The organism is Lutibacter flavus (assembly GCF_900188355.1).
Lineage (GTDB): Bacteria > Bacteroidota > Bacteroidia > Flavobacteriales > Flavobacteriaceae > Lutibacter > Lutibacter flavus.
Map to the genome: position 1 here is coordinate 403,699 of NZ_FZNX01000002.1, position 57,671 is coordinate 461,369.

Genomic DNA, 57,671 nt, shown 5'->3' on the forward strand with positions numbered 1-57,671 from the left:
TGATCCGCCACCAAAAGTAGATTCTGGTGTTATTAGATTTATCAGAAAAGAAAATTACACATTACCTGTTGATGAAAAATTATTTTATAAAGTTGTAAAAACAGGGTTTCAACAACGTAGAAAAACACTTCGTAACAGTTTAAAAATACTGAATTTGTCAGATAGTTTAAGAGAAGATAGTATCTTTGACAAACGACCAGAGCAATTATCGGTTCAAGAATTCATTAGTCTTACTTCTAAAATTGAAAAAGATGTCGTTTGAAATTACAAAACAATACATAGAGGATATTCAACATTTAATTGCGGACAATAATAATAAAGGACTTCATACTTTATTAGAAGAAGTGCATTATGCAGATGTTGCTGAAATAATTGAAGAATTAGATACAGAAGAGGCTCTGTACTTAATAAAATTATTAGATAGTGATATTACCTCTGATGTAATTGCTGAATTAGATGAAGATATTCGTGAAAAAGTATTAAAAGGACTTTCATCAAAAGAAATTGCTGAAGAATTAAATGAATTAGATACCGATGATGCCGCAGATATTATTTCTGAACTTTCAGAAGAGCAAAAAAAGGAAGTAATTTCTCATATTGAGGATGAAGAACATGCTAAAGAAATTGTTGAACTTTTACGTTATGATGAAGACACTGCGGGTGGTTTAATGGCAAAAGAGTTAGTAAAAGTAAACGAAAATTGGAATGTGCTTACCTGCGTTAAAGAAATGCGTGCACAAGCGGAAGAAGTTACCAGAGTGCATTCAATATATGTGGTTGATGATCGTGATATTTTAAAAGGGCGCTTATCTTTAAAAGATTTATTAACAACCTCTACAAGATCACCAATTAAAGAAGTTTTTATTAAAAAAGTAGATTCTGTTAATGTAAACGAAAAAGCCGAAGATGTTGCAAGAATAATGCAAAAGTATGATTTAGAAGCAATTCCAGTTATTGATGAATTAGGTAGACTTGTTGGGAGAATTACTATTGATGATATAGTTGATGTAATTAAAGAAGAAGCTGAGAAAGATTATCAAATGGCAGCAGGTATTTCGCAAGATGTAGAAGCTGATGATAGTATATGGGAACTTACGAAAGCACGTTTACCTTGGTTAGTTTTAGGGTTGTTTGGAGGACTTGGAAGTGTATTTATTATGGAAGGTTATGAAGAATTTATGGCCAATCCAGAATTTAAACGCTTATTCTTTTTTACTCCTTTAATTGCAGCAATGGCTGGTAATGTTGGTGTACAATCATCGGCAATTGTTGTTCAAGGATTGGCAAATGACATTATTAAAGGAAGTTTATTTAGCCGTCTTGTAAAAGAAGTTAGTTTAAGTTTAATTAGCGGAATTGTTTTAGGTATTCTAATAATGATTTTTGGCTTAATTACTAATATGGATCCATTATTTAGCTTTACTGTAGCCATTTCAATGTTAAGCGTTATCATTGTCGCATCATTAATAGGAACTTTTGTCCCTATTATTTTAGATAAACGTGGTATTGATCCTGCAATTGCAACTGGACCTTTTATAACAACTAGTAATGATATTTTTGGAATTTTCTTATTCTTTTATATCGCAAAAATTATGTTGAATTATTAATACTTGAACTTTTTAAACAAATCCCAAAGTACTACACCACAACTTACCGAAATATTTAAAGAATGTTTGGTTCCAAATTGAGGAATTTCAATACAATAATCTGAAGCTGAGACAACTTCTTGTTGAACTCCTTTTACTTCATTACCCATTACAATTGCATATTTTTGCTTTGGGTTAATGTTAAAATCTTGTAACATTGTACTGTTTTCAGCTTGTTCAATGGAAGCCACAAGTACATTTTCTGTTTTTAATTTTTGAACTAAAGTTAATGTGTCTTCAACATATTCCCAATCTACAGATTCAGTTGCTCCCAATGCCGTTTTATGAATTTCTTTATGAGGTGGTTGAGCTGTAATTCCACAGAGGTAAACTTTTTCAATTAAAAAAGCATCACTTGTTCTAAACACAGATCCAATATTGTTTAAACTTCTTATATTATCTAATACAACAATTAATGGAATTTTACCCGTTTTTTTGAAATCTTCAACATTTAATCTTCCAAGCTCGCTATTTTTTAATTTTCTCATAAATTCGTTTATCTTTAAAACGGAATAATTAACTTCGCAAAACTAACTTAATTTCCTAAAAAATTGGCAGCAAAAACCAAGAAAGTCACTCCGTTAATGAAACAATACAATGCAATTAAGGTGAAGTATCCCGATGCAATGTTACTTTTTAGAGTGGGTGATTTTTATGAAACTTTTGGAGAAGACGCAAAAAAGGCTTCAAAAGTTTTAGGAATTATATTAACCAAAAGAGGTGCTGGAAGTGAAACCGAAACCGCATTGGCAGGTTTTCCACATCATTCTTTAAATACGTACTTGCCAAAGCTGGTAAAAGCAGGAATGCGTGTTGCTATTTGTGATCAGTTAGAAGATCCAAAAATGACAAAAACCATTGTAAAACGAGGTGTTACAGAATTGGTAACCCCAGGAGTTGCATTGAATGATGAGGTTTTACAATCAAAAATCAATAATTTTTTAGCCGCTGTTCACTTTGGAAAAAAGCATTTTGGAATTTCGTTTTTAGACGTTTCAACAGGTGAATTTTTAACTGCCCAAGGCGATGCTGAATATATAGATAAACTACTTCAAAATTTTAAACCAAGCGAGGTATTGGTTCAAAAACAGCATAAAACAAAGTTTTTTGAGTTGTTTGGAGATCGGTTTTATACTTTTTATTTGGAAGATTGGATTTTCCAATCGGAATATGCGTTTGAAACATTAACCAATCATTTTAAGGTAAAAACATTGAAAGGTTTTGGTGTTGAAGAACTGCAGGAAGGAATTATTTCATCAGGCGCCGTATTGTATTATTTATCTGAAACACAACATAATAAATTAGATCATATTTCAGTAATAAACCGGATTTCAGAAGATAATTATGTTTGGATGGATCGGTTTACTATTAGAAATTTAGAGTTGTATAATTCAACCTCGGTAAATGCTGTTACGCTGTTAGATGTTATTGATAAAACCATTTCTCCAATGGGAGGAAGATTATTAAAGCGTTGGTTGGCATTGCCTTTAAAAGATATCAATCGTATAAAAAAGCGTCACGATATTGTTAAATATTTAATTGATAATGATGACTTTTTTGAACTTACAACCTATCAAATAAAGCAAATTAGTGATATTGAACGCTTAGTTTCTAAAGTTGCTACTGGAAAGGTAAATCCACGAGAAGTTGTACTACTTAAAAACTCTTTAAATGCAATAATTCCAATAAAAGAAACGGCTGAAAAAAGCGACAATGAATCGTTAAAAATTATTGGTGAACAATTGCAAAATTGCAATGCACTTCGTGAAAAAATAACAAAAACTTTAAATGAGGATGCACCGGTTAATATCAACAAAGGAAATGCCATTGCAAATGATGTTTCAATAGAATTAGACGAATTAAGAGCAATTTCAACTTCAGGAAAAGATTATTTAGATGCAATGTTAGCTCGTGAAATTGAACGAACAGGAATTACTTCCTTAAAAATAGCCTTTAATAATGTTTTTGGATATTATATTGAAGTTAGAAATTCACATAAAGATAAAGTTCCTGAAGATTGGATTCGTAAACAAACCTTGGTAAATGCAGAGCGTTATATTACGGAAGAATTAAAAGAATATGAAACCAAAATATTAGGAGCAGAAGAAAAGATAAGTAAGCTTGAAAACGAGCTTTTTGCGGAACTAATTAGTTATTTATTAGATTACATCCAGCCAATACAATTAAACGCGCAATTAATTGCTCAAATTGATTGTTTGTGTGCTTTTGCTGAGGTTGCTAAACAATATAATTATGTGCGACCACAATTAGATGAAAGCACAGATTTAGAAATTAAAAACGGACGTCACCCAGTTATAGAAAAACAATTACCAATTGGTGAAGAATACATTGCTAATGATGTTGTTTTAAATAGAAACCTGCAACAAATTATTATGATAACGGGGCCTAATATGAGTGGTAAATCAGCTATTTTAAGGCAAACTGCATTAATAGTCTTGTTGGCTCAAATGGGAAGTTATGTGCCTGCTCAAAATGCCAGAATTGGAATTGTAGATAAAATATTTACGCGTGTTGGCGCAAGTGATAATATTTCTATGGGCGAATCAACTTTTATGGTAGAGATGAATGAAACTGCCAGTATTTTGAACAATATTTCAGAGCGTAGTTTGGTATTGTTAGATGAAATTGGACGAGGAACAAGTACATACGATGGAATTTCTATAGCTTGGGCTATAGCTGAATATTTACACGAACATCCATCAAAAGCAAAAACATTATTTGCAACTCATTATCACGAATTAAATGATATGACCAATACATTTGAGCGTGTAAAAAACTTTAATGTTTCTGTTAAAGAATTAAAAGACAAAGTTATTTTCTTACGCAAACTTGTGCCAGGAGGAAGCGAACATAGCTTTGGTATTTATGTTGCAAAATTAGCAGGAATGCCATCTTCGGTAATTCATAGGGCAACTAAAATGTTGAAACAATTAGAAAAAAATCATACCAATGTTGAAGTAAAAGAAACCATAAAAAATGCAGCTGAAAACGATCTGCAATTAAGCTTTTTTAAATTAGATGATCCATTGTTAGAAGATATTAAAGAAGAAATTCTTTCAACAAATATTGATACACTTACACCAATAGAAGCTTTAATGAAACTGAATGAAATAAAAAGAATGTTGGTTAAGAAAAAATGATAAACAATTTAGAGCAAGGTTTTTTTGGCATAGGAATACAAAATGGTAAAACACCTGAAAATTTGGGTGTTTTATGGAGGTCTGCCCAAAATATGGGAGCAAGTTTTATTTTTACAATTGGAAACAGGTATGCAAAACAAGCTTGTGATACTCATAAAGCTACGGGTGCAATGCCATATTTTCACTACGAAAATTTTGATGAATTTTACAAGAATTTGCCTAAAGGAGCACAATTGGTTGGTGTGGAACTAGATGAAAAATCTAAATCTTTAGAAACTTTTGTTCACCCAAGACGTTGTGTTTATTTATTAGGTGCCGAAGATCATGGCTTATCAAAAGCTGCAATTGAAAAATCACATTTTTTAGTAAAATTTAAATCTACACTTAGCTTAAATGTTTCCGTTGCAGGTAGTATTGTAATGTATGATAGGCAGTTAAAATTAACATTTTAATTAATGTAATTATATTATCTTTGATAAAAATTATTCTAATGTATCTATTTATTAGTGGAGCTGAAATATTTGTTATTTTGGTAATTGTTGTAATGCTTTTTGGCGCTGATAAACTACCTGAAATTGCTCGTGGATTAGGAAAAGGTATGCGCCAGATTAAAGATGCAACAAATGATATAAAACGAGAAATAAAAAACAGTGCAGAAAAGCATGACATCGATATTGATATAGCTAACAATGTTAAGAAGGAAATTAATAAGGTTAAGGATAATATTGGTGATTTTACAGACCCTGTAAGTAAAGTGAAAGACAATATTTTGGATGACATCACTGGGCCAATCAAAAGAAATAAATAGTTTTGGAGATTCTAAATCCACTTATTGATTACGATAAACAATTATTACTTTTTCTACATTCGCAAGGTTATATTTTTTGGGATGATTTTTGGATTTTTATAACAAACCCATTACATTGGATTCCATTATTTTTTGTGATATATTTTTTAGGATATCGAGCTTTTGGAACTAGAAAATCAATCTACATAGCAATAATTACCGCTTTAAGTGCAGCATCATCTTTAATGCTTGTGAATTTAATTAAAAATTATTTTCAAAGATTAAGACCTTTAAATGATAGTTCAATAAATAAATCTATTAGAGTTTTAGTTGAATATAATGATTTTAGTTTTGTTTCCGGGCATTCAACTGTTTCATTTACAATTGCATTTCTTTCATTTTGGATTTTGAAAAAACAGTATAAATATTCATTCTTTATTTTTCTGTTTCCTTTACTGTTTGCCTATAGTAGAATTTATTTAGCGGCTCATTTTCCCACAGATATTTTATTTGGAATGTTATTAGGGTATTTAATTGCGTTATTTTTTTATAAAATATTAAAACGCTTTATATTTAAACCTAGTTTTATTTAACTCTACTTATAGTTAACCCGTCGCGAATAGGGAGTAATACTGTTTCAATTCTAGAATCAGTATTTAATAATTTGTTGTATTCAAGTAGTGTTTTTGTATCAATATCTTTTGGGTTAAGTTTTTCAATAACTTTTCCACTCCATAAAACATTGTCTGATAAAATTACGCCTCCAGAATTCATTTTGTCAATTATTAAATTAAAATAATTAACATAATTGGATTTATCGGCATCTATAAAAACTAAATCAAACTTCTCATTTATTGTTGGAATAATATCAATAGCATTTCCAATAAATTGTTTTATTTGACTTTTATAGTCTGATTTATTAAAATATTTTTTTGCAAAATTTTCTAATTCTTCATTTTTATCAATGGTAAAAATGCTTCCTTCTTTTTGCATTCCTTCAGCTAAACATAAAGCCGAATAACCAGTGTAAGTTCCTATCTCTAAAATATTTTTTGGATTTATTAATTTCGATAGCATAGAAAGAATACGGCCTTGAAATGAACCACTAAGCATACGGGGATTTAAAACTTTTTGCCAAGTTTCTTTACTTAATTGCTGCAATAATTCTGGTTCATTTTGAGAATGTTTTACAACATATTCATCTATTGCTTCAGGTAAAAAACTCATTTTTTTATTATGAAAAGTAGTTATATTTTAGTTTTTAACTCTTTATTCATTGTCTGTTTTTCTTCATCACACAAACAATCTAAATTATTGATTTCATTTTTTTTATGTTTTTCATAACATTTTGTCATAATGCTATTTTGTTTACTATATAAACCACATTTTTTACATAAAAATAAATGAATATTTAATTTAATAATTTCCCAAAAAGAGGCCTCTTTATATTGGCTTTTATCACAAATAGAGGTTGCTTCATCGCAAGTTAATTTCATTTGTATTTTCTTTAATTATTAAACCAATTATCTTCCATACATTTTCTTAATTGTGTTCTGGCTCTGTGGATAATAACCCAAAGATTGGACGCTGTTATGTCGAGCTCCTTACATATTTCTTCAGTTTCAAATTGTTGGATAGTTTTCATTTTAAAAACTATTGCGTATTTTTCAGGTAGGCTGTCTATACACTTTTCTAATGCAGTACTTAATTCGCTATTTTCAATGTTTTTTTCAATTTCATTTCCCCATGAGTTTGGAACACGTTCTTCAATCCATTCACCTTCTCTTTCACCATCTGAATAAAAATTCATTTTAACTTCTGCTTTTCCTTTTACAGAATTAATTTTTCGATAATAATCTATAATTTTTCGTTTTAAAATAGCGATGAGCCAAGTTCTTTCACTTGCCTTACCTTGGAAGTTATCCATAGCTTTTAAACCTGCAAAAAAAGTATCTTGTACTAAATCTTTTGCTAAATCATGATTGTTAACCCTACTTATGGTATAATTAAAAAGATAATCAGCGTGTAGGTTAACCCAATTATTTGGATTTAAAATATGTTTTTTGGTAGACATTAGTTTAAAAACTTATATGCTAAAATAATTAATTATATATGAAACTTATTATTATATTAATATTATAAAAGTAGTCTAATTACAATTCTTTCTTCTAGTATCTACAATATAAATTATTTCCCAAATGTTTCCATTTTTAAAAAGTTGAAAAGAATTGACACCACAATGACTGAATTCGTTATTGAAATAAAATTTATAAGGAGTCCAAACGGATGCTAAATTTCCATCAATTTTTATATCGTATGAAAGTAACTTTTCCATCCAAATATCATTAGGGTTTTTAGATGAAATCGCAGTTAAAAATGCTTTTCTAGTCTCGTTTCTTAAAATGCCTCTACCTTCATTATTAAGAAATGCTGTTTGTAATTTAAGATTCTTATTTATTACGGAGTTTAAAAGAATTGTATCTCCTTTTTGCAGTCCTTCAAAAAAAGTATGAATACTAGTTTTAATAGCATTTTCTTCGTTTTTAATTTGTGATTTTAAAGTAGAAATGAGAAATAAGCAGATAAGAAAAATAAAAAGATCTTTCATTTACTAAATTTTAACTACAGAACTTATTAATTAAACCAAATAGTATTTTCCTGTCAATTGGTTTTGTTAAATAAGAATCAAATCCTTTTGCTAAAGCTTTTTCTTTATCAGATTCCATTGCAAATGCTGAAAGAGCTATTATTGGTAACTTTGGCTTAGACTTTTTAATTTCTATCATAGCATCATTTCCATTCATAATTGGCATTTTAATATCCATTAATATAATATCAATTTCTGAATGTTTTTGCGCTAACTCAACAGCCTCTTTACCATTTTCAGCTTCAATAACTTTATAATTTGAGTTTGAAAACAGCTCATTCATATATAGCATGTTATATTCTTCATCTTCGGCAATTAAAATTGTGATTTTGTTGCCGTTTACAGTTAATTTCGGGTCTTCTTTTTCTTCAATAACTGTTGTAATAACAGGGTTTTTAACTTTTTTATATGGTATTGTAAAATAGATTGTAGTACCATCTTCATTGGAGTTTAACCAAATTTCTCCGTTAAATAATTCAACAAATTTTTTGGATATTGCCAATCCTAATCCAGTACCTTTCTTTTGATAATTCAGCTCTAGATTCGCTTGTGTAAACCTTTCAAATATTTTATTTTGGAGATTAATATCAATACCCATTCCTGTATCTTTTACATAAAATTGTAAGTTTTCTCCAACAAGGTGATACCCATATTCAATGGTGCCTTTTTCGGTAAATTTGAAAGCATTTGAAAGTAAATTGGTAAGAATTTGATTTAATTTTGTTTTGTCAATACGTATATTACTATCTTTATCACTTAAGCCTTTAAAACACTTTAATATGATGTTGTTATCTGAGGCAATAGGGTTATAAAAAGCAATATGATTATTTAATTGCTCATTTATATTAACATTTTCATAATTAAGTTGCACAACGCCAGCTTCTATTTTAGAAATATCTAAAATATCATTTACTATTGAAAGTAATTGTTTACTGCTGTTTATAACAATATTTGCATATTTTTTTCTTTCATTATTTGATAAATCTGAATTTAAAAATAATTCAGAAAAACCTATAATACCGTTCATTGGAGTTCTAATTTCGTGACTCATATTTGCTAAAAATGCGGATTTTAATTTATCGGACTCTTGGGCTTTTATTAATGCTTTTTTTAAGTCATTTTCTGTATTTTTTCTTTGGATTGTATGGCTTATTTGATTTGCAACAAATTCTAATAATTGAACATCATTTTTACTGTATGCATTCTCATCGGTATAACTTTGTACAACAATAGCACCAAATACTTCATCTTTAATTTTTAAGGGCACACCAACCCAAATTTTGCAGGCAACTCCCAACATTGCAGGAGCCAATCCATTTGTTGACCTTGAACTAGGATTTGAGTTGCAACCAGTCATTAATGGTTTTTTTGAATGAATAACATGTCCAGTTAATGAGTTTTTTGCAGGAAAATCGGTAATATCATCTTTTTCATCAACCATAATAGGAGTGTGAATCATATCTGTCTCCTTATTATACAAAGCAATATAAAAATTAGTTGTATCTATTATTTTATGAAGTTCATTTTTTATAAATAAACCAAAATCTTCAAATTTACTATCGGTTAAAGCAGCTTTTGAAATATTGTAAAGAACAAGTTCTAATTCTTCTTTTTTTACTTTTTCAGAAATATCACAAACAACTATATGAATAGTTGATTGTTCGTCTTTATCATTTATTTTTGTAAAAGTAACTTCAGTAGGGAAAATTGTTCCATTTTTATTACGGTGATACCATCTAAACCTGTTACTTCCTTCTTCCAAAGTTACTTTAATTAACTCTAATGCTTTTGTTCTGGAATTCCTCCCGTCAGGCTGGTTCAGAGGAGAAAGTTCAAATGGATCAATTTTTAAAATAGATTCTTTATCATTAAAACCAAACATTTTAATGGCAGAATCATTACAATCAGTTATTCTTCCATTTTTTGAAATTAAGACAGCATCTATAGATTTCTCAAAAATATCTCGATATTTTTTTTCTGAGTTTTCTAAAAGTTTTTTTGAGTGAATGTTTTCAGTAATATCATTTCCTGTTGAAGCAACACCTATAACATTTCCATCACTATCTTTCAATGTAACATTATACCAATCGCATACAATTTCTCTACCACTTTTTGTTATGTTATTGTTTGTATGTCTATAACCACCTTTTTGATTTAATAAAATACTCCAAATTTCATCAATATCCGAAAGTACATTTTTTGGAATTATTAAATCTTTTCCATTTTCACCAATTGCTTCTTCAGCAGTATATTCAAATATTCTTTCAGCTGAATTATTCCAATCAATTACATTAAAATCTAAATCCCAAATAATTGATGCTAGTGGGGTGTGGTTGAATTGATCTTTTAACCGTTGGCTACTTTCAAAAAATAAATCTTCAGTATTTTTTTTAGCAGTAATATCTTCAACTATTCCTTGTATGTGAGTTACTTTGCCTTCTTCATTTATGGTACTGTCAAAATTGGTATCAATCCATTTAATTTCGCCTTTTTTTGTAACTATTCTAAATGGATCTGGTTTAAATCCTTTACTATTTTTTCTGTTACATATGTTGAAAATCTCAGCCCTAATCCTAGGTAAATCTTCAAGAAGTACTAACTCGTGAACTTTTATTTTACCACTTAAAATTTCATCGTGAGAATAACCAAATAATTTTTTTGAATTTTCAGAAGCAAATACACATGGGAAGTCCCGTTTATTTTCACATAATATTGCTACTGATGAGCTTTTATTAATAATATTATAGGCTTCTTTAATTTTATTTTCAGAAATCTTTTGATTTGTTATTTCATGAAAAAAGATTAACATTCCATCTTTTGAGGGAATTATTCTATTTTCAAACCATCTACCCCATGGTTCAAAATAGTTTTCAAAACTTATTGGCTTTCTGGTTTTTAGGGCGGTTTGATACTCATCATAAAATAAATCGCCTTCCTTTTCTGGAAACTCAATCCACAGATTATTTCCAATAAGGTCTTTGGCCTTTTTACCTAAAAAATCTGCAGCTTTTGTATTAACATACAGGTAGTTAGAGTTATAATCTAAAATAACAAATCCATCTTTTATACTTGAAAGTGTATTTGACAAAAGGTTTTTTGTTCTGTTAAGTTTTTGTTCAGCAAGCGTACTTTCTGTAATATCTTGTGCAATTCCAATAATTTTTGAAATTTTTCTATTTTCAATAATTACACTTCTCTTTTCATATACATATTTTAAATTTCCTTTTTTTGTAACAATTCGGTATTTAAATATCTGAATAGGATTTTCTAATAAAGTTGGTATACTAAAATCATTTACCATTCCTCTATCATCTTTATGTACAAAAGAGAGGTAGAAATCCTTATTTAATTTTTCTTTATTGGGCTCCATTTCAATTAGCCTATAAGCTTCATCTGTCCATTGCAATTCCTTAGTTTTAAAATTGTAAAACCAACTACCTATTTTTGCTATTTCTTGAGATTTTTTATAACTATTTTCACTATCAGCCAGCGCTTTTTGAGTATTAACTCTATCTGTTATATTTTCAACAGAAACAATTACATTTTCAAGTGTTTTTAGACTGTCATCAGCAACTTTAAATTTAACTAATACATGAATTTCTTTACCATCTAATGTTCTATTTATTGATTCAACTTCAGTTTCTTTTTGCCCTAATAAAATATCTACAAGTAATTTTGTAAATCCTTTAGTTGAATTTTCTGTAAATATATTATTTAAGTTATTTAGTAAGTATTCCTTACTTTTTGCGTTGTATAATTCTAAGGATGTTTTATTTACTTCTTTTACAGTAACTAATGAAGCTAATTGAGGTAATATTTCCGGATACTTGTTTAAGTAAGTTTTAATATCGGTGTTATTATCTTTAACAATAGAATCTATATAAACTTTAACTTTTGAAAAATCTTCAATCCAGAGGGAAATAGGTGAATGTTCAAAAAACAAAAAGTATTTTTCATTGAAAGCAATAGACTGTGCACCGATATTAGGGGTATCAGATTTATCGGGAGGCAAGTTTTTCATAGAATCTTCTGACATTTTAATTTTTTTCGAGGGGTTTAGAAAATGCTTAAATATACATAATTTTATAAAATGGAAGGATATTATTTTAAAAGTATTAATACCAGTACTTTATCTAATTGTTTTTTTAATTTTAAATTAGAGGCAATGAAATTTTTACAGTTGAGCCTTTATTAATTATACTATTAATCGAAATTTTCCCGCCATAATACTCAATTATTTTTTTTGCAATTGGCAAACCTAAACCTGTGCATTTTTGCTTGTCACTTGAATACGTATTTACAACAAAAAACTCATTAAAAACGGAAAAAATATCGGCTTCAGATATTCCAATTCCTTCATCAGAAATTGTGGTATTAACAGATTTAGAATTCTCTACAACTTCAATTGTTACTTTAGAATTCTCATTTGAATATCTTAAAGAATTACTAATAATATTTCCTAAAGCAATAGAAATTTTATCTGCATTTACATTTAAATGTATTGCGGAATTAGAAATGTTTTTAACTAAGGTGATATTCTTTTTTAATGCTAACTCGTTAAAATTATCAACAACATTGTTTATAATTTCAATATAATTAGTTTTTTCATTTTCAAAACTTGGAGATTTTAATTCATTAAATAAACCAAAATCGTTTAGTAATTTAATGGAATATGAGGCAGAATTATTTATTACACTTATATGTTTTTCTAATTTTTCTGCTGGATAATTATCAATTGAACCCAAAATAATATCGGAAAATGAATATGCAATCCCAATAGGGTTTTTTAAATTATGAATTAATTTACCTATTTGTTTATTATTAGATTGCTCAATAGATTTTAATTCATTTGATATATTCTTTAATTTTAAACTTAGCTCAACAATTTTCTCTTCTAATTCTGATATGTATTTTTGGGGGTTTTCATTCATCATTTTCTCTACAATTTCATATTTTAGGTAAAAATAAACTTAACTAAGCAATTTTCAAACTTTTATGTTGAATTTTGACTATTAAATTAGATTTGTAAAATTGATAATAAAATCAAAAAAAATGAATTATTTATAAATTCTATTTTATAATCCTACTTAATAAATCCTATTTTTCATTACTTTTACCTTTTAAAAATAAAATAAATAAGAATGTCAACTGCAAAAAAGGACTATAAAAAAATTACTACAAAATCATTAACTGAAATGAAAAATAATGGCGAGAAGATCGCCATGTTAACCGCCTATGATTATACGATGGCAAAAATTGTTGATAATGCTGGGATTGATATTATTTTAGTAGGTGATTCGGCTTCAAATGTAATGGCTGGTCATGAAACTACGCTGCCAATTACGTTGGATCAAATGATTTATCACGCTAGTTCGGTTGTTAGGGCAACAAACCGTTCACTTGTAGTAGTAGATTTACCTTTTGGAAGCTATCAGGGTAATTCTAAAAGCGCTTTAGATTCGGCAATTAGAATTATGAAAGAATCTGGAGGTCATTCTGTAAAACTTGAAGGAGGAAGTGAAATTTCCGAATCAATTTCAAGAATTTTAACTGCTGGAATTCCTGTAATGGGACATTTAGGGCTTACTCCTCAGTCTATTTATAAATTTGGAACTTTTACAGTAAGGGCCAAAGAAGAAGAAGAAGCTAAAAAGCTAATAGAAGATGCCAAATTACTAGAAGAATTAGGCTGTTTTGCGTTGGTTTTGGAAAAAATTCCTGCGAAATTGGCAAAAGAAGTTGCTGAAAGTTTGTCAATTCCTGTTATTGGAATTGGAGCTGGTAACGATGTTGATGGTCAGGTTTTAGTAACTCATGATATGCTTGGAATGACTCATGAATTTCATCCAAGATTTTTACGTAGATATTTAGATTTATATTCTGAAATGACTGGAGCATTTGAAACCTATATTACAGATGTGAAAAGTAGAGATTTCCCAAATAAAAATGAACAATATTAAAAAATGAAAGTTCTTCTAATTGATACCAATCACCCATTACTTAAAACCGGTTTAGAAAAATTAGGTTGTATTTGTGATGAAGATTATACTTCAACAAAACAACAAATAGAAGAAAAAATAAGTAATTATGATGGTATTGTAATTAGAAGTAGATTTAAAATAGATCAACATTTTTTAGAGAAAGCTTCTAATTTAAAATTTATTGCTCGGGTTGGAGCAGGACTTGAAAGTATTGATATTGACTTTGCAACTAAAAAAGGTATTCAACTAATTTCGGCCCCAGAAGGAAATAGAAATGCGGTAGGAGAACATGTCTTGGGAATGATTCTTTCTTTATTTAATAATTTAAAAAAAGCGGATCTAGAAATTAGAAAAGGAAAATGGTTGCGTGAGGCGAATAGAGGAATTGAATTAGAAGGAAAAACAGTTGGAATTATTGGCTATGGAAATATGGGAAAAGCTTTTGCGAAAAAACTTAAAGGTTTTGATGTAGAGGTAATTTGTTATGACATTAAAGAAGATGTGGGCGATGAAAACTGTAAGCAGGTTTCGTTAAAAAAATTACAAGAGAAAACAGATGTGCTAAGTTTACATACACCGTTTAATGAGTTGTCTCATAAAATGGTAAACATGGATTTTATAAATAAATTTAAAAAATCTTTTTACTTAATAAATACGGCAAGAGGTTCTGCAGTTGTAACAAATCATTTAGTTGAAGGACTAATAAGTAGAAAAGTTTTAGGAGCTTGTTTAGATGTACTTGAATACGAAAAATTATCATTTGAAAATTTATTTGAAAATGATGATCTACCTGAGGCTTTTGATTATTTAATTCACGCTGAAAATGTTTTGTTATCGCCGCATGTTGCGGGTTGGACCGTTGAATCTAAAATAAAATTAGCACAAACAATAGTAGATAAAGTTGAGGTAATTTTTTATTCAGAAGATAAAAATATTGAAGAGAAGGATATTAAACGAGTAACAGGAATTGGAGGATTGTTTTTTAAAACAGGGAATCCAGGAAAATTAAAAAAATGGTATAAAACCCATTTAGGATTTAATATAGATGATTGGGGTTGTACGTTTTGGTGGAAAAATAATGATGGAAAACCGGCAAGTACACAATGGAGTCCTTTTAAAAGTGATACAACCTATTTTTCACCATCAACAAAAGACTATATGTTTAACTATAGAGTTGATAATTTAGTCGCCCTTTTTAAAAAGTTGAAAGAGGAAAAAGTTGTTATTGTAGGAGAAATTGAGGAATTTGATTATGGAAAATTTGGTTGGATTATAGATCCTGACGGAAATAAAATAGAGTTATGGGAGCCAATAGACTCGGCTTTTTTATAAATAAGTTAAAAATAAAATAATGGATGTAATTGACGAAAATGGAAATGTAATTCCAAAAAGCACGGAAGAGAGTAAAAGAGTTTTAGCAGGAATATTAGGAATTTTATTAGGCCCTTTTGGTGTGCATAAATTTGTATTGGGCTATACAACACAAGGTGTTATATTATTGGCAAGTACAATTGTTACTTGTGGAATAGGAGCGGCAATAACCAGCATTATTGGTTTAATTGAAGGAATAATATATCTTACAAAATCTGATGAAGAGTTTGTTTATATGTACCAAACCAATAAAAAAGAATGGTTTTAAAAAGATAAAAAACTCATTTTCTGGTGAATGAGTTTTTTTATTCAATTTATTATCGTAATATTGCAATGATAAAATTTTAATTATGGGAGTTACTAAAAGCAAAATATTTACCGAGCATCAAAACAAATTAGCAAAAATTGCTAAAGTTTTAGGGCACCCTGCACGTATTGCAATCTTAGAGTATATTTTTAAAGCAAATACTTGTATTTGTAATGATTTGGTTGATGAAATCGGTTTAGCACAAGCGACAATTTCTCAACATTTAAAAGAATTAAAGTCAATTAGTCTAATTTCTGGAACTATCGAAGGTAAAAAAGTTTGTTATTGTATAAACAAACAACGTTGGGATGAAGTTCAACAAGAATTAGTTAATTTTTTCAAGTCTGATCAAGACGCTTCCTGCTGTTAAAAAAAATTTGATCTTGATAATCGTAATATTACAATAATAAAAATAGAAAATTATGAAAACAAAAAACTTTTTAGAAACATTAAAAAATAACTTAACAAAGGATCTTTTATTTGAATATAGTCCAGATAAATTTGTTGGGGCAAATTATCATATTACTGAAATTAAAACACATTCTATTGAATCTATTGATTGTGGAGGGCTTGAAAATTCATGGAGAGAAATAGTTGTACAGCTATGGGAAAGCCCTTTAGAAGTGGGTAAAAGAACTTTTATGAAGGTTTCAAAAGCAATTGAAATTGTAAATAAAGTGAATGCTATTAAGCCTCTTTTTCTTGATTCAGAAATTAAAATTGAATACGGGAACAAATCATTTCATACCGCAAATTTAGTTGTGCATAGTATTTCAGAAAATGATAAAAGTGTGATTGTTAAATTGCACCCAGATAGCACACAATGTAAGGCTTCAGATCACTGTTGCACACCGGAAAAAAGTGAAAAAAATAAAATTAGTTTAGCACCAATTAATGCTTCAAAAGAAGTGAAATGCTGCTAAATAGCCTTATCCAAAGAAGCTGAAGGTGAAGTTGTTGAAATTTCATCTTTAGTTTTGTCATTTTCAAGACTGTTTTCAAGTTCAGCTTGAAACTCTTCTAAAACTGGTTTAACAGTGCTTTCTGGAATGTCTGCAACCCTTATATACATTAAACCATCAATTGCATTATTAAACTTGGGATCAACATTAAATGCTACTAATCTAGCATTTTGTTTCACATACTTTTTAATTAGTACGGGAATTCGAAGTGCTCCTGGTTCTATTTCATCAATAATTTTATCAAATTTATTCATATCTGCTTTGGTGGCATCAAAAACAAAATCTTTATCCGCATCTTTCAGTTTAACTTTATACTCTTTTTTAGGGTGAATATATTGAGCAATATAAGGATCGTAATAATGAGATTTCATAAATTCAATCATTAAAGATTTAGAAAAATTTGAAAACTGATTGCTAATACTTACTCCGCCAATTAAATATTTATATTCTGGATGTCGAAGAGTAACATGAACTATACCTTTCCAAAGTAAAAATAATGGCATGGGTTTTTGTTGATACTCACTAATAATAAAAGCACGTCCCATTTCAATGGAATTTTCCATCATAGAATATAATTCGGGCTCAAATTTAAATAGGGTATGAACATAAAAACCTTCAACTCCATATTTTTTATAAATATCCTTTCCCAGTCCCATCCTGTAGGCTCCAACTACTTTATTTGCTTCATTATCCCATAAAAATAAATGGTGGTAATAACCATCAAATCTATCTAGGTCAATAGATTCATTTGTTCCTTCACCAACTTCTCTAAAGGTAATTTCACGAAGTCGACCAATTTCAAATTTTAAGTTTGGAATTTTATTGCTTGGAGCAAAAAACACTTCATAATTTTTACTTTGAAGTAATCTGTTATTATTTAATCGTAATGAATCAACCTCTTGAATTATTTTATCCTTATTTTTTTGACTTACAATTTTCTTAGGAATTTTAGGGATTTTTAAAGAAGGTGCGCTTAATGTTTTGTTTTCCTTTTCAAAAGGATTTGCTAACATGTATGTTTTCCTTCTAATAAAATCGCATAAATCTTCAATATTGGTATACTCTTCTTGATCTGAAACAGGAATAGGTTTTCCTATTCTAACTTTAATAATTCTTCCTTTTTGTGATAAGCATTCAGAAGGTAATTTTGCGGTTCTTAAAGTAGGATTCAGTTTAGATAAAAAATAAAATAACCTACTGTTTTTTGCATGAAAATATATTGGAATTACAGGAACTTTTGCTTTTTTAATTAGTTTAATTGCACTTTCTTCCCATGGTCTATCAACAATTAGTTTTCCATCTTTAAAAGTTGAAACTTCACCGGCTGGAAAAACACCTAAAGAACCGCCACCTTTAATATGTGAGAGCGCATTTTTTATACCTGCCAAACTCGATTGGACATCCTTTCTATCTTCAAAAGGATTTACAGGTAAAATAAAAGGCTTCATTGGTTCAATTCTATGCAGTAAAAAATTGGCAATTATCTTATAATCCGGTCGTTTTTCTATGAGTAGTTTTAATAATAGAATACCATCAATTCCACCAAGTGGATGGTTGGAAACAGTTATAAATGAACCATCTTTTGGGATCCTTTTCAAATCTTCTTCTGGAATCTCAAACTTAATTTGAAGATCGTCTAATAATGCGGAAAAAAACTCTAAATCTTTTAAATGTTTATGCTTATTGTAAATGTTGTTTATTTCAGATATTCTAAGAATTTTCATTAATAACCAACCAAAGAAGGTGCCAATAAACCCGTACTTATCCAGCTTTATTACTTTCGAAACTTCCTTTGGTGTTACTAAACTCATTTAAATTAAATTAAGGCTAATAGCAAAAATACACAAAATTATTGCATAACTAGTTGAACAGTTCCTTTTGTAGCTTGTTTTAATAAAACGGTTCCTTTTTTTTCTATTAAATTGATAGCAGTTTGTGTTGAATGTCTTATTGTAAATAATGAAACATTTTTAGTATAATTCACCTTAAAGTTCAATTTTAATTTACTTAAAAACTGTTCGAAATTGTTGAATTTATCTTCAATACAAACCGAAAAACTTAAAGCAGAATTTTGAATAACATTCACTTTTAAGTTGTATTCATGTAATATTTTAAAAATATCACTTAAATTACTTTCAACCATAAAGGAAAAATCCAATGCTGAAATTGAGACCAATATTTGATGCTGTTTTAATATAAAACAAGGAGTTTCTGGAAATAAATCGCTGCCTTTTCCAACAGTTGTTCTTTTTAAATTTAAATTATAAAATGAACGTACAAATAATGGAATATTTTTATTTTCGAGTGGTTTTAATGTCTTTGGATGTATTACAGAAGCACCATAAAATGCCATTTCAATGGCTTCATCATAAGATATTTGCTCAAGTAAAATGGTGTTTTCAAAATATCTGGGATCTGCATTTAAAACTCCATCAACATCTTTCCAAATAGTTACACTTTCCGCATCTAAACAATGAGCAAAAATTGCAGCAGAATAATCAGATCCTTCTCTGCCTAAAGTTGTTGTTTGTTGTTTGTTATTTGATGACAAAAATCCTTGAGTGATTATTAAATTATTGGTATTGAATGTTTTTATATTCTTGCTGGTTTGTTCCCAATTTACAGTAGCATTTCGAAAAGAAGCATCTGTTTTAATATATTCACGAACATCGACCCAATTATTAGAAATACCAACTTCGTTTAAATAATAACTCACAATTTTTGTAGAAAGCAATTCTCCAAATCCAACAATTTGATCATATACAAAGTTATAATCGGATGATTTATTTGATGCTAAAAAACCACTTAATTGTCCAAATAAGTGTTCAACTTCTAGTAAAATTGAAGGGTTTTTGTTATCAAACAAATTATCAATTAAATCCAAATGAAAATTTCTAACAAATTCTATGGTAGCTAAAACCTCATCAGATTTATGATAATATGCATTAATAATATTTTCAAAAGCATTGGTCATTTTTCCCATTGCCGAAATTACTATTAGGGTGTTACCATATCCTTCATGTTCTAAAATACGAACAATATTTTTTACACTTTCGGCATCTTTTACAGATGCTCCACCAAATTTAAAAACCTTCATGAAGTGTTACTTTTTTAAATATTTTTTCATAGATAATCTATCTATTTGAGCAGTATCCCAATCTCTCAAAACCTTTGCGCCAGTACTTTCATAAAACTTAATGGCTGGTTCATTCCAATCTAACACATTCCATTCAATTCTTTCAACCCCTTTATTATAGCCATATTCAATTACTTTTTTGTATAAAGCGCTTCCTATTTTAAATCCTCTTTTATTTTCCGTAACAATTAAATCTTCTAAGTGAATTGTTGGTCCTTTCCACGTAGAATATCTAGGGTAAAATATAGCGATACCAACTATTTCTTCAGCCATTTCGGCAACAAAAATTTTAAATAAAGGAAATTTACCAAAACCATCTTTTTCTAAATCATCAACTGTAATAATTACCGCATTTGATTCTTTTTCAAAATGCGCTAGCTCTTTAATTAATTTTAGCACAGATGGCATATCTTCTTTTTTACCTTCTCTAATTATAAAACTCATTTCTAATCTTATTAATTTTGTGTTAGCTAAAATAAATAATCTTTATTCAAACTATATAACTATCTAAGGTCTTTTTAGATTTTTTTTTCGACCTTTGTTAAAACAACTAACTAAGTAAAAATATGAAAGCTAAAAACCTGACATTGGGTGAGTTTATTATTGAAAATCAAAAACATTATAAATCTACAACAGGGGAATTTTCACGGTTATTAAGTTCTATTAAATTAGCTGCTAAAATTGTAAACTACAAAGTAAATAAAGCTGGTTTGGTTGATATTTTAGGCGAAGCTGGAGATACAAATATCCAAGGTGAAGATCAACAGAAATTGGATGTTTATGCTAATGATGTTTTTATGGAAACGTTAATAAACAGGGAGATTGTTTGTGGGATTGCAAGTGAAGAGGAAGATGATTTTGTTACAATTAAAGGTAAACAGGGAACAAACGAAAACAAGTATATAATTTTAATTGATCCTTTAGATGGTTCTTCAAATATTGATGTAAACGTTTCAGTAGGTACAATTTTTTCAATTTATAAAAGAGTAACTCCAATAGGTACGCCAGTTCAAAAAATTGATTTTTTACAGCCAGGAAGTCAACAAGTTGCTGCTGGTTATGTTGTTTATGGTACTTCAACTATGTTAGTTTACACTTCTGGGCATGGTGTAAGTGGATTTACATTAAATCCAGCAATTGGGTCGTTTTATTTATCGCATCCAAATTTTAAATTTCCAGAGGAAGGACAAATTTATTCTATAAATGAAGGAAATTATGTGCATTTTCCACAAGGGGTGAAAGATTATTTAAAATACTGTCAAGAAGAAAAAGACAATAGACCGTATACTTCTAGATATATTGGATCGTTAGTTTCAGATTTTCATAGAAACATGATTAAAGGTGGTATTTATATGTACCCAACAAGTGCAATAGGACCAAAGGGGAAATTGCGTTTATTATATGAATGTAATCCAATGGCTTTTTTAGCCGAACAGGCAAATGGAAAGGCTTCTGATGGATATAGAAGAGTTTTAGATATTAAACCAACTGAATTGCACCAACGTGTTCCTTTTTTCTGCGGAAGTAAAAATATGGTTACAAAAGCTGAAGAATTTATGGCAAAGTACCCTAAAGATGGTAATTATTAGATTATTTTAAATAAGAGCAAACAAAAAACAAATAAAGTTTAGCAATACCACTATAAGAACATTCGATTTTTTAGAATGAAAACCGTTCGCTACCTTTGATTATATTTAATATTAATCTAAAAAAAAATAATTATGGCTTTTGAATTACCGAAACTTCCCTACGCTTATGATGCGTTAGAACCACATATTGATGCAAGAACAATGGAAATACACCACACAAAGCATCATGCAGGATATACCAACAATGTAAATAATGCAATTGCTGGAACAGATTTAGAAGGAAAATCTATTGAGAATATTTTAACTGGATTGGATATGAATAATACGGCTGTTAGAAATAATGGTGGTGGTTTTTACAATCACTGTTTGTTTTGGGATGTAATGAATCCTGAAGGAAAAGGATATTTATCTGGAGAATTAAAAGATGCAATTGTTGCTGAATTTGGTTCAGTTGATGCTTTTAAAGACGCTTTTGCTAAAGCTGCAGCAACTCGTTTTGGTTCTGGTTGGGCTTGGTTATGTGTTCATAAAGGTGGAAAAGTAGAAATTTGTTCTACTGCAAATCAAGACAATCCATTAATGCCTGGAGTTAGTTGTGGAGGTTTTCCAATTTTAGCTTTAGATGTATGGGAACATGCTTATTACTTGCACTATCAAAACAGAAGACCAGATTATATTAATGCATTTTTTAATGTAATTAACTGGAATCATGTTGAGAAATTATATGCTGAGAATAAATAGTATTTTTAATAAATAGGTTATAAAAAAACTCGCCAATTTGGCGAGTTTTTTGTTTTTAGTATTTTTCTTATTCTAAACTTACACTTATAATTGAAATACCATGTTTTTCTTCTAAATCACTTTTTAGAATTTCTGGTCCAATTGAAAATTGAATACTTTCAATTTTGCTAATATCAAATTCAGAATTTATATTGTGATCTAAATAATATGGTAAAAAGCTAGGATAAGGTCTTGGCAATGTTACAGTTTTAACAGGCTTTAAATCTTTAATTAATAACTTGTATTCTTTTGTTTCGGTTCCAATTTCAACTACATTACCAAAAGCAGCACCATCATTCATTACAAATGCAATTTGAAGTTTACAAGGTTTGTCATTTAATGCATTTCCTTTTAAAACAATTATTTCTTTTGAAGAAAGGTTTTCTTGTCTACCTTTAATTTTATCTAAAATAAACGCCTTAAAACTATAGTCATAATTTGGTTTTGCATTTAAATTTTCATTATCAGGCACAAATAATTTTTCAATATTTATTTGATATGCATCTTCATTTTCATTTTCAGTTGGAACCAATTTTAAGGTGTTTCTCCATTCTTTAACTAATAAATCGGCATCATTTTTTGCATTAAAAAGAGTAATGTTATTTTTTGCAGGTACTACTCGAATATCATAAGTGCTTCTATCATAAAAACCCCAATCACTAGGCAATCCAATTTCATTTGCTGGATAGGTTCTAGTTTCTTTGTTATTTTTTACAATTATTTGGTATTTAAGATATCCTGTTGTTATTAACTTTTCAGGAACAATTGCAGTGTAATTGTAACCAATTCTATTCATTTTTATAACTTCTCTTTTATAACCTGAATATGTCCATAATTCAACTTCATCTGGCATATTTGGAGCTACAATTTGTGTTTTAATTTCTATAGGAGTCCCTTCAGAGATTGTTTTTAGAGGAGTATGTTTAAAGTAAGTTTTAGTAACTGTAGTTTCAGGAGCAAAATAATCGTTAAGTTTTATATTTTGAAAATCATCATTAGGTAACCATTTTTTAGAAACTCCCTTTTTACTAAGAATATAAGTTCCTGGCTTAATTGAAAATGAATTCCCCGCAATTTTAGCCGAAAAGTTATTTCCTTCATTTATTGCTTCAATGTTAAAATCTAAACCTAAATCTTTCAAGGTTATATTCATTATCCATTCTTCCCATTTAATAACTCCAACTGTTTTTTTAGGGCTATTTCTACCAAATGGATTGTCTACCCAAACAGCATCAGGCATTACTTCTAATCTCCAAACACCTTTTTTAACTTTGTCTAAAAAGTATGCTCCATAACCGTTGTATTGAACAAGATTAGAATTACCAAAACCGGCAATTTTATGTAACTTTTTCTCTTTAACAGGCTTTGAAATAGTGTTATTTGTGTAAATAAATTTTTCTTCAGAATTATATTCGGCTAAATCTTTTTTGTAGTCAACATTAAACGCATCGAAAGTTGTGTTTTCTGGATACTTTCCATAATTTTTATACATTGGTACTTCATGAAAAACTTCCGAAGAAATCATTAAACTCAATGCTTTTTGTGGAGTGTACGCCAAGTTCATATAATGGGTATTATACTCGGTATTTGCATATGCTAAATAGGTTGGGTCATAAGCAAAATGAGTTCCTATTTGAATTCCTGCTTCTCTAAAACTTCTAGCCATAGCCGGATAAATATATGATCTACCAACATCTGCTGCATCAAATTCATAAACCAATTTAGCACCTTTATGCTTTTTAATAGTTTCATCAAAAGTGATATCGTAATCATTTACATTTGGTAATAAATTTCCAGAAAGCTCACGTTGATAACCTAATCCTGAAGGATACCATTGAAATGTTCCTCCTTGGATACCAGCATTAAAATAAGCATCGGCAAAATGTACACCATGACTTATATTATAAAAGATAGGTTTTTTTGTGCCGGTTTTACGCATGGCATCAACCATTGCTTTTACAAATTCTGTTACTTTTTCTGCTTCACCTCTATGGTGCGGTTCGTTACTAACTTCAAAAGCAATAAGACTTGGATCGTTTTTATAAGCAACACCTGTATATGGATTTACATGGTTTAAAAATTGATATAAGTAATTTTGTTGCGCTTTAATGGCGTCTGGATTTGACAAGCAATCTCCTTTTCCATATTTATTTGAAAAACCTGGAGTTTCAGTATTTGGTTCTGGCCATCCATCTCCCCAAAATGCAATAGGCGTTATTACATAATTTATTTTTTTCTCTTTCAATTTTTTAAGTAAATAATCGAAAGTATCTAAATGTTCGTTTACTATAAGATTACCAAGGGTGTCGCTTATTTCAGTATCCCAAACGTGAATTCTGTATAAATCAAAGCCAAGACGTGAAAAATGATACACATCATTGTCGATGGCTTCTTTAGGATCAATTCCCATTCTTTTTGCAGAACGAAATGCATGTGCAAAAGGCACCGTATAATTTACACCAAACCCTTTTACTTCTTCGTTGGTTTTTTTCCAACGCATTACACCATTGTCATCTACTCGAACATCATTATTTTGAGCAGAGAAGTTGATTGTACATAAAAACAGTACAAAAACTAAAAATTTATATTTTGTTTTCATACCATCAAATTTAAGGATTAAAGTTTATTTTTAATAGGCTCTTTTGCTACTTCCCTCATAAAAATTAATAAAAGACTCATTTACAACACGATTACCACCTGGTGTTGGATAATCTCCAGTGAAGTACCAATCTCCTAAGTGATCTGGACAAGCTTTATGTAAATTTTCTACAGATTGATAAATAATTTCAACTTCAGCATTTATCTCTTCTGTTTTTAACATTTGCGCTATTTTATCTGAAATTTGTTCATCAGAAAAAGATGCATAAATTTCTTTAACAGAATTTACAATTTCAGGATCTTCTAATTGTTGTTGATTTTTACATTTATGATAAACTTCTTCAACTAGATGGTATTGATTTGTTTCTTTCAACAATTCTAAAGCAGCTCTAAATGCTATGAAATCACCCATTCTCGCCATGTCAATTCCGTAACAATCCGGATAGCGAATTTGGGGTGCGGACGAAACTATAATAATTTTTTTAGGATGTAATCGGTCTAATATCTTAATGATACTTTTCTTTAAAGTAGTACCTCTAACAATACTATCATCAATTATCACCAAATTATCTTTTGGTTTAACAATACCGTAAGTAACATCGTAAACGTGCGCAACTAAATCATCTCTACTATTATCATCAGCAATAAATGTTCTTAGTTTTGCATCTTTAATTGCGAGTTTTTCTATTCGAGGTCTTTCAGATAATACTTGAGTAACTTTTTCAGCAGATAAAAGATTTTTACCGTTTAAAATTGCTTTTGTTTTTTGAAGGTTCAGAAAATCCTCGGCAGCTTCTCGCATTCCATAAAATGATGTTTCTGCGGTATTTGGAATGAATGAAAAAACGGTATTTTTCATGTCATTTTTAATTTTTTTCAAAATTTGAGGAAATACTAATTTTCCTAAATTTTTTCTTTCGGTATAAATATCTTTATCACTTCCTCTAGAAAAATAGATGCGCTCGAAAGAACAAGATTTTTTTGGAAGAGGTTCAATCACTTTATTCATTGAAATAGTGCCATTTTTTTTAATAATTAGTGCGCAACCTGGCTCTATTTCTTTTACATCGTTAATAGCTACATTAAAAACAGTTTGTATCACTGGACGTTCAGAGGCTACAACTACAACTTCGTCATCTTTATAATAAAAGGCCGGTCTAATTCCAGCAGGATCACGCAAAACAAAGCCATCTCCATGGCCTAACATACCAGCCATTGCATAGCCACCATCCCAGTTTTTAGCAGATTTCTTTAATATTTTTTTAATATTTATGCGTTCTTCAATTAACGGGGAAGCATCCTTCTTACTTACGCCTGTTTTATGTTTTATATTTTTATATAATTTCGCAACCTCATCATCAATAAAATGACCGATTTTCTCCATTACAGTAACGGTGTCTGTCATTTCTTTTGGGTGTTGACCAATTTCAACTAAATCGTTAAACAAGCGTTTAGAGTTGGTCATATTAAAGTTACCAGCAACAATTAAACTCTTGTGCATCCAATTACTTTGTCGTAAAAAAGGATGAACTGCTTCAATACTATTTTTCCCAAAGGTTCCGTAACGTACATGACCTAAAAATAAATTTCCAATATATGGAGCGTTGTTTATTTGCCAGTCAACATCATCAACCTTATCAGGATTTTCTTCATTTAGCTCGTTTAAACGCCCATTAATTTGTGCGAAAATATCTTGTATTGGTTGGTCGGCATTAGAACGAACTCTACTGATATACCTTGTGCCTGGAGCTACATCAAATTTTATACTTGCCAAACCAGCACCATCCTGTCCGCGATTGTGCTGTTTTTCCATTAACAAATACATTTTATTTAAACCATAAAACGCAGATCCATATTTGTCTTTATAATACTGTAATGGTTTTAGTAATCTTACCATTGCAATTCCACATTCGTGTTTAATAGCGTCGCTCATAGTATTTGTTTTATTATAATGGTTTAAATAAAAAATTCCGCATGGGTGCGGAATTTCATTTCATATTAATTTAATTCAATTTCAAATTGAGTTAATAATTTAAATTGTAATAATCGTTCTTGAATGTCATCGTATGTTAGATTCTCCATTCTTTCAGTTCCAAATTTTTCAACACAAAAGGATGCCAAATTGGATCCTGAAATAACAGCTCTTTTCATATTTTCAAATGAAATATCACCAGTTCTGGCAATGTGTCCAATAAATCCACCAGCAAATGTATCGCCAGCGCCTGTTGGATCAAAAACTTCTTCTAATGGTAATGCAGGAGCAAAAAACACATTGTCATCATTAAATAGTAAAGCACCGTGCTCACCTTTTTTAATAACCACATACTTTGGTCCCATTTCTTGGATTTTTTGGGCAGCCTTAACTAAAGAGTACTCGCCAGATAATTGTCGTGCCTCTTCATCGTTTATTGTAATTACATCAATCTTAGCAATTACCTCCATCAATTCAGGTAACGTATTATCCATCCAAAAATTCATAGTATCTAAAACTACTAATTTTGGTCTAATTGGAATTTGTTTTATTACATCCATTTGAACTGAAGGATGCAAGTTTCCTAACATTAAAAAATCTGTATCTATAAATTTTTCTGGAACTACAGGTTTAAAATCAGCTAATACATTTAAATCTGTAATTAAGGTATCTCTCGTATTTAAATCGTTGTGATATTTACCTTTCCAAAAAAATGTTTTACCATCTTCAATTATATCAATGCCGTCAGTATTTATGTTTTTATCATTTAATTTTTTTAAATACTCTTTTGGGAAATCACCTCCAACAACTGAAACAATTCCGGATTTTACTCCAAATTGAGATGCAGATAGTGAGATGTATGTAGCGGCACCACCTAATATTTTATCAGTTTTTCCAAATGGAGTTTCAATAGCATCAAAAGCAACTGTGCCAACAATTAATAATTTACTCATAGTTAATAGATCTTATTACACATTCAAAAATGGTATAATTAGTGTTTATATTTTTTTTAAACACAAGATGTGTTATTTTTGCAAAAATAAGTTTAAAAAATGACTATCAAAGAAATACAAGAAGAAATTATAGATGAGTTTTCAATGTTTGATGATTGGATGGAACGTTACGAATATATTATTGAACTTGGAAAATCATTGCCTCTAATTGATGAGGTTTATAAAACCGAAAATAATTTAATAATGGGTTGTCAATCAAAAGTTTGGTTGCATTCTGAGATAGAAGATGGGAACATTAAATTTACTGCAGACAGTGATGCCATTTTAACTAAAGGGATTGTAGCTATCTTACTTCGTGTTTTTAACAATCAAAAACCTATTGATATTTTAGAAGCGGATTTATTTTTTATTGATGAAATTGGTTTAAAAGAACACCTTTCTCCTACAAGAGCAAATGGCTTAGTTTCAATGATAAAACAAATTAAATTATACGCGCTAGCTTTTCAATCAAAATTAAGTTAATAATTGTATATTTGCCCTTATTTAGAATGAATATAAAGAAAGGTTTTAAACATGAATAGTAATCGCGTTGAAGAATTAGGTAATAAAATAGTTGAAGTATTAAAAACTATTTACGATCCTGAAATTCCTGTAGATATATTTGAATTAGGCTTAATATATGATGTTTTTGTAAGTGAAAACAACGATGTTAAAATATTAATGACCTTAACTTCTCCTAATTGCCCGGTGGCGGAAACATTACCAGTAGAAATAGAAGAGAAAGTTAAAACACTTGAAGAAGTAAAGAACGCAGAGGTTGAAATTACTTTTGACCCAATGTGGACTCAAGATATGATGAGTGAAGAAGCTAAACTTGAACTTGGTTTTCTATAAATGGCTGACGAAATTGTAAATAGAGTTGCTAATAGCAAGTTAAAAACAATTGACCTTGAGGATTATTACCCAAAAGGTGAAAGAACTATTATAGATATAAAGCAATGGTTGTTTCATGAGCTCATTCTAAAAGAAACAGAATTTAGAGCATATTTAGCATCTCATGATTGGAGTCAATATAAAAATCATTATATAGCATTAACATGTACTTCAGATGCTGTTATTCCTTCATGGGCATATATGTTAATTACTACTTATGTTGCTCCTTTTGCAAAAAAAATTGTTGTAGGCACTTTAAAAGAGTTAGAGAATTCTATTTTTCAGGACATTATAAAATCAATTGGCACTGAAGAATTTAGGGATATTCCTGTAATTATTAAAGGTTGTTCTAATAAGCCAATTCCAGAAACGGCATATATTTTTCTTATTGAAAAATTACAGCCAGTGGTAAAATCTATTATGTTTGGAGAAGCTTGTTCTACGGTACCATTATTTAAGCGTAAATAATTAAATTTTTATAAAAAATTTAATTATTCTTTGTTATTTTTGCTTGCTTTATTAGTAATTTTCAAATAGTAGATTTTGAGAAACTTTTTTTTATTAATTATAGCTTTATTATATATCACGTTTTCTTTTGCACAAGCAAAAAAAGCTGAACCACCAAAACAGGGTTGGACTTCAAAAGGAAAAATATCTTTTTTATTTAATCAGTCTGCATTTTCAAATTGGGTTGCAAGAGGTGAAAACACTTTGGCAGGAAATATTGGCGTTAATTATAATTTTAATTATTTAAAAGCTAAAGTAACTTGGAAAAACAATGTTGTATCATCTTATGGCTTAACAAAAAGTAAGAATACAGATTTTGAAAAGAAAACTGACGACCGTTTTGAGTTTAATTCATTGTTAGGAATTAAAGCAGAAAGTAATTGGTATTATTCCTTGCTTTTTAATTTTAAAACTCAATTTACAAGAGGTTTTAAATATTCAAAAGATACAAACGGGAAAGAAATTCGAACGGAACATACCAATTTTTTCTCGCCGGCCACTTTTTTATTAGGACCGGGTATGTTATGGGAAAAAAATGAAAATTTTAAATTTAACATTGCTCCGGCAACTACCAAGTTAGTTATTGTTGACAGAAATTTCACTTTGCCAAAAGAAGCTTATTTTGGAGTTGAAGAAGGGAAAAGTACTCGTTTGGAATTAGGGTTGAGTGCCACGGGACGATTAAAAATTGATTTAGCTGAAAACATGTCAATGGAAAATATTTTGAATTTGTATTCGAATTATTTAGAAAGCCCTGAAAATATTGATATTGATTATACGATGAATTTAATAATGAAAATCAATAGCCATTTTACTACCAACCTAATTTTTCAAACAATTTATGATGATAATGCCTTTGAAGGATTTCAAATAAGGGAGGTTTTTGGACTCAGTTTTAACTATGGATTTTAGTAAAGACCCTATTATTTTTCTTTAGATGAGCTAATTAGCTCATTTTTTTTTTCACTAACTTTAACTAATTAAATATTTTGTGATATGAATGCAAGATTATTTTATTAGAAAAATTGAAATATTTTGTGACTTTTTGAGTGGAAAATAGTCTTATAGATATATTTATACATGCTAAAAAAATAAATTAAAATTAACATTATGAAAAAAGTAGGATTGGTATTATTAATGGTGTTTGGAGTTACTTTTATGTATGCTCAAACATTGGAAGAATTAAAGGCTGAACAAGGACCTAAAAATGATTCAATAGCAGCTTTACAAGCTAAAGTAAATGCTATTCAAGGTAAAATTGATGCCCTTCCAGGATGGAAGAAAGGTGCATTTGGTACTATTGGTGCAAACCTTGCTGGTTTTGACAATTGGTATTCAAAAGGAACACCAAACTCGTCTAATGGGAATATTGGCTTTACAGTTAACGCTTTTGCAAATCTTAAGCAAGAGAAATTTTTCTGGAGAAATTCAGCAAATGTAAATTTAGGTTGGGTAAAGTTTGATGATAAAGACGATGAAACTGACAAAAAAGATTTTCAAGAAGCATCAGATGTTTTTAGTATTACTTCATTGTATGGACATAAATTAAGTGAGAAATTTGCAATTTCAACTTTAGGAGAGTATAGAACTACTATTTTAAGTAATTTTAATGATCCTGGATATTTAGATCTTGGTTTAGGTGCTACCTGGACACCAATTGCAGATTTAGTTGTTGTTATTCACCCATTGAACTACAACTTTGTATTTAGTAAAGGAGAAAGTGTTTTTGAATCTTCTTTGGGTGCAAAAATAGTTGCTGATTATACGAAACAACTAGGTGCTGTAAAGTTTAAAACAAATCTTTCTGCATTTCAAAGTTATAAAAGTTCAGATTTTTCTAACTGGACTTGGACAAACTCTTTTGGTTACACGTTATGGAAAGGGATTGGTGTAGGATTTGATTTAGGTTTAAGAAAGAACAAACAAGAAGCTTTAAATTATACACTTGCAGATGATCCAAGTGCAACATTTGAAACTGTAGATAATAAATTGCAATCTTATTGGTTGTTTGGTTTAAACTATGGATTCTAATAGCTATTAAAAAATAATAGAAATTAAAAGCCTGTAAGTAAAACTTACAGGCTTTTTTTATCAAATTTTTAATGACTCTTCACTTTTATTATGTTTTGGATGCTTTTATTATTTTGGTGTTTTAGTTGTTAACTTTATTGGAATTAAGGGTAAAACACATTTGAAATTAAGCTTTAGCTGTAATTGTGTTTATTAAATCATATTGTCCGATATTTGTATTAGATAGAAGTGCCTGTATGCAGTCAATTTAAAATAGATTATCGAATAACCTTTTATTAACGAAAGGTATATTTTGAGTTTTTGTCTATTATTATTGATGTATAAAAAAAGACCGCAATACAGCGGTCTCTTTTTAAATATAAAAATATATTATTTATTGTAGTACATAAGCACCTCCACTTAAAATAACTTTCATTTCCCAAATTTCAGCAGCACCTGAATAAACATTATAGCTAACAACATATTTTTGTCCTTCAGCACTTGAAGGGAAGTTGTTAAGTAAAATAGTGTTTATTTTATCTAATCTTACTTCAACAGATTCTTCAGCCTTTCCACCTCTAACATCAAAGTTACCATAATTACCATTACCAACTAAATCATAATCAGCTGCAGTAAGTGTATACTTAATAGTGTTGTCAGGTACCCAAGTAGATCCATCATGACCAAATTTAATTGTTTCTTCAGCAACATTATTATATGTAGACCAAGTTGAACCATCAAAAACGTAATTATTTACATAACTTTTTGTAACACCACCACCTTTATATAATTCATACATAGCTTGTACAATGTCTCCTGCGCTTTTTGGGCTAAATTTAAAAATATCTGGTAATGCTAATGGTATTTTTAGAGCAGCTTCATCATGACTTGAAAAGTTAGGGTAGCTTTCTCCCATTGATTTGTACTCATCTTCAGTAAATCCAGCAAATCTACTCCATTCACCATTTTCAAATAAGAAACCATCGGTTAATGTACTTTCACCACCTGCGTAAAAACGATATCTTAAAGAATAGAAATCACCTTCACTTGGAGATGTGTATGTAGCTTCTAAATAATCAAAAATATGGTAATCTCTATCAAAATTCCCATACGTTTTTCCAGTAATTGCGTTGTGTTCATCATCACTTAATTCATAAACTTCAGCACTTGGAGAACTTATTGGGTTGTATAATTTAAAAGTAACGGTTGCTAAAGAACCATCTCCCCATACTGGGTATTTGTCTGTTAAAAGCTCAGGAATCATTGATTTAGCATCATCAATTGAGCTAAAATTTCCGTAAGATAAATCTAAATCATCGTAATCGTCATCACTTAAAGAAAACTCAATCTCACCAGTAATAATTTCCTTTTGAGCATCGATTTCATTGTAGATATCTTCCATTGGGTCACAGGCTGTAAAAACAAGCCCTAAAACCATAAATAAATAAATAAATTTTTTCATTGTTTTTTATTTTTTAAATTAAAATCTAATTTTAGCACTAACATCAAATGTTCTTCCGAAACCAAACCATACTAAAGCAGTTTGATCAACAGAACCAGCACCATCTAAAGCATCTGCAATATATTCCGTGTTGAATACATTGTTCATTCTACCTATTAATGTAGTGTCCAAATCACCAATTTTGAAACCATATCTAATACTCGCATCAAAAGTACTATAAGCTGGAGCTTTCCAAGCTTGAGGTGCACCTTGCGTACCTCTATCATTCGGATCATATTGAGCATATAAATCATCAAAATAGTTAAAATCTACAGTGAAGTGAGTTTTAGGCATTAATTCATAATCTAAACCTAAAGCGGCTGTTGTTTGAGCAGCATCAGACACTTTTAATCCAGCAATATATAAATTAACAGTGTCAATTAAATTTTGCTCTTCATCATATATATTAACATCTTCAACATCATTATCCCATTCCCAGTTTCCTAAAGAAAGCATACCAATTATAGATAATTTGTCAGAAGGTTTATAAGTGAAATCAAATTCAATACCTTGATGAAGTGCATTAACACCTAAAATATTAGCGGTACTAAAGGTACCATCAGGATTTTGAAACCCTTCAGTTAATGTTCTGTCATTCCACTGTGTTCTATATACATTTAAATTCGCTGCAAACTCTGCACCTCTAAATCCATATCCTAATTCAGTACTAAATATTTTTTGATTTTCAGCATCTTCATTAATATGATCATTATCAAATTGTAAAAATACAGAGTCAAATCCTGCTGCTTTTTCAAAATAGCCAATATTAGCAAATACATTATGTTGATCGTCAATTCTATAGTTAGCACCACCTTTTACGCTATATCCTGTAAAATTATATTTGTCTGTTTCTTGATTTCCTGGAACATATTGGAAATAATCAATTCTTCTGTAAGAAGTATTAGATACTGCGGCTGAAACAAAAGTTGATAAGTTGTCAGTATTATACTCTAATTGAGTAAAAAGACCTTGCCATCCAACTTCACCATCATTGTAATAAGAAAATTTATCACCAACTTTTAAAGCGGTATTTGGGTTGTTTATGTTTGAATTGTCTTCAACATAGTTTCCTCCTAATAAATCTGTTACTTCTCTAAAGTGTTTTCCAGTATAATCTCTTAAATCAAGACCTGCAATAAAAGATAAGTTGTCGTTGAAATCTGTTTTAAATGTTGATAAAGCACCAAACCAACTATGGTCGTTACGTGAAGCTCTTAAAAATGCTTCAGAACCTAAACCTTGAGTTCCATTAGCTCTGTTTATTGCAACAATATTGTCTAAATCCATTGGTTGGTCATCACCACCTATTCTAACATTAAATAAATCTCTGTTAGAACCAGCAGTACCACCACCACCTCCTGTACCCCAAGAAGCATAAAGTGCAGTTGATAAATTAGTTTTATCACTAATAGTCCAATAGTGATTTAAAGAAGTTTGTGATTTGTGATAAAAGTTATCTTCTACATGAACAACTTGTCCGTTTTTAATACCCCAATCTGGGTTAAATTTGTTACCACTTTCAGCATTTCTGTATTTTGAAATTAAACTTCTGTTTTGTCTTTGACCATGTCTTTGTGGTGCTCCAAAAGAAGTTATCGCTAATTTGTGATTGTCATTTATTTGTTTAGAAATGTTTACAAAGTAGTTGAAACCATCAAACTCAGTTCCATCAACATAACCATTTCCTTGAGTTCTAGAAGCTGCAACTGTCGCTGCAAAACCATTATCTAATAATCCTGTAGAAACTGTCGCTCCATATTTTTGGTAACCGTCATTTCCAACAGCTGTGAAAATATTACCTCCTTTTTCTACATCTGTAGTTTTAGATAAAATGTTTACGGTACCACCAATTGAAGGAACAGCAAGTTTTGAAGCTCCTAAACCTCTTTGTACTTGCATAGCACTTGTAACATCAGCTAAACCAGCCCAGTTAGACCAATAAACTCTACCGTTTTCCATATCATTAACAGGCACACCGTTAATCATTACAGCTACATTTTCAGAGTTAAAACCTCTTAGTGTTAATCTACCATCACCAAAACCTCCACCTGACTTGGTTGCATAAACACCTGGTGTAGATTTTAAAATTTCAGGGAATTCTTGTGATCCTAATTTGTTTTCAATTACATCTGCTTTTATTGTAGATACAGCAACAGGTGTTTTTCTGTCAATTGCAAAAGAAGTTGCTGTAATAATAATTTCCTCTAAAGACTCTGCCGATGGTTTTAATGCAACTGAACCAAAATTGGTAGTTCCATTAAAAGCAATAGTTTTAGATTCGTACCCAACAAATGAAACTAATACGTTTCCACTTGTAGTTGAAGACTCAAATGAAAAGTTTCCATCAAAATCAGTTGAAGATCCAGTTTGTGTTCCTGTAATAACCACAGAAGCACCTGGTAAAGGTTGATTTGATTCATCAACTACTTTTCCAGAAAGTTTAGTTTGAGCAAAAATGGTAGCTGAAGAACATATCAGTACTACCATTAACAAATTTTTAAATTTTCTCATGTTTTAATTTTAATTTGAATTAAATGTGGTGCAAAAATGCAATTTTTTGTTGATTAACATTTTAATTAAATGTTAAAATTTAACAAAAAATTAAGAATGTCTAAATTTACAAAAACCAACATATCTGATTGCTTAAAAAACAAATAGATATTAACAAAAACCAACAAAAAATCAATGAATTGTTGAAAACAATGAGGATAACATTTTTTTTACATATAAAACATAATAATACTATTATTTATATAATTATGAAATTATTTAATAATTAACAGAAATGTTAAATTAAGCCAAGTAAAATGTTAAAAAAAGCGATGTTTATATGAAAAAAATATAATTTATTTATTTTGATTTAAAAACTTGTTTGCAAGTTCTTTTCCAAGCTCAACACCAAACTGATCAAAACTAAAAATATTCCAAATAATACCTTGAATAAATATTTTACATTCATAAAAAGCAATTAAGCTACCTAGAGATTTTGGAGTTAATTTTTCAATTAAAATAGTTGTACTAGGTTTATTCCCATCAAAAACCTTAAAAGGTAATAAGGTTTCAATTTCTTCTAATTTACCTTGAGTTTTTAAATCTAAATGCGCTTCTTCTTTGGTTTTTCCCTGTGCTAGGGCTTCCGTTTGGGCAAAAAAGTTAGCCATTAGTTTGTTGTGGTGATCTTTATCTCCATAAAGTGACTCTTTAAATCCAATAAAATCTGCAGGAATTAATTTAGTCCCCTGATGTAATAACTGCATAAATGCATGTTGAGAGTTTGATCCCGGAGCACCCCAAATAATATTACCAGTTTGATAATTTACTTTGCTACCATTTCTATCAACACTTTTACCATTGCTTTCCATAATAGCTTGTTGAAGGTAAGGTGCTAATTTACTTAGGTATTGTGAGTAAGGTAAAATAACTTCAGTTTCACATTTAAAAAAGTTTGTATACCAAATGCCAATTAAACTTAAAATAACCGGAGCGTTTTTTTCGAACGGAGTATTTTTAAAATGCTCATCCATTTCAAAAGCGCCAATTAATAAATCTTTGAAATTATTAAAACCAACAGCCAAACTGATAGTTAAACCAACAGTACTCCATAAAGAGAAACGGCCACCAACCCAATTCCACATTGTAAAAATGTTGTCATGGTCTATACCAAATTCACTTACAGTTTTTAAGTTTGTTGAAACAGCTACAAAATGTTTTGCAACGTCTTTTTCAGATGCTGATTGTAAAAACCACTTTTTAATGGTTGTTGCATTTGTAAGTGTTTCTTGGGTAGTAAATGTTTTTGAAACGATTACAAATAAAGTTGTTTCAGGATTTAAATTTTTAATTACTTCCTGAACATGGTCACCATCAATATTTGATACAAAATGTATATTTAAGTGATTTTTATAAAATTTTAAAGATTCAACAACCATATCTGGCCCTAAATCTGAACCTCCAATACCAATATTTACAACATCTGATATTGATTTATTAGTAAATCCTTTCCAATCTCCAGAAACTACTTTGTTAGTAAAAGATTCCATTTTATTTAAGGTTTCTCTTATTTCGGGCATTACGTTTTTCCCATCTACTAAAACCTCACTATTAGATTGATTTCTTAAAGCAGTATGTAAAACAGCCCTTTTTTCTGTTTGATTAATTTTTTCTCCAGAAAAATAAGAATCCATTGCACTTTTTAAATCAACTTCATTTGCTAATTCTAATAGATAATTTAATGTTTCATCAGTAATTCTATTTTTTGAATAATCAAATTCAAACTCATTAAAATTAATAGTGTAATTATTTTTCCTATTACTATCATTATTAAATAATGATTTTAAATGAGTGTCTTTAGTTTCGTTATAATGTTTGGTAAGTTTTTGCCAAGCTTTAGTTTGGGTTGGATTTACATTCTTCATTGTAAAAATTTATGGTATTAGTTTCTAATTAGAAACAATAATTTCGTTATTAATTGTTGAATATTTTATTGCGTTTAGTTCTTCTTTTATAGGTTTAATAAAATCAAAATAAACTGGTTTTATATTTTCTTTCATTGGTTCTGCTGCGGGTAATTTTTGTTTTAGTGGATCAACTTGAGCTCCATTTTTCCAAAAACGATAACAAACATGTGGGCCTGCAGTATTTCCTGTCATGCCAATATATCCAATTACATCACCTTGTTTAACAACATCACCAACTTTTACAGCCCGTTTACTCATATGTAAATATTGGGTACTATAGGTTCCGTTATGTCTTACTTTTACATAATTTCCATTACCACCTTTTCTTGCGGATTCTACAACAGTTCCATTTGCAGTACTCATAATTTCAGTTCCAATTGGTGCTGCAAAGTCTGTACCTTTATGTGCTCGTATTTTATTTCCGTAATAAGCAATTCTTCTTTTTAAGTTGTATCGAGATGAAATTCGGCTAAACTTAACAGGCATTTTTAAAAATTGACGACGCAAATTCGTTGCTTCATCATCAAAGTAATCTGGAATGTCTAGAATTGAATCAGCTGTATATTTAAATGCATAAAAAGGTTTTCCACCATGTTCAAAATAGGCCGCTTTTACTTCACCAATACCAACAGGAATAGTATCGTTAATATAAAGTTGTTCGTATATTAATTTGAATTTATCTTCTTTTTGAAGTCGTGAAAAATCAATGGTCCAAGCATAAATATCATCAGCCATTTTGAAAGTTAAATAAGAACTAAGTCCTTGCTCTTCCATTGCTTCAGATAGATTTGTATTTATAACACCTGAAGCCGTTTTCCATTCAACTTTTACAGGTACTTTTCCATTATATGCTGCAATTATTGAATCTTTAAAATTAACTACGGTATATTTTACCTTTGAATGTTTGTAAATAAATATTTCAGCTTGTTCAGTAGAATCTTTTTTAGCTAAAATAGTATATGGTATTCCACTTCTAATTCTTCTAACATTAAAAGTGTCTTTTATTTTATTTACTATTTCTAAAACTTTTGGAAAATCAATATGATTTCTATCTAGGATTTCACTAAAATTTTCCCCTGGTTTTATAGTATCATTTATAACTTTAAAGTTATTTAAGTTAAACCCATACTTATAAACATCTTCTGGTATTGAAAGAGATGAGGCTGCATCTGAAATGGATATTTTAGAATCCTCTTTACAAGAAAAAACTAAGATAAGGGTTAGGAGAACTATTAATTTTTTCAAAAGTAGTTGTATTACGTATTAAAGGGTTAAAAAATAAAACGCAAAAGTACAAATTAATTGTCAAAAATAATGTTAAAAGGGTGTGCTAAACCTTTAAAAGCATCTAAATCTGCTCTAAGTGAACCAACCTTTAAATCTGCTTTAATACGCAATGGAATTTTATTTTGGTCATCACTAACCCAAATGGTAAGACTTTCTTGCTCTTTAAAAACACGACCAGCCTGAACCATTGGTCTAAACGCAAGCGTATTTATTTTTCCAAACTTTGTTTTAATAACTTCTTTACCTAAAAAATGAAGTTTAAAATTATTTATTTCTTGATCAAAAAACATTTGTAATTCTATTTCTTGACCAACTTCTAAATTGTTTAAGTTTTGATTTCTTAAAAAATATAAAGATGACAATATGTCTTGTATATCGCTGCTAATTGGATGTTTTGTTTCAGTATTATGCTTGTAATTTTTTACAGTTGCCTCATTTGTACTATAATCAAACAATATTTCCTGATCTTTTGTATATCCACCCTCATCAATTTTTCTAATAAAGCGATATGGTTTTAAAGTCTCTTTATACATATACGTTTGGTAATCGTCTTTTACCTTAAAAAATAAACTAACCAATCCGGTAGATTTCCCATTTCCAGTAATGTGAAAAGCCGGTAAACCCTCATTTTTAGTCTCTTTTACTTCAATTGTAGAAAAACCAGCATTTAAAAAATTACTATAACTCAACCTAAATTTTAACCACTCACCATGTTGAAATGCTAATTTTTTTTCAGATTTTTCTGATGGAGCTATTGCACTAAATGACGTTTTTACAGATTGACTAAATGAAGCCACTGTTATAAACAGAAATAATATTAAAAAATGTTTTTTCATTTAATAGTTAATAATGATTTATTATAAAATTGCAATTATTGTTCCAAAAATAATAAAAGCCTAACGTTTAAAAGTTAAGCTTTTATTAAAATTAAGTTTTTAAAAACCTATTTATAATTTTTTGAATAAAGATTAAAACGTAATTCCGCTTATTTCAATAACTCGCTTAATTTGCGGTGCATGTCTTTTTATTGTAGCTTCTACACCATTTTTTAATGTCATTTGATTTACAGAACAGCCTAAACAAGCTCCTTCTAACTGAACGCTCACGGTATCATCAGTTATTTCAACTACAGAGATATTGCCTCCATCAGCTTCTAAATAAGGTCTTATTTCTTGTAGCGCATTTTCTACGCAAATTTTAAGTTCTTCTGGGTTCATTTTTTAAAATTATTTGGTGCTACAGCCACTCATTGTTGTAATTCGTACAATTTCAGTTGGAGGCAAATCCTTATTTCTTTTTACCAGTTGAGATAATGCATTTTTAGTTATTTCAGAAAAAGCATTTTCCAAGACTGTATTGTCTTGTAACGCTACTGGATGTCCAACATCTCCTGCTTCTCTAATACTTTGTACCAATGGCACTTCACCCAAAAATGCTGCGCCAATATCTTCTGCTAAATTTTTAGCTCCATCTTTTCCAAAGATATAATATTTATTATCAGGAAGTTCATCTGGTGTAAAGTAGCTCATGTTTTCAACAATCCCTAAAACTGGGACATTAATGTTTTCTTGTTGAAACATCGCAACTCCTTTTTTAGCATCTGCTAAAGCAATGTTTTGAGGAGTACTTACAATTACCGCTCCAGTTACTGGAACTGCTTGTACAATTGATAAATGAATATCTCCTGTTCCTGGAGGTAAATCAATTAAAAGGAAGTCTAATTCTCCCCAATGTGCATCGAAAATCATTTGATTTAAGGCTTTTGAAGCCATTGCACCACGCCAAATTACAGCCTGGTTTGCATCAGTAAAAAAGCCTAACGATAATATTTTTACTCCGTAGCTTTCAACAGGTTGCATTTTTGATCTGCCATCTATTTCAATAGATAAAGGTCTAGCAGTGGCAACATCAAACATTAAGTGAATTGAAGGGCCATAAACATCTGCATCTAAGATTCCAACTTTGAAACCCATTTTCTGCAATGAAACAGCCATATTTGCCGTAATTGTAGATTTTCCAACACCACCTTTACCTGAAGCAATTGCAATAATATTTTGAATTCCTGGAACTTTTGGTTTTGTGTTGTCTATTGGTTGAGCAGGAGGTGCAACAGCTGTAACATTTACTTTTACATCTATTTTTTGGCCAACATGTTCATGAATTGCTTTCATGATTTCAACTTCAACCTTCTTTTTAGCTTGTAATGTAGGGTTGCCAATGGTTACATCTATAATAACTTCTTTGTCAAAAGTTACAATATTTTTTACTGCTCCACTTTCAATTAAGCTTTTTCCTTCACCAGGTGCTGTAATTGTATCAAGTGCTTTTGTTATATCTTTTTTACTTATTGTCATAATTGTTTATGTAAAATCATTCTAAACAACAAATATACAGAGTTCAAACGGATATAAAAAAAATCACATAGAAAAGAAATGTAGTAGTGGTTACATTCTAAAAAGAGGTTATTGAATGCCTAATTCTTTAAAAGGATCCCAAAAGACTGTTTCAAAATTTTGAATTTGATTATCATTAACAGTAATACCTTCACTTTCTAACAATTGTTGCATTAGATTTGTGCCGTCAAAGTGTAGTTTCCCAGTTAAAAGACCTTTTCTATTTACTACCCTATGTGCTGGAATTTCATCGTTATTATGAGAAGCATTCATTGCCCAACCCACCATTCTTGCCGATCGTGCGGCTCCTAAATATTTTGCAATTGCACCGTAGCTAGTAACCCTTCCATATGGAATCTGTTTCGCTACTTTATAAACTTTTTCGAAAAAATTTTCGGATGTACCCATTCGTTAAAAATAATAATTAATAACGAATTTTAAATTTTATATAGGTTATTGGTTTTCCAACTTCTAAATATTGGGCCTCATAAAATGTTTGTGTTGAAGTAACTTCTTCAGGAGCATGAAAATTTTTGTAAATATCATGGTGTGCATATAAAATTTCATGACCAGCACCATGCAATAACCCTAAAGTGTAACCATGCATAAATTCACTATCAGTTTTTAAATTTACGATACCTTCTGGTTTTAAAACGTGATGGTATTTTTTTAAGAACTCTGCGTTGGTTAATCTATGTTTTGTGCGGGTGTATTTAATTTGTGGATCTGGAAATGTTATCCAAATTTCAGAAACTTCATTTTCACTAAAAAGTAAATCGATTAGCTCTATTTGAGTTCTAATAAATGCTACGTTGGTTAAGTTTTCTTCTAATGCTGTTTTAGCACCTCTCCAAAAACGTGCACCTTTTAAGTCTATTCCAATATAGTTTATATTTGGATTTTTTCTGGCTAAAGCAATCGTGTATTCGCCTTTTCCACATCCTAATTCAAGAACAATAGGATTGTCATTTTCAAAAACAGCATGCCATTTTCCTTTTTTTGAGAAACCTTCAAGAACTTCTTCTCGCGTTGGTTGAATTACATTGGAAAAAGTATCGTTTTCACGAAATCTTTTAAGTTTATTTTTGCTACCCACAAATGGTGTATTTAAAAAAGGAATATGAAATTATAATTATAACGAATTATTCGTTACCCGCTTTTTTGTATTTTCTTATTTCGCCAATCCAGTAAAAGAATGCAATAAAAGTAATTACAATAAATATCCAACTTACCGTATTTTGAGCCCACCAATTATCCATAGATCTAATTGAATTGTAAGGAGCGAATAAAACATCTGTACAAAAATCACCTATCGCTTTAAAAATATTGTTTGCAATCATTTCTTAGTTATATTTACAGGCAAAAGTATGAAATATAGTAATGATAGCAAATTTTTTTAATAAAACTAAACCGGCGATTGTACTAAATCTAATAATGCTTTTTGCTTTATTTTATTTTACCTCAGTATTTTTATTTCATTCTATTGATATAAGTATCGCTTCTATAGGCCTAATTATTGGTGTTTTTTTATGTTTTGTATTTATGTTATTGCTCTTAAATTTTATTTTAAGAAAAAATAATTTAACGGAAGATAACTCATATGCACTTTTAATAACAATACTATTGCTTGGAAGTTTTTATGAAACTATGTTTGAACTGAATATTTTTTTTTCAAATTTAGTTTTACTACTAGCGTTTAGAAAAATTTATAGTATTGGGTCCGGAATTAAAATTAAAAGTAAATTATTTGATGCTGGTTTTTGGGTAGGAATTGCAACATTAATATATTCCTGGAGTATTATATTTTTAATTTTGGTTTATGTTGGAATGCTTGTTTTTAGAAAAATGAATGTAAAAAATTTATTTATACCTATAGTTGGATTTATAACTCCATTAATAATATATTTTACCTATCATTTTTATTTTGATAACCTTAATTTTTTCTATGATACACTAAATTTTGATATGAGTTTTAATTTTGTTACATATAATGCATTAAAACTTCTAATCCCAATAACATTATTGTTGGCTCTGATAATTTGGTGTGTTGTTACACTTAGTCCAAAAGTGGTGTTAATAAGTAATAATTTTAAATTATCATGGAAAATAATTATGATCCATCTTATAGTTTCAATAGTTATTGTAGTTGTTTCTCCTTTAAAAAATGGTTCCGAATTATTTTTCTTAATAATTCCTGTAGCAATAATAATTGCAAATTTTATTCATAAAACAGGATCTTCAACTTTTAAAAACTTAATCTTATACTTGTTTTTAGCTATTTCTATTGGCGTTTATTTTTTATAATTTCACACCAAATGCTAAATCTCCTGCGTCTCCTAATCCTGGAACAATGTATCCTTTATCGTTTAAATTATCATCAACAGTTGCAATCCATAATTTGGTATTTTCAGGAAAGTAATTTTTAATATATTCAATTCCTTCAATTGAACCAATAACACAAGCTAAATGAATTTCTTTTGGTGTTCCGTGTTTTTTTAATCCTTCATAAACAGCAACAATAGATTGACCTGTAGCTAACATTGGATCAGCAAGAATCAAAGTCTTATTGTCTAAATTTGGTGAGGCAAAATATTCAACTTTAATTTCAAATTCAGTATCATTTCTATGTTTTCTATATGCTGAAATAAAGGCATTTTCAGCATCATCAAAATAATTTAGAAGTCCATCATGCAATGGTAAGCCAGCTCTTAGAATTGAACATAAAACAATGTCTTTTTTTGGTGTGTCAACTATTTTGGTTCCTAATGGTGTGGTAATCGTATTTTTTTCAAAAGAAAGAGATTGACTTAATTCATAACCTATTATTTCACCAATTCTGCCAATATTTCTCCTAAACCTCATTGAATCCTTTTGAATATTGACATCTCTAATTTCTGAAATAAATTTATTTAATATTGATTTTTTTTTATCTAAAATATTGACAATCATATAAAAGTATTTTCTGCAAAAATAAAACATTAAAATGATTTTTGATAAATAAAGGTTTGGTTTAATTTTTGTATATTACAATCTGATAATAAAAACAATTAATTAATTAAAAAAAGAAAAAGACATGGGATTATTTTCATTTATAAAGAATGCTGGAGCAAAAGTATTCGGAATTGGAAAAACTACAGCTGAAGAAGCTGCAGACAAAGCTGTTGCAGCTGCTGCAGAAGCTAAATTTAAAGCATCTAAGCTTACTAATGCTGTTGAAACTTTAGGTTTTGAAGTGTTAGATTTAAATATTGAAGTTACAGGAGACAATGCTACTGTATGGGGACAAGCGGCTTCACAAGCAACTCGTGAAAAAGTGGTGTTGGTTATTGGTAATACAGAAGGTATTGCAACAGTTGACGATAGAATGACTGTTGAAGTTGAAGAGCCTGCGGCACAGTTTCATACTGTTGTTAGTGGTGATTACTTAAGTAAAATTGCGAAAAAATATTATGGTGATGCTATGAAATACCCAATTATTTTTGAAGCTAACAAACCAATGCTTTCAGATCCAGATAAAATTTATCCAGGGCAAGTATTAAGAATACCTGCTTTAGATTAAAGGTTTAAAACAAAACTTAAAGGCTTGCAATTTGCAAGCCTTTTTTATTTAATAGTGTTTATTAATTTTTGAACTACATCCTTTGGAGAAATTGTTCTCATAACATCTTCATAACCTTCACAAACTTTATTTCCATAAATAGAACAGGGAATATTTGGGTATTTTTCTAAGTCTGGTAAGAGAGCATTTTCAAGTGGTTGATTAAATGGGGCAAAACCAGTAAACGGATGTGTAATTCCCCAAATTGTTATTGTTGGCACTCCAAACATTGCCGAAAAATGGGCATTTCCAGAATCCATACTTAACATACAATCTAAATTAGAAATAAGATTAAGTTCAACACCAAATTTAATTTTTCCAGCAACATTAATGGTATTAATATAGTTGTTTGCAATTTTATCTAAAAAATCAACTTCTTTTTTACCACCACCAAATAACAAAACTTTTAAGTTTTCTTTTTTTGATAATTCAGAAATTACTTGTTCCATTAAATCTAATGGGTACATTTTAGAATTGTATTGAGCAAAAGGAGCAATTCCAATCCATTTTTCAGTTTTAGCGCCAGTAATTTTAATAATTTCTTGAGTTAATTGTAATTGTTGAGGAAATTCAGGATTTGATAAATCTAATTGAAAACCTAGATTTCTAAAAACATCAGCATAGCGTTCATGAGTTGTTTTTAGTTGTTTAAACACTTTGTTTTTAGTGCTTGTTAATGCTTTTTTCTCGGTTCTTCCTTTATCAATAAAGCTTACATTTTTAATGGATAGTTTAAAAAATGTGCGTACTATTTTTGAGCGTAGAACATTATGCAAATCGGCAACAGCATCAATATTCAGCAATTTTAGTTCTTTATAAAGTTTTAAAAGTCCAAAAAAACCTTTGTGTTCTTTAGTGACATCTGCTGCATAAAAGTTTACATTTTTAATATCTGCAAATAATGGCTTTAAAAAAGGTTTTGAAAGAACGGTTATTTTTGTGGTTGGATGTTGTTTTACAAAAGCTCTTAATACTGGAATTGTCATAGCAACATCTCCCATTGCAGATAACCTAATAACTAATAAATGTTTGTAATTACTCAAAATAATGCTAATTATAGTTTGAATTAGAAGCAAAAATACGTAATAGTTTTTGTTCAAAAACAGATACTAGTGTCATAAAATAGGTCAAGTATTGAAAATGCATTAAATTTGCCTAAATTTTTTGAATAGATGATACAATCAATGACTGGTTACGGGAAAACCGTATTACAACTTCCAACTAAAAAAATTACGATTGAATTAAAATCGTTAAACAGTAAAAACTTAGATTTAAGTGTTAGAATGCCTTCTTATTATAGAGAAAAAGAACTTGATATTCGAAAAAAAATGGCTTCAACATTAGAAAGAGGAAAGGTTGATTTTTCTATTTTTATTGAAAATAATGGAGTGGAACTTTCATCAAAAATAAATGAAAATGTGGTGAAAGAATATATGAATCAATTAAGAAGTATAGTTGATACTATTGAAATTGAGTTATTAAAAATGGCCGTTCGTTTACCAGATTCGTTAAAAACCGAAAGAGAAGAGTTAGACGAAAAAGAGTGGGCTCAAATTGATGAAGCAATAAATCAAACCATTTTAGAAATAAACAAATATAGATCTGATGAGGGAGAAGTTTTACTTGCTGATTTTGTGGGGAGAATTTCTAATATAGAAGAATTATTAATGAAAGTTGTTGAAATTGATCCAGAACGTATAGAAGCTGTAAGAGAAAAAATAAACAAAGGTATTGCTGAATTAGAAGTTAAGATAGACCAAAACAGGTTTGAGCAGGAACTTATTTATTATATTGAAAAATTAGACATTACAGAAGAAAAGGTTCGTTTAAAAAATCATTTAGAATACTTTAAAAAAGCATTAAAATCGGACGATTCTAATGGGAAAAAGTTAGGTTTTATAACACAAGAAATAGGAAGAGAGATTAATACAATTGGTTCAAAATCTAATTTTGCACCTATGCAAAAACTGGTTGTACAAATGAAAGATGAGCTTGAAAAAATTAAAGAACAAAATTTAAACGTATTATAATCCTGTGAAAAAAGAAGGAAAACTTATTGTTTTTTCAGCTCCTTCAGGTTCTGGTAAAACTACTATTGTACATCATTTATTAGCACAACCTGAATTAAATTTGGATTTTTCAATTTCAGCTACTTCAAGAAAAAGCAGAGGTAAAGAAATAAATGGAAAAGACTACTATTTTATTTCGGCAAAAAAGTTTCAAAAACATATTGAAAAAGATGACTTTATTGAATGGGAAGAAGTCTATACCGATAATTATTACGGAACCTTAAAAAAGGAAGTTAAGCGTATTTGGAAACTTGGAAAACATGTAATTTTTGATATTGATGTTGTTGGAGGTTTGTCTATTAAAAATAAATTTCCAGATAAAACATTGGCTATTTTTGTGCAGCCACCATCTATTGAAGAGATGGAACGTAGATTAAGAAATAGAAAGACTGATAGCGAAGAAAAAATAAAAGAACGCGTTGCTAAAGCTGAAAAAGAATTGAAGTTTGCTAAAGATTTTGATGTTATTTTAGTAAATGATAATTTAGAACAGGCAAAAGAAAAAGCTTATAAATTAGTTGAAAAATTTATAAATAAATGAAGGTAGGGTTGTTTTTTGGCACTTTTAATCCAATTCATGTTGGGCATATGATTATTGCAAATTATATGGCAGAATTTTCTGATTTGGATGAGGTTTGGTTTGTTATAACACCAATGAGTCCATTTAAACAAAAAAGCTCAATGCTTAGCAATCTGCATAGATTGGCAATTGTTAATGTTGCTGTTGAAAATTACCCAAAACTAAAAACTTCTGATATTGAGTTTAAATTACCACAACCAAATTACACTATAAATACATTAATTCATATTGAGGAGAAATATCCAGAACATCAGTTTTGTTTAATAATGGGCGAGGATAATTTAAAAGGGTTTCATAAATGGAAAAACTATGAAACTATTTTAGAAAATTATGAATTGTATGTATACCCAAGAATTTCTGAGGGTAAAACGGAGAGTCAATTTTTAAAACACCCAAAAGTTCATACGGTAAACGCTCCAATAGTTCAGGTTTCTTCTACTTTTATTAGAAAAGCAATAAAAGGCAAAAAAGATATAAGTACTATGTTGCCTTCAAATGTTTGGAAATATATAGATGAAATGAACTTCTATAAAACATAATTTTAGCGAAGTTTTAACACTTCAAAACAAATAAACTGAAATTATAATAATATAAATTCGTTGTATATTTGTTTTAGAGAAAAATATGGTAAAAAAATCCAAAAATAAAGGAAAATTCAGGCAAAAATTAATTAATAAGTACCGTTTGGTGGTGTTGAATGAAGATACTTTTGAAGAAAAAGTATCATTTAAATTAACAAGATTAAATGTATTTATATTAGGAAGCATATTTTCTATTTTATTAATTGTTGGAACTATTTATTTAATAGCGTTTACTCCTTTAAAAGAATATATTCCAGGTTATTCTTCAACAAAACTAAAAAAAGAAGCTACTCAATTAATTTATAAAGTGGATTCTTTAGAACAAACTCTTCAAGTAAATAATGTTTACATACAAAAAGTTAGAGAATTATTAACTGGTGAAATTTCTGAAGTCATGTTTGATACAGATTCAGTTTTGGAAGCAATAAAATATGACAAAGACACAATTAATTTAAGTCCTTCAGAAGCAGATTTAGAATTTAGGTTAGATATTGAAAGTGAAAATAGATACAGTATTTTTAGCGAGGCCACAAAAGATGTAGATATTGTGTTTTTTGCCCCAGTTGTTGGAACTTTATCAGATGGATATAACCCAAAAACCAAGCATTTTGCTGTTGATATTGCAGTAGAAATGGGAACGCCAGTTAAGTCCGTTGCAGATGGTACTGTAATTTTTGCAGCTTGGACATCAGAAACTGGTCATGTTATTATTGTAGAACATTCGGGTGGATTTATATCAGTTTATAAACACAACACAGCATTACATAAAGAGCAGGGAGATTTGGTAAAATCTGGAGAGGTTATTGCCTCAGCGGGAAATACTGGTGAATTTAGTACAGGGCCGCATTTGCATTTTGAATTGTGGAATGAGGGCTATGCAGTTAATCCAATAAATTACATTGACTTCGAATAAATTATGAATATTAAATCAATATTAGCAAAACCTTTTGCAAAAAGAATTGCAGCTAGATTTTACAAACAAAGCAATAATGCCGTAAAAGTTCAACAAAAAGTTTTTAAAAAATTAATTTCTCAGGCACAACAAACAGCCTTTGGGAAAGATCATAATTTTGATAGAATAAAAACCTACCAAAATTTTAAAGAACAAGTTCCAATTAGAGATTATGAAGGTTTAAAAACCTATGTAGATAGAGTTGTAGATGGCGAGTCGGACATATTATGGAAAGGGAAACCACTTTATTTTGCCAAAACATCAGGCACAACATCAGGTACAAAATACATTCCATTAACAAAAGAATCTATGCCAATGCATATAAAGGCAGCGCGTAATGCATTGTTGTTATATATTGCCGAAACTAAAAAAGTAGATTTTTTAAAAGGGAAAATGATTTTTTTGCAAGGGAGTCCAGAGTTAAAAGAAAAAAATGGTATTAATATTGGAAGATTGTCTGGAATTACCGCACATTATATTCCTAAATACCTGATGAAAAATAGATTGCCAAGTTGGGAGACAAATTGTATTGAAGACTGGGAAATCAAAATTGAAGCTATTATAGATGAAACTATAAATGAAGACATGACGTTAATTGGAGGGATTCCTCCTTGGGTTCAAATGTATTTTGAAAGAATAGTTGAAAGAACTGGGAAAAAGGTTGGAGAGGTTTTTCCTAATTTTAATTTGTTTGCATATGGAGGTGTTAATTATGAACCTTACAGAAATAAATTTGAAGAATTAATTGGTAGAAAAGTTGACACTATTGAAATGTATCCTGCATCAGAAGGATTTATTGCATATCAAGACTCTCAAACTGAAACTGGAATGATGCTTTTGGTGAATGGTGGAATTTTTTATGAATTTATTCCTTCAGAAGAATTTTTTAATGAAAACCCTACACGAATTTCTTTAGCCGATGTAAAAATTGGTGTAAATTATGTAATTATATTAAATACGAATGCAGGTCTTTGGGGTTATAACATTGGTGATACAATAGAATTTTTATCTATCAATCCGCCAAGAATTGTTGTTACTGGAAGAATAAAACATTTTATTTCAGCTTTTGGAGAACACGTAATTGGTAAAGAAGTTGAAGACTCTATAAATGCGCATACAATTGATACTGGAATTAGTGTTAGCGAATTTACGGTTGCTCCGCAAATTACACCTAAAGAAGGACTTCCATATCATGAGTGGTTTATCGAATTTGATCAAAAACCAGGGAATGTTAAAGAATTTTCTGAAAAAATTGATGCTTCTTTACAGTTGCAAAATAGTTATTATTTCGACTTGATAAAAGGGAAAATATTACAGCCATTAAAAATTACTGTAATTGAAAAAGGAGGTTTTAATAAATATATGAAATCAGTTGGTAAACTTGGTGGTCAAAATAAAGTTCCGAGGTTATCAAATGACCGAAAGATAGCAGATGAACTTTCAAAATTCGAAGAAAAATGAAAGTAATTTCGGTAAATTTAGGAGAGAAAAAATCAATTAATTATAAAGGAAAAATAATTGAAACCGGAATTTTTAAATACCCCGTTCAATTTCCTATATTTTTAGGGGAAGAAGATGTGGAAAAAGATGCTGTTATTGATAGAAGATATCATGGAGGGGTTGATAAAGCGGTTTATGCATATTCTGAAAATCATTATGAATATTGGAAACCTTTATATCCAAATTTAGATTGGAAATATGGAATGTTTGGTGAAAATTTAACAATTTCTAATTTAGAAGAAACTAAAATTCATATTGGCGATACTTTTAAATTAGGAGAGGTTATTTTAGAAGTAACCAAACCAAGAGAGCCTTGTATGAAATTAGGTTTAAGATTTGGAACTCAAAAAGTGTTGAAACAATTTTGGAACTCAACTAAAAGTGGCATCTACTTTAAAGTGCTACAAACAGGAAATGTTTGCATAGGAGATGAACTAGTTTTGATTAAAAAAAATGAGATATCTCCAACCATAGCAGTGGTTTATGAAACTAAAAAAAGTTAATAAAAAAAAGGCTCGCAATTGTGAGCCTTTTTAATTAAAAAAAGTTTGGTTTTATTTTTTCTTCAATAAATCTCTAATTTCACCTAATAAATCATTATCAGATGGTCCAGCAGGTGCAGGGGCCTCAACTGGTTTTTTAGTTTTGTTATAAGCTTTTACAATTATAAACATTACAAAACCTACAATTAATAAGTTTATTATAGTGTTTATCCAGGCACCATATGCTATTACTGCTCCACCAGCTTCTTTTGCAGCAGCAACAGTTTCATAATCACTACCATCCATTGCATAGTGAAGATCAGCAAAATCAATACCTCCAGCAAAATACCCAACAAAAGGCATTGCGATATTATCTACAAATCCTTTGATAACACCACCAAGTGCTCCGGCCATAATAACTGCTACTGCAAAATCAATAACATTCCCAGTCATTATAAAATTCTTAAATTCTTTTAACATAATTTATTATTTAATTGGTTAACAAGGAGCTAATATAGTAAATTAACATTTATTTAACAATTCTTTTTACACGTTGAGAAATAGCTGTTAGCAATTCATAAGAAATGGTATCAATTGCTTTGGCTAAACCTTCTAAATGTTCTTGATTTTTATAAATAATTACATCATCACCTTCATTACAATTAATATTTGTAACATCAACCATTACCATGTCCATACAAACATTTCCAACTATTGGAGCTTTTTTATTATTTATAAAAACAAAGCCCAGACCATTTCCAAATTGTCTTGAAATTCCATCTGCATGACCAATTGGAATTGTAGCTGTTTTTATAGTTGATTTGGCAGTAAACGCTCTGTTATACCCTACAGATTCACCTTCGTTTATAACATTAATTTGTGATATTACCGATTTTAAAGTGAGTACGTTTTTAAGCTTAGAAGTTTCAATATTGTTATTTCCAAAGCCAAATAATCCAATACCTAATCGTACCATATCAAATTGCGCCTCTTCTGCATAATTTATAATACCTGAAGTATTTAGCATATGTTTAAACGGAATGTTGTTTAAATGTTTAATAAATTCGTTGGAAACAACGTTGAATTTATATATTTGTTGGAGTGTGAATTTACGTTCATTTAAATCTTCACTTGCTGCAATATGAGAAAATACAGAAGTTACTTTTAAAGCTGATTGATTGTTTATAATTGACAGTAATTCTGAAATATCCTTTTGGTTAAAACCCAATCTATTTAATCCAGTATTAAATTTTATATGTATTGGATATTTTTGAAGACCTAAGTTGGTGGTTTTTTTAATAAATGCTTTTAATAACTTTATGGAATAAATGTTAGGCTCTAAATTGTATTTAATAATTTGTTCTATATTCGCTTCTTGAGGATGTAATACTAAAATTGGAGTTTTAATTCCAGCATTTCTTAAAGCAATACCTTCATCTAAATAAGCAACAGCAAAATATGCTACTTTTGATTCTAAAAACTTTGCTACTTCAACAGCACTAGATCCATAGCCAAATGCCTTAACAACTACTAATATTTTAGTGTCTTTATGAAGTTTAGACTTAAAATAATTTAAATTAAATTCAATAGAGTTTAGGTCTATTTCAAGAACAGTAACGTGGTTATTTCCCATTGTTATTTTGTTCAGCTTTTTTCTTTTTTTCTTGTTGTATAGCCTTGTAATATGCGGCTCTGCTTAAAGGCTCATATTCTTGAGTTTCACCTAATAAAACCAAGTCTTCACTGGCGGCTTTCCTATGACTAAAATGTGCTAAATTACCGGTTCTTGTACAAACGGCATGAACTTTAGTTACATATTCAGCAGTTGCCATTAATGCAGGCATTGGACCAAAAGGATTTCCTTTAAAATCCATATCTAAGCCGGCAACTATAACTCTTACACCTCTGTTTGCCAAATCATTACAAACGGCTACAATTTCGTCATCAAAAAATTGAGCTTCATCAATACCAACAACTTCAACATCTGAAGCTAATATTCTTATATTTCCAGAAGAAGGAACAGGCGTAGATCTTATTTCGTTTGCATCATGAGAAACAACCATTTCCTCATCATATCTTATATCAATTGCAGGTTTAAAAATTTCCACTTTTTGTTTTGCAAATTGTGCTCGTTTTAACCTACGAATTAACTCTTCTGTTTTACCAGAAAACATAGAGCCGCAAATAACTTCTATCCAGCCAAATTGTTCGGTATGATTTACTGTATTTTCAAGAAACATTTTGTAATTTCACGCTTCAAAGGTTATTGTATTTTTAGTTTTAATTTAATGCAATAAGATAAAATTATATTTTTTCACATTAAATTGTTAAAATTGTAAAACAGGAATGCTGTTTTTTTAATTTTTACAAATTTATTAAAAATAACACATCAATAATCATAAAATAGATCAACTTATGCACAAAAAATTAGAAGCGGAACTTGTTAGTTTGGCACACAGTATTTTACAAATGAAAAATAAAGATGATGTAAATGCACTGCATAAAAAAGCTCATGATATTTATGAAAAGTTATCTGTATTAAAGTTTGTTGATGAATATATTAATACGACTCCAAATGCTATTGAAACAAAAGAAGAAATTATTGATAAAATTGAAACAGTTTCAACCGAAGATATAAAAAAGGATTTATTGGAAGAAGTTGAAATTAAAGAGGAGGTTTTTAAAGTTGAAGAAGTTGAAGAAAAAATAACAGAATCTATTGAAAGAAAGGCACTTATTGAAGAGGAAGTTTTTAGTGCTGATAATGACATGATAAAAGATGACAGAAAAGAATTATCTTCTATTCAAATTACTTTAGAAGAAGAATTTAAAGATGCTATTTCTGCTGATGTTGCTACTCAACTTTTTGAAAAAGCAACTAAAGAAAACCCTGTTATTGAGGAAGAAACCAATCAAAAACGTTCTTTAAATGATACCATATTTAAAAATAATTTACAAATTGGGTTAAATGATAGAATTGCCTTTGTGAAGCATTTATTTGATGGGAGTCAGGAAGATTTTAATAGAGTTTTGTCACAATTAAATTCTTTTAAAACAGAAGAAGAAGCATTAAGTTTTATGAGCGATTTTGTAAAGCCAGATTATGATTGGAGTACTAAAGAAGATTATGAGCAGCGACTAATGGATATTATTAAGCGTAAATTTTCTTAATTGTAAATGGATTATAATTTGCTTGAAAATGAATTGAAGAAAAGATTAAATTACCCATACATATGGGGGCGAAAACAAGCAGATAATTTTGATAAGCAAACTAATTTTATCTATGAAACTTTCTTTTTTGAAGAATTATTAGATAAAATTGAGAGTAACTTTAAAGATGAATTAGATTACGATCAACTTAAAAATTACACATTAAATAGATGGTTTAATTTTTGGTCTGCCAAAGCAATTGAATCTATTTTTTGTGAACATGAGAATGTTGAAGCGCATTTAAATTCGAAAGATAAATATACAGATTTTTATATTTCAAGCGTTCCATTCGACCATAAAACAACTGTTTTCCCAAAAGGTTTTAATAAGTCGGTTCCTTATGCAATTGAGCATAAAAATGAATTAATAGAATGGCTATACATTAACCAGAGTCAACAAAAAAGACAACACACTAAAAATAGACTGTTTTTAGTAGTTTTAGACTATTTAAATCCAAAAGACAATTGGAAATTAAAAGCCGAAATTGGTTGGATGAGGGAAATTATATCAGCTTATTTACGTAGTTTTGACAACTCAAAATTATACAATATTTCAATTGAAAATTCAACAATAAACGCCGATATTATATGGGCAATTAAATAAATTAAGTGAATTATATAGGTTCTAAACATAGGTTATCAAAATTTATAAAAGATACCATTACCAATACTGTTGAAGGTGACTTAACGAATCTGGTTTTTTGCGATTTATTTGCCGGTACCGGGATAGTGGGTAGAACATTTAAACCGTTGGTAAAGCAAGTTATTTCTAACGATGTAGAGTTTTATAGTTTTGCGTTAAATAGAAATTATATTGGTAATTTTAAGGAAATAAGTATTCAAGATAGGTTTATTTTTTTAAATGAATTGATTGGAGTAGAGGGTTTTATTTATAAAAATTATTGCGAAAATGGAAGCGAAGGAAGATTGTATTTTTCAGCTGAAAATGGAAAAAAGATTGATGCAATTAGAATTCAAATTGAATCTTGGAAAGCTAAAAATGAAATAAATGAAGATGCATATTTTTATTTATTAGCATCATTAATTGAAAGTGCAGATAAAGTTGCAAATACAGCTTCAGTTTATGGAGCTTATCTAAAAAAAATAAAAAAATCAGCGCAAAAAACCATTGTTGTTGAGCCGGCAAATTTTGACATCACAAAAAAAAACCATCAAGTTTTTAATTTAGATAGCAACAAACTTATTAAAAAAATTAAAGGGGATATATTGTATTTAGACCCACCGTACAATGCCCGACAATATGGTTCAAATTATCATTTATTAACAACCATTGCAAAATATGATGATTTTGTTCCTCAAGGAAAAACAGGTTTAAGAAATTATTATCGTTCATCTTATTGTAAAAAAAATGAAGTTAAAAATTCCTTCGAGGAACTAATAAAAAACGCTAACTTTAGATACATTTTTTTAAGTTATAACAACGAGGGTTTAATGTCTGAAAATGAAGTGAGTGAGATAATGTCGGCTTATGGAAAATACAGCTTAAGAACAACAAATTATCAACGTTTTAAAGCAGATAAAACAGAAAACAGAAATCACAAAGCAACTTCAACAGTTGAATATTTACACATTTTAGAAAAATAAGTATGAGTGCACAAAAATACAACCAGTTATTTGATGAAGTAATTAAAAAATATCACATTTTAGATAATGTAGATCAACCATTTAAAAATCCATTTGAATCAACTTCTTTTGAACATTTATTATATAGAAAAAGTTGGATTGATACTGTACAATGGCATTATGAAGATATTATTCGATTACCGGATATTGATCCTATTGAAGCCTTAGTTTTAAAACGTAAAATTGATGCTTCTAACCAAGATAGAACTGATATGGTTGAATATATAGATAGTTACTTTTTGGATAAATTTAAAGATGTTAAAGTTAAAAAAGGAGCTAAGATTAATTCGGAAACTCCGGCTTGGGCTATTGATAGACTTTCTATTTTAGCTTTAAAAATTTACCATATGAATGAGGAAGCAACAAGAGAATCTGCTTCTGATGAACATAGAGCAAAATGCCAGGAGAAATTAAATGTGTTGTTAGAACAGCGTGTTGATTTATCAACAGCAATAGATGATTTGCTAAATGATTTTGCTGCTGGAGATAAGTATGTAAAGGTTTACAAACAAATGAAAATGTATAACGATGAGGATACAAACCCTATGTTGTACAAAAAGAAATAAATTTGATTAAAAGATTAAAATCTTATTTTAAATTTCTTGCTGCAATTGTTTTACTAATTAGTTTAGGTAGTTGTAAAACAATTGCTTTGCCTCTTTTTTCATCTCAACCTTTCCCACAAGTACCAAATTATGAAAATGATTCTGCATGGGCAGTTTTGCCTTCTAATTACCCAATAGATTTATTAGATAAGCAATCAAATACAGCTAATTTACCGGCAGATGTATTTTATATTTATCCAACTTTAAATATTGAAAAGAAAGATTTACGTTGGAATGTTCCAATATCTGATACTGTTCAAAATGAAAAAGTTATAAATACTGCTGTGAAATTTCAAGCTTCTGCCTTTGTAAATGCGGGAAGATTATATGTTCCCTATTACAGACAAGCACATTTAAGATCTTATTCAAATATAGAAAAAGGAGGCGAATCTGCTTTAAATTTAGCTTATAGTGATATTAAAATTGCCTTTGAGACTTATATGGAAAAATATAATAATGGCAGGCCAATTATTATTGCTTCTCATAGTCAAGGCACTACTCATGCAATAAGATTATTGAAGGATTTTTTTGATGATAAAGAGTTACAGTCTATGTTGATTGCTGCATATTTACCAGGAATTGGAATTTCCAAAAATGAGTTTGAAACAATTAATTTAATGACTGAACCATCAGAAACAGGTGGTTTTGTAACCTGGAACACTTTTAAAAAGAACTACTATCCTAAAAATTATTCAAAATGGTTTGAAGGAAATGCTGTTTCAAATCCGATAACTTGGGATTCTGAAATTAGTTCTAGTAGAATGGATCATAAAGGTTTTTTATTTACTAATAATAAAATATATGAACAAGCATTAGAGGTGTTTGTAAAAGATGGAATTTTATGGACGAGTTTGCCACATTTTCCCTTTAGAATTTTTCTAATGGGTAAAAAAAACTATCATGTTGGGGATATTAATTTATTTTGGGAGGACATAAATTCAAATGCTGTTTTAAGAGTTAAAACTTACTTTAATACTAAAGATTAATTAGTTAAAAGTTACAAAAAAGTGATTTAATCGTCTTAAATGAAACACCTTTTTTATGAAAAATAGAATTTTAATTTTAGCAGTTGCTCTTATTTTAAGTTCCTGTGCAACAAAATCATCGTTTCATACTTTTTACCAAGAAAATAAACAAGAATCAGATTTCTCAATAAGCGTCTCAGCTTTTATTGGCAACATGTTTATTCCTAAAAAAGATTTGGGAGAATATAAAAGTTTGTTGAGAAAAGCCCAAAATTATGACTTGATGGTTTTTTCTGATTCAGAAGCTATACTAGATAAAAAACTAAACAAATTTATTAAAAGAAAGAAGTATTCAACCATTTTTAGGGTAGCTGAGAATGGTGATAAGGTTCAACTTTATTTTTTGAAAGATAATAATATGATAAAAGAAATTTTATTGAAGGTGAAAAGTGAAAATGATTATGTTTTGATTGGTGCAAAAACTAAAATTTTAGAAGAGGATTTAAAT

Annotated in this window: 59 protein-coding genes and 1 pseudogene (2 of these 60 only partly in view); 32 read left to right on the plus strand and 28 right to left on the minus strand. The window is 29.4% G+C overall.

Annotated elements, in window-relative coordinates:
* Together rsmA and mgtE are read left to right on the plus strand one after the other, a co-directional pair.
* Nucleotides 1-262 carry the 3' portion of a 16S rRNA (adenine(1518)-N(6)/adenine(1519)-N(6))-dimethyltransferase RsmA gene (gene rsmA, locus CHB63_RS07920; RefSeq protein ID WP_089377915.1) on the plus strand. Its footprint begins 515 nt before the window's first position, so only the last 262 of its 777 coding nucleotides appear in the window; its start codon lies beyond the left edge, outside the window; its stop codon occupies nt 260-262.
* Nucleotides 252-1,607: a magnesium transporter gene (gene mgtE / locus CHB63_RS07925; RefSeq protein ID WP_089377916.1), complete on the plus strand. Its 1,356-nt coding sequence runs from the start codon at nt 252-254 to the stop codon at nt 1,605-1,607. The genes rsmA and mgtE overlap by 11 nt, the downstream gene beginning before the upstream one ends.
* On the opposite strand, the gene CHB63_RS07930 is transcribed toward mgtE, so the two are convergent.
* On the minus strand, nt 1,604-2,134 hold the full coding sequence (locus CHB63_RS07930) for an RNA methyltransferase (RefSeq protein ID WP_089377917.1): 531 nt from the start codon (nt 2,132-2,134) through the stop codon (nt 1,604-1,606). The genes mgtE and CHB63_RS07930 overlap by 4 nt on opposite strands.
* A 63-nt stretch (nt 2,135-2,197) precedes the next feature.
* Between CHB63_RS07930 and mutS the strand changes: the two genes are divergently transcribed.
* Genes mutS through CHB63_RS07950 form a run of 4 tightly spaced genes read left to right on the plus strand, consistent with a single transcriptional unit; the run spans nt 2,198 to nt 6,187 of the window.
* Nucleotides 2,198-4,807: a DNA mismatch repair protein MutS gene (gene mutS, locus CHB63_RS07935; protein WP_089377918.1), complete on the plus strand. Its 2,610-nt coding sequence runs from the start codon at nt 2,198-2,200 to the stop codon at nt 4,805-4,807.
* Nucleotides 4,804-5,259 (plus strand): RNA methyltransferase, encoded by a 456-nt coding sequence (locus tag CHB63_RS07940; protein ID WP_089377919.1) that lies wholly within the window; start codon nt 4,804-4,806, stop codon nt 5,257-5,259. The genes mutS and CHB63_RS07940 overlap by 4 nt, the downstream gene beginning before the upstream one ends.
* Before the next feature lie 38 nt (nt 5,260-5,297).
* A complete protein-coding gene (locus CHB63_RS07945; RefSeq protein ID WP_089377920.1) occupies nt 5,298-5,615 on the plus strand; it encodes a Sec-independent protein translocase subunit TatA/TatB in 318 nt (105 codons plus the stop codon).
* Between the two features lie 2 nt (nt 5,616-5,617).
* Nucleotides 5,618-6,187: a phosphatase PAP2 family protein gene (locus CHB63_RS07950; RefSeq protein ID WP_089377921.1), complete on the plus strand. Its 570-nt coding sequence runs from the start codon at nt 5,618-5,620 to the stop codon at nt 6,185-6,187.
* Here the strand turns inward: CHB63_RS07950 and CHB63_RS07955 are convergent.
* The 6 genes from CHB63_RS07955 to CHB63_RS07980 all read right to left on the minus strand — a co-directional run bounded on the left by CHB63_RS07955 (nt 6,180) and on the right by CHB63_RS07980 (nt 13,175).
* Nucleotides 6,180-6,821, minus strand: a complete 642-nt coding sequence (locus CHB63_RS07955) for an O-methyltransferase (RefSeq protein ID WP_089377922.1) — start codon at nt 6,819-6,821, stop codon at nt 6,180-6,182. The genes CHB63_RS07950 and CHB63_RS07955 overlap by 8 nt on opposite strands.
* Nucleotides 6,822-6,841: 20 nt before the next feature.
* Complete coding sequence (locus tag CHB63_RS07960; protein WP_089377923.1) at nt 6,842-7,090, minus strand: hypothetical protein; 249 nt, start codon at nt 7,088-7,090, stop codon at nt 6,842-6,844.
* An 11-nt stretch (nt 7,091-7,101) separates the two neighbouring features.
* A complete protein-coding gene (locus tag CHB63_RS07965; RefSeq protein ID WP_089377924.1) occupies nt 7,102-7,668 on the minus strand; it encodes a sigma-70 family RNA polymerase sigma factor in 567 nt (188 codons plus the stop codon).
* Nucleotides 7,669-7,743: 75 nt separating this feature from the next.
* Nucleotides 7,744-8,202 (minus strand): nuclear transport factor 2 family protein, encoded by a 459-nt coding sequence (locus CHB63_RS07970; RefSeq protein ID WP_089377925.1) that lies wholly within the window; start codon nt 8,200-8,202, stop codon nt 7,744-7,746.
* Nucleotides 8,203-8,212: 10 nt separating this feature from the next.
* A complete protein-coding gene (locus CHB63_RS07975; RefSeq protein ID WP_089377926.1) occupies nt 8,213-12,277 on the minus strand; it encodes a PAS domain S-box protein in 4,065 nt (1,354 codons plus the stop codon).
* A 115-nt stretch (nt 12,278-12,392) separates the two neighbouring features.
* Nucleotides 12,393-13,175 (minus strand): sensor histidine kinase, encoded by a 783-nt coding sequence (locus tag CHB63_RS07980; protein WP_089377927.1) that lies wholly within the window; start codon nt 13,173-13,175, stop codon nt 12,393-12,395.
* A gap of 207 nt (nt 13,176-13,382) precedes the next feature.
* On the opposite strand from CHB63_RS07980, the gene panB reads away from it, so the two are divergent.
* From panB to CHB63_RS08005, 5 genes and pseudogenes are all read left to right on the plus strand, one after another.
* The gene (gene panB / locus CHB63_RS07985; protein WP_089377928.1) at nt 13,383-14,201 is read left to right on the plus strand and encodes a 3-methyl-2-oxobutanoate hydroxymethyltransferase; all 819 of its coding nucleotides are present in this window, start codon (nt 13,383-13,385) and stop codon (nt 14,199-14,201) included.
* Nucleotides 14,202-14,204: 3 nt separating this feature from the next.
* Nucleotides 14,205-15,137: pseudogene (locus CHB63_RS07990) on the plus strand (2-hydroxyacid dehydrogenase); the annotation flags it as partial.
* A gap of 436 nt (nt 15,138-15,573) precedes the next feature.
* The gene (locus CHB63_RS07995) at nt 15,574-15,861 is read left to right on the plus strand and encodes a TM2 domain-containing protein (RefSeq protein WP_089377930.1); all 288 of its coding nucleotides are present in this window, start codon (nt 15,574-15,576) and stop codon (nt 15,859-15,861) included.
* 82 nt (nt 15,862-15,943) lie between these two features.
* Nucleotides 15,944-16,270, plus strand: coding sequence for an ArsR/SmtB family transcription factor (locus CHB63_RS08000; RefSeq protein WP_089377931.1), 327 nt, complete (start codon nt 15,944-15,946; stop codon nt 16,268-16,270).
* A gap of 52 nt (nt 16,271-16,322) precedes the next feature.
* Nucleotides 16,323-16,823, plus strand: coding sequence for a DUF6428 family protein (locus CHB63_RS08005; RefSeq protein ID WP_089377932.1), 501 nt, complete (start codon nt 16,323-16,325; stop codon nt 16,821-16,823).
* Here CHB63_RS08005 and CHB63_RS08010 read toward each other — a convergent pair.
* Genes CHB63_RS08010 through CHB63_RS08020 form a run of 3 tightly spaced genes read right to left on the minus strand, consistent with a single transcriptional unit; the run spans nt 16,820 to nt 20,442 of the window.
* Nucleotides 16,820-18,673 carry a GNAT family N-acyltransferase gene (locus CHB63_RS08010; protein WP_089377933.1) on the minus strand — a complete coding sequence of 618 codons (1,854 nt, stop codon included), beginning with the start codon at nt 18,671-18,673 and terminating at the stop codon, nt 16,820-16,822. The genes CHB63_RS08005 and CHB63_RS08010 overlap by 4 nt on opposite strands.
* A gap of 38 nt (nt 18,674-18,711) precedes the next feature.
* Nucleotides 18,712-19,959 carry an aspartate kinase gene (locus CHB63_RS08015; protein ID WP_089377934.1) on the minus strand — a complete coding sequence of 416 codons (1,248 nt, stop codon included), beginning with the start codon at nt 19,957-19,959 and terminating at the stop codon, nt 18,712-18,714.
* Nucleotides 19,960-19,965: 6 nt separating this feature from the next.
* Nucleotides 19,966-20,442, minus strand: a complete 477-nt coding sequence (locus tag CHB63_RS08020; RefSeq protein ID WP_089377935.1) for a GNAT family N-acetyltransferase — start codon at nt 20,440-20,442, stop codon at nt 19,966-19,968.
* A 122-nt stretch (nt 20,443-20,564) separates the two neighbouring features.
* Between CHB63_RS08020 and fbp the strand changes: the two genes are divergently transcribed.
* Both fbp and CHB63_RS08030 read left to right on the plus strand, forming a co-directional pair.
* On the plus strand, nt 20,565-21,587 hold the full coding sequence (gene fbp, locus CHB63_RS08025) for a class 1 fructose-bisphosphatase (protein WP_089377936.1): 1,023 nt from the start codon (nt 20,565-20,567) through the stop codon (nt 21,585-21,587).
* Nucleotides 21,588-21,719: 132 nt separating this feature from the next.
* Nucleotides 21,720-22,328: a superoxide dismutase gene (locus CHB63_RS08030; protein WP_089377937.1), complete on the plus strand. Its 609-nt coding sequence runs from the start codon at nt 21,720-21,722 to the stop codon at nt 22,326-22,328.
* Nucleotides 22,329-22,395: 67 nt separating this feature from the next.
* Here CHB63_RS08030 and CHB63_RS08035 read toward each other — a convergent pair whose 3' ends face one another.
* The 3 genes from CHB63_RS08035 to CHB63_RS08045 all read right to left on the minus strand — a co-directional run bounded on the left by CHB63_RS08035 (nt 22,396) and on the right by CHB63_RS08045 (nt 27,890).
* Nucleotides 22,396-24,966, minus strand: coding sequence for a hypothetical protein (locus CHB63_RS08035; protein WP_089377938.1), 2,571 nt, complete (start codon nt 24,964-24,966; stop codon nt 22,396-22,398).
* A gap of 30 nt (nt 24,967-24,996) precedes the next feature.
* A complete protein-coding gene (locus tag CHB63_RS08040; protein ID WP_089377939.1) occupies nt 24,997-26,898 on the minus strand; it encodes an amidophosphoribosyltransferase in 1,902 nt (633 codons plus the stop codon).
* A gap of 65 nt (nt 26,899-26,963) precedes the next feature.
* Entirely contained in the window at nt 26,964-27,890 is a 927-nt protein-coding gene (locus CHB63_RS08045) for a PfkB family carbohydrate kinase (protein WP_089377940.1), read from the minus strand.
* A gap of 99 nt (nt 27,891-27,989) precedes the next feature.
* Here CHB63_RS08045 and CHB63_RS08050 point away from each other — a divergent pair, with 99 nt between their 5' ends.
* The 5 genes from CHB63_RS08050 to CHB63_RS08070 all read left to right on the plus strand — a co-directional run bounded on the left by CHB63_RS08050 (nt 27,990) and on the right by CHB63_RS08070 (nt 31,361).
* Nucleotides 27,990-28,412 (plus strand): SufE family protein, encoded by a 423-nt coding sequence (locus tag CHB63_RS08050; protein WP_089377941.1) that lies wholly within the window; start codon nt 27,990-27,992, stop codon nt 28,410-28,412.
* Nucleotides 28,413-28,463: 51 nt separating this feature from the next.
* Nucleotides 28,464-28,784 (plus strand): DUF59 domain-containing protein, encoded by a 321-nt coding sequence (locus CHB63_RS08055; RefSeq protein ID WP_089377942.1) that lies wholly within the window; start codon nt 28,464-28,466, stop codon nt 28,782-28,784.
* Entirely contained in the window at nt 28,785-29,291 is a 507-nt protein-coding gene (locus tag CHB63_RS08060) for a DUF2480 family protein (RefSeq protein ID WP_089377943.1), read from the plus strand.
* A gap of 75 nt (nt 29,292-29,366) precedes the next feature.
* Nucleotides 29,367-30,242 carry a DUF3078 domain-containing protein gene (locus CHB63_RS08065; protein ID WP_089377944.1) on the plus strand — a complete coding sequence of 292 codons (876 nt, stop codon included), beginning with the start codon at nt 29,367-29,369 and terminating at the stop codon, nt 30,240-30,242.
* A 198-nt stretch (nt 30,243-30,440) separates the two neighbouring features.
* Nucleotides 30,441-31,361: a DUF3078 domain-containing protein gene (locus CHB63_RS08070; RefSeq protein WP_089377945.1), complete on the plus strand. Its 921-nt coding sequence runs from the start codon at nt 30,441-30,443 to the stop codon at nt 31,359-31,361.
* A 373-nt stretch (nt 31,362-31,734) separates the two neighbouring features.
* On the opposite strand, the gene CHB63_RS08075 is transcribed toward CHB63_RS08070, so the two are convergent.
* The 10 genes from CHB63_RS08075 to CHB63_RS08120 all read right to left on the minus strand — a co-directional run bounded on the left by CHB63_RS08075 (nt 31,735) and on the right by CHB63_RS08120 (nt 42,318).
* A complete protein-coding gene (locus CHB63_RS08075; RefSeq protein WP_089377946.1) occupies nt 31,735-32,802 on the minus strand; it encodes a hypothetical protein in 1,068 nt (355 codons plus the stop codon).
* An 18-nt stretch (nt 32,803-32,820) separates the two neighbouring features.
* Nucleotides 32,821-35,328 (minus strand): TonB-dependent receptor, encoded by a 2,508-nt coding sequence (locus CHB63_RS08080; RefSeq protein ID WP_245856852.1) that lies wholly within the window; start codon nt 35,326-35,328, stop codon nt 32,821-32,823.
* Between the two features lie 359 nt (nt 35,329-35,687).
* A complete protein-coding gene (pgi, locus tag CHB63_RS08085; RefSeq protein WP_089377948.1) occupies nt 35,688-37,256 on the minus strand; it encodes a glucose-6-phosphate isomerase in 1,569 nt (522 codons plus the stop codon).
* Between the two features lie 24 nt (nt 37,257-37,280).
* Nucleotides 37,281-38,543, minus strand: coding sequence for a peptidoglycan DD-metalloendopeptidase family protein (locus CHB63_RS08090; protein ID WP_089377949.1), 1,263 nt, complete (start codon nt 38,541-38,543; stop codon nt 37,281-37,283).
* 53 nt (nt 38,544-38,596) lie between these two features.
* Nucleotides 38,597-39,421: a DUF3108 domain-containing protein gene (locus CHB63_RS08095; RefSeq protein ID WP_089377950.1), complete on the minus strand. Its 825-nt coding sequence runs from the start codon at nt 39,419-39,421 to the stop codon at nt 38,597-38,599.
* A 132-nt stretch (nt 39,422-39,553) separates the two neighbouring features.
* Nucleotides 39,554-39,802 carry a NifU family protein gene (locus CHB63_RS08100; RefSeq protein WP_089377951.1) on the minus strand — a complete coding sequence of 83 codons (249 nt, stop codon included), beginning with the start codon at nt 39,800-39,802 and terminating at the stop codon, nt 39,554-39,556.
* Between the two features lie 9 nt (nt 39,803-39,811).
* Nucleotides 39,812-40,939 (minus strand): Mrp/NBP35 family ATP-binding protein, encoded by a 1,128-nt coding sequence (locus tag CHB63_RS08105; protein ID WP_089377952.1) that lies wholly within the window; start codon nt 40,937-40,939, stop codon nt 39,812-39,814.
* A gap of 108 nt (nt 40,940-41,047) precedes the next feature.
* Nucleotides 41,048-41,386 (minus strand): MGMT family protein, encoded by a 339-nt coding sequence (locus tag CHB63_RS08110; protein WP_089377953.1) that lies wholly within the window; start codon nt 41,384-41,386, stop codon nt 41,048-41,050.
* Between the two features lie 16 nt (nt 41,387-41,402).
* A complete protein-coding gene (gene trmB, locus CHB63_RS08115; RefSeq protein WP_089377954.1) occupies nt 41,403-42,074 on the minus strand; it encodes a tRNA (guanosine(46)-N7)-methyltransferase TrmB in 672 nt (223 codons plus the stop codon).
* A 46-nt stretch (nt 42,075-42,120) separates the two neighbouring features.
* Nucleotides 42,121-42,318, minus strand: coding sequence for a DUF6341 family protein (locus tag CHB63_RS08120; protein WP_089377955.1), 198 nt, complete (start codon nt 42,316-42,318; stop codon nt 42,121-42,123).
* 94 nt (nt 42,319-42,412) lie between these two features.
* Here CHB63_RS08120 and CHB63_RS08125 point away from each other — a divergent pair, with 94 nt between their 5' ends.
* The gene (locus tag CHB63_RS08125; protein ID WP_141107287.1) at nt 42,413-43,282 is read left to right on the plus strand and encodes a DUF6427 family protein; all 870 of its coding nucleotides are present in this window, start codon (nt 42,413-42,415) and stop codon (nt 43,280-43,282) included.
* Here the strand turns inward: CHB63_RS08125 and upp are convergent.
* Nucleotides 43,277-43,927: a uracil phosphoribosyltransferase gene (gene upp, locus CHB63_RS08130; RefSeq protein WP_089377957.1), complete on the minus strand. Its 651-nt coding sequence runs from the start codon at nt 43,925-43,927 to the stop codon at nt 43,277-43,279. The two genes, CHB63_RS08125 and upp, sit on opposite strands and share 6 nt — an antisense overlap.
* A 124-nt stretch (nt 43,928-44,051) precedes the next feature.
* Between upp and lysM the strand changes: the two genes are divergently transcribed.
* The gene (gene lysM, locus CHB63_RS08135) at nt 44,052-44,537 is read left to right on the plus strand and encodes a peptidoglycan-binding protein LysM (RefSeq protein ID WP_089377958.1); all 486 of its coding nucleotides are present in this window, start codon (nt 44,052-44,054) and stop codon (nt 44,535-44,537) included.
* 44 nt (nt 44,538-44,581) lie between these two features.
* Here the strand turns inward: lysM and CHB63_RS08140 are convergent, their stop codons facing one another.
* Complete coding sequence (locus CHB63_RS08140) at nt 44,582-45,592, minus strand: glycosyltransferase family 9 protein (protein ID WP_245856881.1); 1,011 nt, start codon at nt 45,590-45,592, stop codon at nt 44,582-44,584.
* Nucleotides 45,593-45,748: 156 nt separating this feature from the next.
* Here CHB63_RS08140 and CHB63_RS08145 point away from each other — a divergent pair, with 156 nt between their 5' ends.
* The 6 genes from CHB63_RS08145 to CHB63_RS08170 all read left to right on the plus strand — a co-directional run bounded on the left by CHB63_RS08145 (nt 45,749) and on the right by CHB63_RS08170 (nt 50,761).
* On the plus strand, nt 45,749-46,606 hold the full coding sequence (locus tag CHB63_RS08145; protein ID WP_089377959.1) for a YicC/YloC family endoribonuclease: 858 nt from the start codon (nt 45,749-45,751) through the stop codon (nt 46,604-46,606).
* Nucleotides 46,607-46,610: 4 nt separating this feature from the next.
* Nucleotides 46,611-47,186 carry a guanylate kinase gene (gene gmk / locus CHB63_RS08150; RefSeq protein WP_089377960.1) on the plus strand — a complete coding sequence of 192 codons (576 nt, stop codon included), beginning with the start codon at nt 46,611-46,613 and terminating at the stop codon, nt 47,184-47,186.
* Nucleotides 47,183-47,764 (plus strand): nicotinate (nicotinamide) nucleotide adenylyltransferase, encoded by a 582-nt coding sequence (gene nadD, locus CHB63_RS08155; protein WP_089377961.1) that lies wholly within the window; start codon nt 47,183-47,185, stop codon nt 47,762-47,764. The genes gmk and nadD overlap by 4 nt, the downstream gene beginning before the upstream one ends.
* A gap of 85 nt (nt 47,765-47,849) precedes the next feature.
* Nucleotides 47,850-48,719: a M23 family metallopeptidase gene (locus CHB63_RS08160; protein WP_089377962.1), complete on the plus strand. Its 870-nt coding sequence runs from the start codon at nt 47,850-47,852 to the stop codon at nt 48,717-48,719.
* 3 nt (nt 48,720-48,722) lie between these two features.
* The gene (locus CHB63_RS08165) at nt 48,723-50,219 is read left to right on the plus strand and encodes a GH3 auxin-responsive promoter family protein (protein ID WP_089377963.1); all 1,497 of its coding nucleotides are present in this window, start codon (nt 48,723-48,725) and stop codon (nt 50,217-50,219) included.
* The gene (locus tag CHB63_RS08170; RefSeq protein WP_089377964.1) at nt 50,216-50,761 is read left to right on the plus strand and encodes an MOSC domain-containing protein; all 546 of its coding nucleotides are present in this window, start codon (nt 50,216-50,218) and stop codon (nt 50,759-50,761) included. The genes CHB63_RS08165 and CHB63_RS08170 overlap by 4 nt, the downstream gene beginning before the upstream one ends.
* A gap of 51 nt (nt 50,762-50,812) precedes the next feature.
* Here the strand turns inward: CHB63_RS08170 and mscL are convergent, their stop codons facing one another.
* The 3 genes from mscL to CHB63_RS08185 are packed head-to-tail and all read right to left on the minus strand — an operon-like array spanning nt 50,813 to nt 52,980.
* On the minus strand, nt 50,813-51,220 hold the full coding sequence (mscL, locus tag CHB63_RS08175) for a large conductance mechanosensitive channel protein MscL (protein ID WP_089377965.1): 408 nt from the start codon (nt 51,218-51,220) through the stop codon (nt 50,813-50,815).
* Nucleotides 51,221-51,269: 49 nt separating this feature from the next.
* Nucleotides 51,270-52,373 (minus strand): alanine racemase, encoded by a 1,104-nt coding sequence (alr, locus tag CHB63_RS08180; protein WP_089377966.1) that lies wholly within the window; start codon nt 52,371-52,373, stop codon nt 51,270-51,272.
* Nucleotides 52,363-52,980, minus strand: coding sequence for a thymidine kinase (locus CHB63_RS08185; protein WP_089377967.1), 618 nt, complete (start codon nt 52,978-52,980; stop codon nt 52,363-52,365). The genes alr and CHB63_RS08185 overlap by 11 nt, the downstream gene beginning before the upstream one ends.
* 175 nt (nt 52,981-53,155) lie before the next feature.
* Between CHB63_RS08185 and CHB63_RS08190 the strand changes: the two genes are divergently transcribed.
* The 6 genes in view from CHB63_RS08190 to CHB63_RS08215 are tightly spaced (at most 55 nt apart) and all read left to right on the plus strand, a layout consistent with a single transcriptional unit that may run on beyond the window.
* Nucleotides 53,156-53,911 carry a hypothetical protein gene (locus CHB63_RS08190; RefSeq protein ID WP_089377968.1) on the plus strand — a complete coding sequence of 252 codons (756 nt, stop codon included), beginning with the start codon at nt 53,156-53,158 and terminating at the stop codon, nt 53,909-53,911.
* A 6-nt stretch (nt 53,912-53,917) separates the two neighbouring features.
* The gene (locus CHB63_RS08195; protein ID WP_089377969.1) at nt 53,918-54,553 is read left to right on the plus strand and encodes a hypothetical protein; all 636 of its coding nucleotides are present in this window, start codon (nt 53,918-53,920) and stop codon (nt 54,551-54,553) included.
* Nucleotides 54,554-54,558: 5 nt separating this feature from the next.
* Complete coding sequence (locus CHB63_RS08200; protein WP_089377970.1) at nt 54,559-55,554, plus strand: DNA adenine methylase; 996 nt, start codon at nt 54,559-54,561, stop codon at nt 55,552-55,554.
* Between the two features lie 2 nt (nt 55,555-55,556).
* Entirely contained in the window at nt 55,557-56,159 is a 603-nt protein-coding gene (locus CHB63_RS08205; RefSeq protein WP_089377971.1) for a DUF4254 domain-containing protein, read from the plus strand.
* 2 nt (nt 56,160-56,161) lie between these two features.
* Nucleotides 56,162-57,184, plus strand: coding sequence for a DUF3089 domain-containing protein (locus CHB63_RS08210; RefSeq protein WP_245856856.1), 1,023 nt, complete (start codon nt 56,162-56,164; stop codon nt 57,182-57,184).
* Nucleotides 57,185-57,239: 55 nt separating this feature from the next.
* Nucleotides 57,240-57,671 carry the 5' portion of a DUF4252 domain-containing protein gene (locus CHB63_RS08215; RefSeq protein ID WP_089377972.1) on the plus strand. 42 nt of this gene lie beyond the right edge of the window, so 432 of the gene's 474 nt are visible here — the first part of the coding sequence; the start codon lies at nt 57,240-57,242; its stop codon lies off the right edge, out of view.

Excerpts from the sequence above, each read along its gene's own strand:
- mgtE (WP_089377916.1), top strand. The coding sequence starts at position 252 with ATGTCGTTTGAAATTACAAAACAATACATAGAGGATATTCAACATTTA.
- CHB63_RS07930 (WP_089377917.1), bottom strand. The coding sequence starts at position 2,134 with ATGAGAAAATTAAAAAATAGCGAGCTTGGAAGATTAAATGTTGAAGAT.
- CHB63_RS07940 (WP_089377919.1), top strand. The coding sequence starts at position 4,804 with ATGATAAACAATTTAGAGCAAGGTTTTTTTGGCATAGGAATACAAAAT.
- CHB63_RS07945 (WP_089377920.1), top strand. The coding sequence starts at position 5,298 with ATGTATCTATTTATTAGTGGAGCTGAAATATTTGTTATTTTGGTAATT.
- CHB63_RS07955 (WP_089377922.1), bottom strand. The coding sequence starts at position 6,821 with ATGAGTTTTTTACCTGAAGCAATAGATGAATATGTTGTAAAACATTCT.
- CHB63_RS07960 (WP_089377923.1), bottom strand. The coding sequence starts at position 7,090 with ATGAAATTAACTTGCGATGAAGCAACCTCTATTTGTGATAAAAGCCAA.
- CHB63_RS07965 (WP_089377924.1), bottom strand. The coding sequence starts at position 7,668 with ATGTCTACCAAAAAACATATTTTAAATCCAAATAATTGGGTTAACCTA.
- CHB63_RS07970 (WP_089377925.1), bottom strand. The coding sequence starts at position 8,202 with ATGAAAGATCTTTTTATTTTTCTTATCTGCTTATTTCTCATTTCTACT.
- CHB63_RS07975 (WP_089377926.1), bottom strand. The coding sequence starts at position 12,277 with ATGTCAGAAGATTCTATGAAAAACTTGCCTCCCGATAAATCTGATACC.
- CHB63_RS07980 (WP_089377927.1), bottom strand. The coding sequence starts at position 13,175 with ATGATGAATGAAAACCCCCAAAAATACATATCAGAATTAGAAGAGAAA.
- panB (WP_089377928.1), top strand. The coding sequence starts at position 13,383 with ATGTCAACTGCAAAAAAGGACTATAAAAAAATTACTACAAAATCATTA.
- CHB63_RS07995 (WP_089377930.1), top strand. The coding sequence starts at position 15,574 with ATGGATGTAATTGACGAAAATGGAAATGTAATTCCAAAAAGCACGGAA.
- CHB63_RS08000 (WP_089377931.1), top strand. The coding sequence starts at position 15,944 with ATGGGAGTTACTAAAAGCAAAATATTTACCGAGCATCAAAACAAATTA.
- CHB63_RS08005 (WP_089377932.1), top strand. The coding sequence starts at position 16,323 with ATGAAAACAAAAAACTTTTTAGAAACATTAAAAAATAACTTAACAAAG.
- CHB63_RS08010 (WP_089377933.1), bottom strand. The coding sequence starts at position 18,673 with ATGAGTTTAGTAACACCAAAGGAAGTTTCGAAAGTAATAAAGCTGGAT.
- CHB63_RS08015 (WP_089377934.1), bottom strand. The coding sequence starts at position 19,959 with ATGAAGGTTTTTAAATTTGGTGGAGCATCTGTAAAAGATGCCGAAAGT.
- CHB63_RS08020 (WP_089377935.1), bottom strand. The coding sequence starts at position 20,442 with ATGAGTTTTATAATTAGAGAAGGTAAAAAAGAAGATATGCCATCTGTG.
- fbp (WP_089377936.1), top strand. The coding sequence starts at position 20,565 with ATGAAAGCTAAAAACCTGACATTGGGTGAGTTTATTATTGAAAATCAA.
- CHB63_RS08030 (WP_089377937.1), top strand. The coding sequence starts at position 21,720 with ATGGCTTTTGAATTACCGAAACTTCCCTACGCTTATGATGCGTTAGAA.
- CHB63_RS08035 (WP_089377938.1), bottom strand. The coding sequence starts at position 24,966 with ATGAAAACAAAATATAAATTTTTAGTTTTTGTACTGTTTTTATGTACA.
- CHB63_RS08040 (WP_089377939.1), bottom strand. The coding sequence starts at position 26,898 with ATGAGCGACGCTATTAAACACGAATGTGGAATTGCAATGGTAAGATTA.
- CHB63_RS08045 (WP_089377940.1), bottom strand. The coding sequence starts at position 27,890 with ATGAGTAAATTATTAATTGTTGGCACAGTTGCTTTTGATGCTATTGAA.
- CHB63_RS08050 (WP_089377941.1), top strand. The coding sequence starts at position 27,990 with ATGACTATCAAAGAAATACAAGAAGAAATTATAGATGAGTTTTCAATG.
- CHB63_RS08055 (WP_089377942.1), top strand. The coding sequence starts at position 28,464 with ATGAATAGTAATCGCGTTGAAGAATTAGGTAATAAAATAGTTGAAGTA.
- CHB63_RS08060 (WP_089377943.1), top strand. The coding sequence starts at position 28,785 with ATGGCTGACGAAATTGTAAATAGAGTTGCTAATAGCAAGTTAAAAACA.
- CHB63_RS08070 (WP_089377945.1), top strand. The coding sequence starts at position 30,441 with ATGAAAAAAGTAGGATTGGTATTATTAATGGTGTTTGGAGTTACTTTT.
- CHB63_RS08075 (WP_089377946.1), bottom strand. The coding sequence starts at position 32,802 with ATGAAAAAATTTATTTATTTATTTATGGTTTTAGGGCTTGTTTTTACA.
- CHB63_RS08080 (WP_245856852.1), bottom strand. The coding sequence starts at position 35,328 with ATGGTAGTACTGATATGTTCTTCAGCTACCATTTTTGCTCAAACTAAA.
- pgi (WP_089377948.1), bottom strand. The coding sequence starts at position 37,256 with ATGAAGAATGTAAATCCAACCCAAACTAAAGCTTGGCAAAAACTTACC.
- CHB63_RS08095 (WP_089377950.1), bottom strand. The coding sequence starts at position 39,421 with ATGAAAAAACATTTTTTAATATTATTTCTGTTTATAACAGTGGCTTCA.
- CHB63_RS08100 (WP_089377951.1), bottom strand. The coding sequence starts at position 39,802 with ATGAACCCAGAAGAACTTAAAATTTGCGTAGAAAATGCGCTACAAGAA.
- CHB63_RS08105 (WP_089377952.1), bottom strand. The coding sequence starts at position 40,939 with ATGACAATAAGTAAAAAAGATATAACAAAAGCACTTGATACAATTACA.
- CHB63_RS08110 (WP_089377953.1), bottom strand. The coding sequence starts at position 41,386 with ATGGGTACATCCGAAAATTTTTTCGAAAAAGTTTATAAAGTAGCGAAA.
- CHB63_RS08120 (WP_089377955.1), bottom strand. The coding sequence starts at position 42,318 with ATGATTGCAAACAATATTTTTAAAGCGATAGGTGATTTTTGTACAGAT.
- CHB63_RS08125 (WP_141107287.1), top strand. The coding sequence starts at position 42,413 with ATGCTTTTTGCTTTATTTTATTTTACCTCAGTATTTTTATTTCATTCT.
- upp (WP_089377957.1), bottom strand. The coding sequence starts at position 43,927 with ATGATTGTCAATATTTTAGATAAAAAAAAATCAATATTAAATAAATTT.
- lysM (WP_089377958.1), top strand. The coding sequence starts at position 44,052 with ATGGGATTATTTTCATTTATAAAGAATGCTGGAGCAAAAGTATTCGGA.
- CHB63_RS08145 (WP_089377959.1), top strand. The coding sequence starts at position 45,749 with ATGATACAATCAATGACTGGTTACGGGAAAACCGTATTACAACTTCCA.
- nadD (WP_089377961.1), top strand. The coding sequence starts at position 47,183 with ATGAAGGTAGGGTTGTTTTTTGGCACTTTTAATCCAATTCATGTTGGG.
- CHB63_RS08160 (WP_089377962.1), top strand. The coding sequence starts at position 47,850 with ATGGTAAAAAAATCCAAAAATAAAGGAAAATTCAGGCAAAAATTAATT.
- CHB63_RS08165 (WP_089377963.1), top strand. The coding sequence starts at position 48,723 with ATGAATATTAAATCAATATTAGCAAAACCTTTTGCAAAAAGAATTGCA.
- CHB63_RS08170 (WP_089377964.1), top strand. The coding sequence starts at position 50,216 with ATGAAAGTAATTTCGGTAAATTTAGGAGAGAAAAAATCAATTAATTAT.
- mscL (WP_089377965.1), bottom strand. The coding sequence starts at position 51,220 with ATGTTAAAAGAATTTAAGAATTTTATAATGACTGGGAATGTTATTGAT.
- alr (WP_089377966.1), bottom strand. The coding sequence starts at position 52,373 with ATGGGAAATAACCACGTTACTGTTCTTGAAATAGACCTAAACTCTATT.
- CHB63_RS08185 (WP_089377967.1), bottom strand. The coding sequence starts at position 52,980 with ATGTTTCTTGAAAATACAGTAAATCATACCGAACAATTTGGCTGGATA.
- CHB63_RS08190 (WP_089377968.1), top strand. The coding sequence starts at position 53,156 with ATGCACAAAAAATTAGAAGCGGAACTTGTTAGTTTGGCACACAGTATT.
- CHB63_RS08195 (WP_089377969.1), top strand. The coding sequence starts at position 53,918 with ATGGATTATAATTTGCTTGAAAATGAATTGAAGAAAAGATTAAATTAC.
- CHB63_RS08205 (WP_089377971.1), top strand. The coding sequence starts at position 55,557 with ATGAGTGCACAAAAATACAACCAGTTATTTGATGAAGTAATTAAAAAA.